This is a genomic window from Nostoc sp., from assembly GCF_036919675.1.
In the GTDB taxonomy this organism is placed as follows: domain Bacteria; phylum Cyanobacteriota; class Cyanobacteriia; order Cyanobacteriales; family Nostocaceae; genus Nostoc.
Map to the genome: position 1 here is coordinate 1 of NZ_JBALCP010000064.1, position 57,671 is coordinate 57,671.

Annotated in this window: 57 protein-coding genes, 1 tRNA gene and 1 pseudogene (1 of these 59 running past the window's edge); 28 read left to right on the top strand and 31 right to left on the bottom strand. The window is 41.9% G+C overall.

Annotation, left to right across the window (positions count from 1 at the left end):
- The first annotated feature begins 93 nt into the window (after positions 1-93).
- The 4 genes from V7K49_RS13365 (at position 94) to V7K49_RS13380 (ending at position 2,082) form a co-directional block, all read left to right on the top strand.
- The gene (locus V7K49_RS13365) at positions 94-963 is read left to right on the top strand and encodes a trypsin-like peptidase domain-containing protein (RefSeq protein ID WP_335205942.1); all 870 of its coding nucleotides are present in this window, start codon (positions 94-96) and stop codon (positions 961-963) included.
- A gap of 20 nt (positions 964-983) precedes the next feature.
- Positions 984-1,160 (top strand): hypothetical protein, encoded by a 177-nt coding sequence (locus V7K49_RS13370; RefSeq protein ID WP_335205943.1) that lies wholly within the window; start codon positions 984-986, stop codon positions 1,158-1,160.
- 147 nt (positions 1,161-1,307) lie between these two features.
- On the top strand, positions 1,308-1,868 hold the full coding sequence (locus V7K49_RS13375) for a hypothetical protein (protein WP_335205944.1): 561 nt from the start codon (positions 1,308-1,310) through the stop codon (positions 1,866-1,868).
- Positions 1,831-2,082 (top strand): hypothetical protein, encoded by a 252-nt coding sequence (locus V7K49_RS13380; RefSeq protein WP_335205945.1) that lies wholly within the window; start codon positions 1,831-1,833, stop codon positions 2,080-2,082. The genes V7K49_RS13375 and V7K49_RS13380 overlap by 38 nt, the downstream gene beginning before the upstream one ends.
- Positions 2,083-2,221: 139 nt before the next feature.
- Here the strand turns inward: V7K49_RS13380 and cysH are convergent, their stop codons facing one another.
- Positions 2,222-2,947, bottom strand: coding sequence for a phosphoadenosine phosphosulfate reductase (cysH, locus tag V7K49_RS13385; RefSeq protein ID WP_335205946.1), 726 nt, complete (start codon positions 2,945-2,947; stop codon positions 2,222-2,224).
- A gap of 965 nt (positions 2,948-3,912) precedes the next feature.
- On the opposite strand from cysH, the gene V7K49_RS34670 reads away from it, so the two are divergent.
- Both V7K49_RS34670 and V7K49_RS13390 read left to right on the top strand, forming a co-directional pair.
- Entirely contained in the window at positions 3,913-4,023 is a 111-nt protein-coding gene (locus V7K49_RS34670; RefSeq protein ID WP_442948667.1) for a helix-turn-helix domain-containing protein, read from the top strand.
- Entirely contained in the window at positions 4,004-4,372 is a 369-nt protein-coding gene (locus V7K49_RS13390) for a zinc ribbon domain-containing protein (RefSeq protein WP_442948668.1), read from the top strand. Before V7K49_RS34670 ends, V7K49_RS13390 begins: the two co-directional genes overlap by 20 nt.
- A 16-nt stretch (positions 4,373-4,388) precedes the next feature.
- Here the strand turns inward: V7K49_RS13390 and V7K49_RS13395 are convergent, their stop codons facing one another.
- A complete protein-coding gene (locus tag V7K49_RS13395) occupies positions 4,389-5,978 on the bottom strand; it encodes a DHA2 family efflux MFS transporter permease subunit (RefSeq protein WP_335205948.1) in 1,590 nt (529 codons plus the stop codon).
- A 299-nt stretch (positions 5,979-6,277) separates the two neighbouring features.
- Here V7K49_RS13395 and V7K49_RS13400 point away from each other — a divergent pair, with 299 nt between their 5' ends.
- Complete coding sequence (locus tag V7K49_RS13400; protein ID WP_335205949.1) at positions 6,278-6,874, top strand: TetR/AcrR family transcriptional regulator; 597 nt, start codon at positions 6,278-6,280, stop codon at positions 6,872-6,874.
- A 269-nt stretch (positions 6,875-7,143) separates the two neighbouring features.
- Here V7K49_RS13400 and patD read toward each other — a convergent pair whose 3' ends face one another.
- Positions 7,144-7,497, bottom strand: coding sequence for a heterocyst frequency control protein PatD (gene patD, locus V7K49_RS13405; RefSeq protein WP_335205950.1), 354 nt, complete (start codon positions 7,495-7,497; stop codon positions 7,144-7,146).
- Positions 7,498-7,789: 292 nt separating this feature from the next.
- On the opposite strand from patD, the gene V7K49_RS13410 reads away from it, so the two are divergent.
- Both V7K49_RS13410 and V7K49_RS13415 read left to right on the top strand, forming a co-directional pair.
- Positions 7,790-10,060 carry a RelA/SpoT family protein gene (locus V7K49_RS13410; protein WP_334874238.1) on the top strand — a complete coding sequence of 757 codons (2,271 nt, stop codon included), beginning with the start codon at positions 7,790-7,792 and terminating at the stop codon, positions 10,058-10,060.
- A gap of 578 nt (positions 10,061-10,638) precedes the next feature.
- Positions 10,639-11,634 carry a nodulation protein NodZ gene (locus V7K49_RS13415; RefSeq protein ID WP_335205951.1) on the top strand — a complete coding sequence of 332 codons (996 nt, stop codon included), beginning with the start codon at positions 10,639-10,641 and terminating at the stop codon, positions 11,632-11,634.
- 624 nt (positions 11,635-12,258) lie between these two features.
- Here the strand turns inward: V7K49_RS13415 and V7K49_RS13420 are convergent.
- The 3 genes from V7K49_RS13420 to V7K49_RS13430 form a co-directional block, all read right to left on the bottom strand.
- Positions 12,259-13,656, bottom strand: a complete 1,398-nt coding sequence (locus V7K49_RS13420) for an ATP-grasp domain-containing protein (RefSeq protein ID WP_335205952.1) — start codon at positions 13,654-13,656, stop codon at positions 12,259-12,261.
- Positions 13,657-13,965: 309 nt separating this feature from the next.
- On the bottom strand, positions 13,966-14,799 hold the full coding sequence (locus V7K49_RS13425) for an O-methyltransferase (RefSeq protein WP_335205954.1): 834 nt from the start codon (positions 14,797-14,799) through the stop codon (positions 13,966-13,968).
- Between the two features lie 4 nt (positions 14,800-14,803).
- A complete protein-coding gene (locus tag V7K49_RS13430; RefSeq protein WP_334874246.1) occupies positions 14,804-16,036 on the bottom strand; it encodes a sedoheptulose 7-phosphate cyclase in 1,233 nt (410 codons plus the stop codon).
- A 961-nt stretch (positions 16,037-16,997) separates the two neighbouring features.
- Here V7K49_RS13430 and V7K49_RS13435 point away from each other — a divergent pair.
- From V7K49_RS13435 to V7K49_RS13450, 4 genes are all read left to right on the top strand, one after another.
- Positions 16,998-17,714 carry a class I SAM-dependent methyltransferase gene (locus V7K49_RS13435; RefSeq protein WP_335205955.1) on the top strand — a complete coding sequence of 239 codons (717 nt, stop codon included), beginning with the start codon at positions 16,998-17,000 and terminating at the stop codon, positions 17,712-17,714.
- A gap of 415 nt (positions 17,715-18,129) precedes the next feature.
- Positions 18,130-19,215, top strand: coding sequence for a M4 family metallopeptidase (locus tag V7K49_RS13440; RefSeq protein ID WP_335205956.1), 1,086 nt, complete (start codon positions 18,130-18,132; stop codon positions 19,213-19,215).
- A 164-nt stretch (positions 19,216-19,379) separates the two neighbouring features.
- A complete protein-coding gene (locus V7K49_RS13445; RefSeq protein ID WP_335205957.1) occupies positions 19,380-19,679 on the top strand; it encodes a protealysin inhibitor emfourin in 300 nt (99 codons plus the stop codon).
- A gap of 55 nt (positions 19,680-19,734) precedes the next feature.
- Complete coding sequence (locus tag V7K49_RS13450) at positions 19,735-20,559, top strand: alpha/beta fold hydrolase (RefSeq protein ID WP_335205959.1); 825 nt, start codon at positions 19,735-19,737, stop codon at positions 20,557-20,559.
- Between the two features lie 4 nt (positions 20,560-20,563).
- Here V7K49_RS13450 and V7K49_RS13455 read toward each other — a convergent pair whose 3' ends face one another.
- Positions 20,564-22,054, bottom strand: coding sequence for an amidohydrolase family protein (locus V7K49_RS13455; protein WP_335205960.1), 1,491 nt, complete (start codon positions 22,052-22,054; stop codon positions 20,564-20,566).
- Positions 22,055-22,171: 117 nt separating this feature from the next.
- On the opposite strand from V7K49_RS13455, the gene V7K49_RS13460 reads away from it, so the two are divergent.
- The 3 genes from V7K49_RS13460 to V7K49_RS13470 all read left to right on the top strand — a co-directional run bounded on the left by V7K49_RS13460 (position 22,172) and on the right by V7K49_RS13470 (position 24,987).
- The gene (locus V7K49_RS13460; RefSeq protein WP_334874545.1) at positions 22,172-22,966 is read left to right on the top strand and encodes an aspartyl/asparaginyl beta-hydroxylase domain-containing protein; all 795 of its coding nucleotides are present in this window, start codon (positions 22,172-22,174) and stop codon (positions 22,964-22,966) included.
- Positions 22,967-23,545: 579 nt separating this feature from the next.
- Positions 23,546-24,553 (top strand): zinc-binding dehydrogenase, encoded by a 1,008-nt coding sequence (locus tag V7K49_RS13465; RefSeq protein ID WP_335205961.1) that lies wholly within the window; start codon positions 23,546-23,548, stop codon positions 24,551-24,553.
- A 38-nt stretch (positions 24,554-24,591) separates the two neighbouring features.
- Complete coding sequence (locus tag V7K49_RS13470) at positions 24,592-24,987, top strand: nuclear transport factor 2 family protein (RefSeq protein ID WP_335205962.1); 396 nt, start codon at positions 24,592-24,594, stop codon at positions 24,985-24,987.
- 124 nt (positions 24,988-25,111) lie between these two features.
- Here the strand turns inward: V7K49_RS13470 and V7K49_RS13475 are convergent, their stop codons facing one another.
- From V7K49_RS13475 to V7K49_RS13495, 5 genes are all read right to left on the bottom strand, one after another.
- The gene (locus tag V7K49_RS13475) at positions 25,112-25,588 is read right to left on the bottom strand and encodes a hypothetical protein (RefSeq protein WP_334874261.1); all 477 of its coding nucleotides are present in this window, start codon (positions 25,586-25,588) and stop codon (positions 25,112-25,114) included.
- 688 nt (positions 25,589-26,276) lie between these two features.
- Positions 26,277-26,864: a hormogonium polysaccharide biosynthesis acetyltransferase HpsU gene (hpsU, locus tag V7K49_RS13480; protein ID WP_335205963.1), complete on the bottom strand. Its 588-nt coding sequence runs from the start codon at positions 26,862-26,864 to the stop codon at positions 26,277-26,279.
- 10 nt (positions 26,865-26,874) lie between these two features.
- Positions 26,875-27,831 (bottom strand): glycosyltransferase family 2 protein, encoded by a 957-nt coding sequence (locus V7K49_RS13485; protein WP_334874265.1) that lies wholly within the window; start codon positions 27,829-27,831, stop codon positions 26,875-26,877.
- 23 nt (positions 27,832-27,854) lie between these two features.
- Positions 27,855-28,787 (bottom strand): glycosyltransferase family A protein, encoded by a 933-nt coding sequence (locus tag V7K49_RS13490; protein ID WP_334874267.1) that lies wholly within the window; start codon positions 28,785-28,787, stop codon positions 27,855-27,857.
- Between the two features lie 182 nt (positions 28,788-28,969).
- A complete protein-coding gene (locus tag V7K49_RS13495; protein WP_335205964.1) occupies positions 28,970-29,794 on the bottom strand; it encodes a hypothetical protein in 825 nt (274 codons plus the stop codon).
- Between the two features lie 313 nt (positions 29,795-30,107).
- Between V7K49_RS13495 and cobU the strand changes: the two genes are divergently transcribed.
- Together cobU and V7K49_RS13505 are read left to right on the top strand one after the other, a co-directional pair.
- Entirely contained in the window at positions 30,108-30,680 is a 573-nt protein-coding gene (cobU, locus tag V7K49_RS13500) for a bifunctional adenosylcobinamide kinase/adenosylcobinamide-phosphate guanylyltransferase (RefSeq protein WP_334874270.1), read from the top strand.
- A gap of 52 nt (positions 30,681-30,732) precedes the next feature.
- Positions 30,733-31,152 (top strand): hypothetical protein, encoded by a 420-nt coding sequence (locus tag V7K49_RS13505; protein WP_335205965.1) that lies wholly within the window; start codon positions 30,733-30,735, stop codon positions 31,150-31,152.
- A 151-nt stretch (positions 31,153-31,303) separates the two neighbouring features.
- On the opposite strand, the gene V7K49_RS13510 is transcribed toward V7K49_RS13505, so the two are convergent.
- The 17 genes and pseudogenes from V7K49_RS13510 to V7K49_RS13585 all read right to left on the bottom strand — a co-directional run bounded on the left by V7K49_RS13510 (position 31,304) and on the right by V7K49_RS13585 (position 46,379).
- Positions 31,304-31,498, bottom strand: coding sequence for a hypothetical protein (locus V7K49_RS13510; protein WP_335205966.1), 195 nt, complete (start codon positions 31,496-31,498; stop codon positions 31,304-31,306).
- A 34-nt stretch (positions 31,499-31,532) separates the two neighbouring features.
- The gene (locus V7K49_RS13515) at positions 31,533-32,252 is read right to left on the bottom strand and encodes a DUF4079 domain-containing protein (protein ID WP_335205967.1); all 720 of its coding nucleotides are present in this window, start codon (positions 32,250-32,252) and stop codon (positions 31,533-31,535) included.
- A 230-nt stretch (positions 32,253-32,482) separates the two neighbouring features.
- The gene (locus V7K49_RS13520) at positions 32,483-34,147 is read right to left on the bottom strand and encodes a glycosyltransferase family 39 protein (RefSeq protein ID WP_335205968.1); all 1,665 of its coding nucleotides are present in this window, start codon (positions 34,145-34,147) and stop codon (positions 32,483-32,485) included.
- 568 nt (positions 34,148-34,715) lie between these two features.
- Positions 34,716-35,510, bottom strand: coding sequence for a GNAT family N-acetyltransferase (locus V7K49_RS13525; protein WP_335205969.1), 795 nt, complete (start codon positions 35,508-35,510; stop codon positions 34,716-34,718).
- Positions 35,511-35,929: 419 nt separating this feature from the next.
- Positions 35,930-36,850 (bottom strand): NAD(+) kinase, encoded by a 921-nt coding sequence (locus tag V7K49_RS13530; RefSeq protein ID WP_334874282.1) that lies wholly within the window; start codon positions 36,848-36,850, stop codon positions 35,930-35,932.
- Between the two features lie 6 nt (positions 36,851-36,856).
- A complete protein-coding gene (gene nuoK / locus V7K49_RS13535; protein WP_006199065.1) occupies positions 36,857-37,162 on the bottom strand; it encodes an NADH-quinone oxidoreductase subunit NuoK in 306 nt (101 codons plus the stop codon).
- Between the two features lie 59 nt (positions 37,163-37,221).
- Positions 37,222-37,836, bottom strand: coding sequence for an NADH-quinone oxidoreductase subunit J (locus tag V7K49_RS13540; RefSeq protein ID WP_334874284.1), 615 nt, complete (start codon positions 37,834-37,836; stop codon positions 37,222-37,224).
- Between the two features lie 205 nt (positions 37,837-38,041).
- Complete coding sequence (gene ndhI / locus V7K49_RS13545; RefSeq protein WP_273763572.1) at positions 38,042-38,626, bottom strand: NAD(P)H-quinone oxidoreductase subunit I; 585 nt, start codon at positions 38,624-38,626, stop codon at positions 38,042-38,044.
- 94 nt (positions 38,627-38,720) lie between these two features.
- Positions 38,721-39,839 carry an NADH-quinone oxidoreductase subunit NuoH gene (gene nuoH / locus V7K49_RS13550; protein ID WP_334874286.1) on the bottom strand — a complete coding sequence of 373 codons (1,119 nt, stop codon included), beginning with the start codon at positions 39,837-39,839 and terminating at the stop codon, positions 38,721-38,723.
- Positions 39,840-40,204: 365 nt separating this feature from the next.
- Positions 40,205-41,341 carry a citrate synthase gene (locus V7K49_RS13555; RefSeq protein WP_334874288.1) on the bottom strand — a complete coding sequence of 379 codons (1,137 nt, stop codon included), beginning with the start codon at positions 41,339-41,341 and terminating at the stop codon, positions 40,205-40,207.
- A 108-nt stretch (positions 41,342-41,449) separates the two neighbouring features.
- The gene (gene sixA, locus V7K49_RS13560; RefSeq protein ID WP_335205970.1) at positions 41,450-41,944 is read right to left on the bottom strand and encodes a phosphohistidine phosphatase SixA; all 495 of its coding nucleotides are present in this window, start codon (positions 41,942-41,944) and stop codon (positions 41,450-41,452) included.
- 180 nt (positions 41,945-42,124) lie between these two features.
- A complete protein-coding gene (locus tag V7K49_RS13565; RefSeq protein WP_335206056.1) occupies positions 42,125-42,529 on the bottom strand; it encodes a PIN domain-containing protein in 405 nt (134 codons plus the stop codon).
- A 5-nt stretch (positions 42,530-42,534) separates the two neighbouring features.
- Entirely contained in the window at positions 42,535-42,804 is a 270-nt protein-coding gene (locus tag V7K49_RS13570; RefSeq protein WP_335205972.1) for a hypothetical protein, read from the bottom strand.
- Positions 42,805-42,960: 156 nt separating this feature from the next.
- Complete coding sequence (locus V7K49_RS13575) at positions 42,961-43,101, bottom strand: hypothetical protein (protein ID WP_334874293.1); 141 nt, start codon at positions 43,099-43,101, stop codon at positions 42,961-42,963.
- Positions 43,102-43,114: 13 nt separating this feature from the next.
- A pseudogene (locus V7K49_RS34675) lies at positions 43,115-43,213 on the bottom strand (hypothetical protein); the annotation flags it as partial.
- 101 nt (positions 43,214-43,314) lie between these two features.
- Positions 43,315-44,598: a DHH family phosphoesterase gene (locus V7K49_RS13580; protein ID WP_335205973.1), complete on the bottom strand. Its 1,284-nt coding sequence runs from the start codon at positions 44,596-44,598 to the stop codon at positions 43,315-43,317.
- A gap of 1,283 nt (positions 44,599-45,881) precedes the next feature.
- The gene (locus V7K49_RS13585) at positions 45,882-46,379 is read right to left on the bottom strand and encodes an HNH endonuclease (protein ID WP_273763553.1); all 498 of its coding nucleotides are present in this window, start codon (positions 46,377-46,379) and stop codon (positions 45,882-45,884) included.
- Between the two features lie 249 nt (positions 46,380-46,628).
- On the opposite strand from V7K49_RS13585, the gene alr reads away from it, so the two are divergent.
- On the top strand, positions 46,629-47,816 hold the full coding sequence (gene alr, locus V7K49_RS13590; RefSeq protein WP_335205975.1) for an alanine racemase: 1,188 nt from the start codon (positions 46,629-46,631) through the stop codon (positions 47,814-47,816).
- 160 nt (positions 47,817-47,976) lie between these two features.
- A tRNA-Leu gene (locus V7K49_RS13595) sits at positions 47,977-48,058 on the top strand.
- A gap of 349 nt (positions 48,059-48,407) precedes the next feature.
- Here V7K49_RS13595 and V7K49_RS13600 read toward each other — a convergent pair.
- A complete protein-coding gene (locus tag V7K49_RS13600; RefSeq protein ID WP_335205977.1) occupies positions 48,408-50,255 on the bottom strand; it encodes an SUMF1/EgtB/PvdO family nonheme iron enzyme in 1,848 nt (615 codons plus the stop codon).
- A 119-nt stretch (positions 50,256-50,374) separates the two neighbouring features.
- Here V7K49_RS13600 and V7K49_RS13605 point away from each other — a divergent pair, with 119 nt between their 5' ends.
- The 4 genes from V7K49_RS13605 to V7K49_RS13620 all read left to right on the top strand — a co-directional run bounded on the left by V7K49_RS13605 (position 50,375) and on the right by V7K49_RS13620 (position 54,240).
- On the top strand, positions 50,375-50,587 hold the full coding sequence (locus V7K49_RS13605; RefSeq protein ID WP_335205979.1) for a DNA-binding domain-containing protein: 213 nt from the start codon (positions 50,375-50,377) through the stop codon (positions 50,585-50,587).
- 195 nt (positions 50,588-50,782) lie between these two features.
- Positions 50,783-51,199 (top strand): Pepco domain-containing protein, encoded by a 417-nt coding sequence (locus V7K49_RS13610; RefSeq protein WP_335069878.1) that lies wholly within the window; start codon positions 50,783-50,785, stop codon positions 51,197-51,199.
- Between the two features lie 13 nt (positions 51,200-51,212).
- Entirely contained in the window at positions 51,213-53,558 is a 2,346-nt protein-coding gene (locus V7K49_RS13615; RefSeq protein WP_335205980.1) for an SUMF1/EgtB/PvdO family nonheme iron enzyme, read from the top strand.
- A 385-nt stretch (positions 53,559-53,943) separates the two neighbouring features.
- Complete coding sequence (locus tag V7K49_RS13620; protein ID WP_335205982.1) at positions 53,944-54,240, top strand: hypothetical protein; 297 nt, start codon at positions 53,944-53,946, stop codon at positions 54,238-54,240.
- Positions 54,241-54,321: 81 nt separating this feature from the next.
- On the opposite strand, the gene V7K49_RS13625 is transcribed toward V7K49_RS13620, so the two are convergent.
- Positions 54,322-55,026, bottom strand: coding sequence for an HAD family hydrolase (locus V7K49_RS13625; protein ID WP_335205984.1), 705 nt, complete (start codon positions 55,024-55,026; stop codon positions 54,322-54,324).
- Positions 55,027-55,074: 48 nt separating this feature from the next.
- Between V7K49_RS13625 and V7K49_RS13630 the strand changes: the two genes are divergently transcribed.
- The 4 genes from V7K49_RS13630 to V7K49_RS13645 all read left to right on the top strand — a co-directional run.
- Positions 55,075-55,251, top strand: coding sequence for a hypothetical protein (locus V7K49_RS13630; protein ID WP_334874312.1), 177 nt, complete (start codon positions 55,075-55,077; stop codon positions 55,249-55,251).
- A 514-nt stretch (positions 55,252-55,765) separates the two neighbouring features.
- Positions 55,766-56,833, top strand: coding sequence for a response regulator (locus V7K49_RS13635; RefSeq protein WP_334874314.1), 1,068 nt, complete (start codon positions 55,766-55,768; stop codon positions 56,831-56,833).
- Positions 56,834-56,969: 136 nt separating this feature from the next.
- Entirely contained in the window at positions 56,970-57,347 is a 378-nt protein-coding gene (locus V7K49_RS13640) for a response regulator (protein WP_334874316.1), read from the top strand.
- 4 nt (positions 57,348-57,351) lie between these two features.
- A protein-coding gene (locus V7K49_RS13645; protein WP_334874318.1) for a chemotaxis protein CheW crosses the window boundary here: on the top strand, positions 57,352-57,671 show its 5' portion. The gene runs 178 nt beyond the window's last position; the window shows 320 of its 498 coding nt (coding positions 1-320); it begins with the start codon at positions 57,352-57,354; the stop codon falls past the right edge of the window.

Consider the following 57,671-nt stretch of genomic DNA (forward strand, 5'->3'; position numbering starts at 1 on the left):
ATAACCCCCTAACTGTTAAGGGAGAAGTCGGATTTTCTTGGCTCTGTTCAATATAACGGAATGTAACAATACTATCTTTGGCAACTTGGTATTATGGCGCTAAATAACTTTGCTATCAAGGTGAATGTAGCAAGTAATCGCCAGAACTTTTTAGAAAGTGCTGGTATTGAGCCTGCATTTTTAAGTAATCTGAAATGTGATGTTCAACCTAATATATTTGCTCAGGCACTAGTGTCAGGATTTAAAAATCATCAAATTTATAATAATTTTAACTATCACCCGTTGGTAAACTTACTTGAGTCTTTACGGGATTTAGCACCCATCTATGGATTTAGAAACCAAGATGTAGAATTATTTAATCGTTTAGCCGAAAAAGGTCAGGAAAATTTAAGAGCATTAATTGCTCGTCAAACAGTTGGCAGAATCGAATCACCTATAGGAAACGCCATAGGTACAGGAGTGTTAATTACAAAAAATTTTTTACTAACCTGTCATCACATTTTTAGTAAGAGCCAAGTGCAAAAAGCATGGGTACGCTTTGGCTATAAAGATAGAAGTTACGAATCAGAAAAGGATGTTTTTAAATTAGATTTTATTAGTAATAATAGTCACCTTGATTATACGTTACTTAAAATCAACGCTCAAACACAACAAAAATCTATTTTTATTAATGAAACGTCTATATTAGATAGCGGTCAAGATGTTCGTATTATCCATCATCCGCAAGGAAACCCAGTGATAATTTCCGACTTTGGACAAATTACACAAGTAGGAGAAGATTACATTGACCATAATCTTAAAACTGATGACGGTTCCTCTGGCGCACCAATTTTTAATCGCCAATGGGAACTTATTGCAATTCATCAAGGAAATCCTGGTATAGGACGTACCGTGACTCCAGGTTCAACGGGAGGTATTCCCATTCGTGCTATTTGGAATCAGATTTCACCGCATTTAGGTTGATGTGACAGAGGAATAATTTTATGAGCTTTTTCCAGAGTTTATCTGAAACTTTCAGCCATGAGGCTCCAAAATATAAAACCCTTTCTCTACCGAAACATCGAGTTGATGTAGACTACGATGAAAAACCCATTGTTGCAGGTGAAGCCTATTGTCGTATCTGGCTAGTGGAGATGCGCTTGGCTAAAGATGTAGAATAGTTCAAGCAAAGATATCCAGTTGTTCATGCTGCTGTCCGCTTCAATCACGGTGGTAAACCCGTAATAATTCCCTATCTAGCTGCACCTGGACAATTAGAAAAATCAATAGCAGATAATCTGGATAAAGTCATTCAGTGCAACTATCCTTTGACACCCTTATTTCCTTTCAATGATGGATTAGTGGAGTTACAGGCAGGCTTATTTAGCATAGCTGCTAATGACTCTATTGGTAAGTTTATTAAGACGATGGGCAGATTTTCTGAATTGTTACCTGTGCCGGAACTTTCAAGCGTTATAAAGCTAGCAGAACCAGTATATCGGGGTATTGAAGATTTACTCTATATTGGTGAGCGTCGCTTAGAACTAGGTTACCAACAAACATTTTCTGAAGCTGATGGAGGTGGTAGTAATTCTCTGAAAGCAGGTTATTTTGCCGCAATTTTAGCGCAGGATAACAAGATAAACAGCGATAATCTTTGTATTGTCAATGATAGCCTCTGTTTTGGTTCACCTGGGACAACGAAAACTTTTAAACGTGATGGCAAACCCCTGGAAGGCTATAGCTATATGCTGTTTCGGATAGAAAAGCGCAAACAGCAAGATTGGGAGTCATTAAAAACGATAAAAGAGCTAGTTACTCAAGCTCAAAATGCTATTTCTTCAGGAGAATATGATGAAAGTAAAAAAATTTGTTTTACCTGCTATTGAAATAGCTATTTTCCAAAGTACTGATGTAACTAAAGCTGACCGACGCAATATGAAATTGAAAATTGAAGAGGAATTGAAGGAACTTGGTTTGCAATCTACAAAAGTGCAAAAGCGATCGCTTTACTCAATTATGCAGCGACCTTTGCCACAGATTGACGCAGTGACGGAAGCCGAATTAGCTTCTCTAGAGCAGCTTTTCCAGCAAAGTGGTTAATATAACTAGCCTCTAAATTTGTTGTGTAACAGTGTTATCTAACCGCAGAGGCGCAGAGATAAGCACAGAAGGGGAGAGTCGGGGAAAATTCTTCTTTTCTTCTATTCCCCACTCCCCACTCCCTACTCCCTACTTCCCCTTAAATATGAATCCCACATTCTGTTTTTTCACTTCCCCGCCAGCGTCCGGCGCGTTCGTCTTCGCCTTGGCCTACTTTGGTGGTGATGGGTTGGTCGCCGATGCTGGGATAACCTTTGTCGTGCAGGGGATTGTAGATGACTCCGTGTTCAGCCACGTAAACCCAGCTGTCTTGGCGTGTCCAGGCGGCTATGGGATTTACTTTCAGCCGACCTTTACCGTCTAATTCAAATATGGGCATATTAGCACGCGTTACTGCTTGGTCACGGCGACGTCCGGTGATCCAAGCGACGCTGTTGAGTTCGTCTAGACCCCGTAGCAGTGGTTCAATTTTTGTAACATGGTGGAATTGGGCAATATCCTTGTCCCAAAGTTTGTCGCCGTATTTGGCTTCAAAGGCTTCGCGGGTGTCTACATCTGGAGTTTTGTAAGTTTGCAAATCCAGGTTGTAGACTTGTTTGGCTTTGGCAACTAATTCTAGGCTTTCGTCAAAGTGGTGCAAGGTGTCGAGAAATATCACAGGAACGGGATGCTTCAGTTCACTGTAAAGAATATGGGTAATTATCATGTCATCCACGTTAAAGGCGCTCGTTTGCACCAGTCCCGTTGGGATATTGTCTATAGACCATGCCAGTATTTCTTTTGGAGTGGCAGTTTCAAATTGCTCATTTAATTTGTCTAAGTCAAAAGTGATCGTTTGGTTTCTAGATGCCGTGGAAGCTGTCATGATAATTTTCTGATCAAATATTTTTACCTTGATTAATATTTATTTTACCTCACAAAGGCGCGTATTCCGCTCGGAGATAAGGTAATTATTCTGTTCGGGAATTACTACATTATGGAACTGGAGAGACCAGGAGAATAACCTACTATAAGTAAAAATTAATACACAGGTAAGAAATCCAGTATTTACTAAGAAATTTTACGGTTTCTTAAGTTTTACAATACTTTTATGGATATTTATACTGAGGTTGATATGGTTAAGGAACTATTAATAAAAAGGATTTTACTTAAATGAACAATTCAAAATCCCGCAATCCCTTAGGTGAATCTATTATTATGGGCGCTTTAATGATGTTGACCAGTGTAAGCATTATTACAATAATGAACTTTTTCTAAAATCAAAGATTTCTAATTTTAGCAATAAAACTTCACATAGTCCGGCTCAAAACTGAGCAGGGCTTTTACTTTTCTGAACCACACATATCAGTATATATTAAGCCTCTTCAGTGACTTCCGGTAGAGAATAATCTTTAAACCGTGTTTTTACGTAGTTTTGCAATTCAGAGAATTTAAGATTACGTGAGTTTGACGGGTTATATCATGTCTGCCTAGTTACGTCGAATCAAAAAACCTCTAAGAGGTTTGACTACGCAAAACCTGTCCTTCTCCGACTCCCAGAGAGACTGCCTTGAACTAAAGTTCAAGGCAGGGAGAGGTTTGTCGAACTCATGTTAAAATGGGGGTGTGATCGCTATTTACCTTAAACAGCAATTCATCTCAACACTGTACCTTTCAGGTACAGTGTTGAGATGAATTGCGAGTGAGGTGAGGAGTGTAGTCTGACCAGATTTGAGCGCAGCGAAAACCGGGAGGAGTACAACGACGAAACGAACAAAATATTCTGTAATGGAAGAGCACAAATACTTTGATTCTGTTACGATGAATACGTATTCACGGTAAGCTCGAGCCATGTACAGAGCGCTGTTAGTTAGAATCTATCCTACAGATGAGCAAGAATCCTATCTGGCTCAGTGTTTCGGTAATACTCGTTGGTTGTGGAATGTTTCTAACCATGGTTAAGTACAAAGCTGAGAAATTTGGTCATACATACCAAGAGATAGGTAGATTTTTTGCCTCATCTCAGCTTTGTAATCAGACTCTACTACCAATTCCAATGCTGCAAAATGGCTATGATTCTTTGGGCGTGAGGTTTGTAGATTGTCCACACTGTCAGAAACAACATGACCCCGACATTAACGCCGCGACAAATATTAAAAATGAAGGATTGCGATTATGGGCGTTAGGAGCTAGCGCTTCTGCCCTTGGAGGGGACGTAAGACCAAAGTCTTCAGGACGGAAAAAATCTATGAAGACCCAGGCTTTCCCCAATGAATTGGGAAGCCTACACTGTACCGTCAGGTTAGTGTAGGTAGTTCACTTTACCCCTAATGACCGACTGGCGCTTTCGCTCTTGCACCGCCTTTACCCAGGAATAGTAACAGGGGTAATGAGCAAAGGAACGCCACGCCTACGACTCGAAAGCAATCTGCGTAAGATAAAACAGCAGCTTGGGTATCTACTATTTGACTTAATAAAGCTAGTGCTTGTTGTTGAGATGTAGTCGCATCGATGCCTTGACTTTGGAGTGCCCCGTTGAGTGCATCAAGGCGCTGATTGGTTTCTACATCATAAGGAGTAAGTTTTGCTAACAAGATGGCTCGATGAAAAGCCTCTCGTCGATCAAGCAGAGTGGTGAGTAGGGCAATGCCGATGCTACCACCTAGTTGTCGGGTGAGGTTGTAGAAACCAGAGCCGGCAGAAACATCTTGTTTGGGTAGCGGGCCTAAAACTGCCAAACTCAAAGGGAGAAACATCAACACAGTAAAAGCCCCACGCCATACCAATGGCCAAAATAAATCATCTATGCCGGTTTGTGGGGTTATTGTTGCTAGTTGAAACATGACTCCAGATGATCCGACAGCGCCCATTGCAATTAAAAATCGGGCATCAATTTTACTAGACAGTTTGCCTAATAAAACCATAACGATCGCAGACGCTAAAGCCCCAGGTGCTAACAATAGTCCTGTCTGCGTTGCTGTAAAGTGCAGCACACTCTGAGCAAATATCGGTACAGCAAAGAGTGTGCCATAAAGCCCCATACCCACCAATGCTGAGAGAACGCTTCCCGCAGCTAAAGAACGGTGACGCAAAACTCTCAAATCCACAGCCGGGTGATCTGTTTTCAGTTCTCGCCAAATAAACAGTCCCAATCCGATAATACTAGCGATCGCCAACGTGGTAATGAAACCGGAGGAAAACCAATCGTCTTCCTCTCCTTGCTCTAACAAAGTTTGCATACAGCCAACAGCGATGACCAAAAACCCAATCCCGAACCAATCGACGGCTTGGCTTTGTGTCTCGTTCTTGTCTTTGTCTTTGAGCAAAAATACAAAGGACATCGCCACTGCAACGATCCCGAAGGGAATATTAACAAAGAAAATCCACCGCCAGCCCAAACCATCTACCAAGAATCCTCCTAAAGTTGGGCCAATTGCTGGGCCAGAAATTACACCTACCCCAAAAACTGCCTGGGCCATACCTTGTTCAGCAGGTGGAAAAGTCTCGAACAAAATCGCTTGTGCTTTAGCTAGCAACCCCCCACCACATAAACCTTGAAGAATTCGAGAAAAAACCAGCATCGGTAAATTAAATGCCAACCCGCATAAAACGGAGGCAAGGGTAAAGCCAATCAACGAGAAGATGAAGTAGGTTTTGCGCCCAAAGTAATCTCCCAGCCATGCAGATAAGGGAATTAAAACGACGTTAGCGATCGCATATCCAGTCACCACCCAACCAACTTCACTAACAGTTGCACCCAAACTAGCTTGGATGTCAGTCAGAGCAACGTTAACAATACTGGTATCAATCACTTCCAAGATTGCACCAAGGGAAGCCGTGAAAGCGATCGCCCACTTCAATGGCCCCTGCACATAACCAAATTGATCAAAAGTTGAATGTTTAATGTTGGTAGCCATTGTTAGCACAAATAATATTTGGAGGATGTCAAAGTGATACCTGGCTTTGGCGTAGCCCAACCCAAAGCTAAAATTAAATATTGTATGTATACGCTACGGTAGCGTATCATATAAAAACGGTCAAGAGAGTTTTCAATGAAAAGTGGCAGAAATACTTATGCTAAAGATGGATAGTCACTCCTGCTGTTTTCATGTATAAGAATTGGGTCATAGGGCTTATTTGTTTTCCATCGGGTATGTTCTATGCCCAGAAGTAGAAGCAAATGGCCAAGAAGATATTGCTTGGGGATGATATTTTTATGAGTAACCAAATTAACAGCCCTTCTGGACGCCCACGCAGCATCCACGCTGACCAAGCTATTCTGCAAGCGACTTTGGATCTGCTTGCAGACGTAGGATATCAAAGTATGAGTATAGAAGCGATCGCTTCCCGGGCTGGAGTTGGTAAAACGACCATCTATCGGCGTTACACTTCCAAAGAAGAACTAGTTGCAGACGCGATAGAAAGTCTGAGGGATGATTTAGCGATCCCCGATACTGGCAGGTTTTGGGGAGACATGGATATCCTAATCAATAATGCCACCAAAAAAATACATAGTCCCCTTGGTCGTCAAACACTCGCCTTAATAATTAGTACAGCGTCTAGCAATCCTCAGTTTGCAGAGGTTTACTGGACAAAATATACAAAACTTCGACGTGAGGCCTTTTCTAAAGTACTTGAGCGTGCAAAGTCTAGAGGCGAAATTCACAAGGATGCAGACGTAGACTTAATTATCGATCTTGTGAGCGGGTCACTATATTATGCACTGATCTTCAAACCTACAACCGAGCCAGTAGAAGGGTACATGCGCCGCACAATGAATCTTCTCCTCAAAGGTATTGGGAATGGCGCATAGGGCATTGGACATGGCGCATGGGGACAAGGAAGACAAGTCTGATCTAAGGCTTTCTTAGATCAGAACTTTAGAGGGACAACGAGAATAACCAATTCCCAATGCCCAATACTTCGGCTTCTCTACGAGACGCTACGCGAATGCTCAGTACAAGTGTCCAATGCCCAATGCCCTATGCCCAATGTCCAATGTCCAACTTGTTACCAAAATAACTTTTCATCAACGGTCGTAAATGAGATGATGGATTAATTAGAGAAAAAGGTAAACAATTGTTATTTTTCTCCTTCCGCTTCTGGTTGCAAAATGGCATCACAGTATTGAATGAGAGTTGTCAAGCGATCGCTAATCGTCTGAAGTCTTGTTTGTGCAGTAGAAGCCTGCCGCGCTCCTTGCAAAAACATCACATCTATTTCCAACAGGCGCAGTTGCTTGCTCATCTCCGTTTGATAAGACTGCACTCGCCAGTTTTCATCAGCCAAAGGCACAATTTGCTGCCCGAAAAATTGCCGCAACGAGACTACACGCACTCGCAGTTCGGGCGCAACGACTTGGTTAGTTGTGGCATCGGAGCGTAATTGCTCTAACAAGGTTACGAGTGCCAGATATTTCTCACGATTTAAAGACATCTAGTACTAATTAAGATATATTAATGTCAAGTAATTTTTCTTCTACAATAAACTTTCTTAAAGACTTATCAGCACTAAAAGCCTCAAATCATGATTTGAGGCTTTGTTTCCCATCAATCGATTTTCTTTATGATCCTTGAAACTTACCCCGGATGACTACCAACGGCAATTGGAGAATCATCCTGACACTGTTTTTTCTACCCGTCTCTGGGCGACAGCATCTTCTTAAGGCGATGCTGCCAGTTTTATTTATCATTCACATTATCTACCGATCCACTCTAAACCCAATTGTATGAGCAGCCTAGCTATAAATTCATTAGTTGATCTAACCATTCCAGAATGGTTAAAAAAATGTTTGAAGGAGTCATCGACAATTAGCGGCGAAGCGGAAGATGACCGAAGGCACAATGATGCAGTTTTAATTGGTCGCGCATTTGAATTTGCCTACCAACTGCATCAAGGTCAATATCGCAAATCGGGAGAACCATACATTGCTCATCCCATCGCTGTAGCTGACTTGCTGCGTGACTTGGGAGGTAGTGCTGCTATGATAGCAGCTGGATTTCTCCATGATGTCGTTGAAGATACAGAAGTTACAAGTCAAGAAATAGAAGAACGCTTTGGACCAGAAGTGCGACAATTGGTCGAAGGTGTCACCAAGCTTTCTAAAATCAATTTCACCAGCAAAACCGAAAGTCAAGCGGAAAACTTCCGGCGGATGTTTTTGGCAATGGCACAAGATATTCGGGTAATTGTGGTGAAGTTGGCTGATCGTTTGCATAATATGCGAACTTTACAATACATGTCAGAAGCCAGCCGCCGCCGCAGTGCCCAGGAAACGCGAGATATCTTCGCGCCTTTAGCCAATCGCCTGGGGATCTGGCGAATTAAGTGGGAACTGGAAGACTTGGCTTTTAAGTATTTGGAACCGGAAGCTTACCGCGAAATGCAGGAGCATGTTTCCGAAAAACGGACGGCGCGACAAGAGAAGTTGGACAAAACTACGAACATTTTGCGAGAACGTTTGCAGCAAACCGGAATCCAGTTTCAAGAACTCAGCGGTCGCCCTAAGCACCTTTATGGCATTTACCAAAAAATGCACCGCCAGCAAAAGGAATTTCATGAAATTTACGATTTGGCTGCGCTGCGGATTATTGTCCAAACCAATGAGGAATGCTATCGGGCGTTGGCAGTGGTTCATGATGCTTTTCGCCCAATTCCTGGGAGATTTAAGGACTATATTGGATTGCCAAAGCCTAACCGTTACCAGTCGTTGCATACTGGAGTGATTGGACTAACTGGTCGTCCTTTGGAGGTGCAAATTCGGACTGTCGAAATGCATCATATCGCGGAGTATGGGATTGCTGCCCATTGGAAGTACAAAGAAACAGGAGGTTCTAGTATTAGCCATTTGACAGCGACAGATGACAAGTTTACTTGGCTGCGGCAGCTGCTGGAATGGCAAACTGATCTCAAGGATGCACAAGAATATCTTGATAGCGTCAAAGACAATTTATTTGAAGATGATGTCTATGTCTTCACCCCTAAGGGGGATGTTGTTCCTTTAAGTCCAGGTGCTACTACTGTAGATTTTGCTTATCGCATTCATACGGAAGTGGGGAACCATTGTTCCGGGGCGCGGGTGAATGGGCGAATGGTATCTCTGTCAACACGGCTACAAAATGGCGATATTGTAGAGGTTCTCACCCAAAAGAATAGCCATCCGAGTTTGGATTGGTTGAACTTTGTCAGAACTTCGGCGGCGAAATATCGGATAAAACAATGGTACAAGCGATCGCGCCGGGAAGAAAATGTCGCTCGTGGACGGGAATTGTTAGAAAAGGAACTTGGTAAAACTGGTTTTGATAGTCTGCTGAAGTCGGATGCAATGGAGATTGTCGCCGAAAAGTGTAACTACCACAGCGTGGAAGATTTACTTGCCGGTTTGGGTTACGGTGAAGTGACATTGAATCTAGTGCTAAATCGTTGGCGAGAAGTGGCGAAGGGACAACAACCAGTTTCCACTGTGCCGCCATTTCTCCCCAAAGAACCAACTACATCAAAAGCTTTGCGAGATGCACCTGCAACTACCTCGCGCTCCACAGATTCGCCAATTGTTGGGGTAGAAGGTTTGGTGTATTATTTAGCTGGGTGTTGTACGCCGATTCCTGGCGAACCGATTATTGGTGTAGTGACGCGAGGTAGAGGGATTTCAATTCATCGCCAAGGCTGTCATAATCTGGAGAGTGTGGAGTATGAGCGTTTAGTACCAGTTAGGTGGAACCCAGTCGCCGAAAATAGTGGTCGCCCGCACACTTACCCAGTAGATGTTCAAATTGAAGCCCTTGACCGCGTAGGGGTGCTAAAGGATATTTTGTCACGGTTGAGTGACCAAGGAATCAATGTCCGCCATGCCCAGGTGAAAACCGCTACTGGTCAACCTGCATTGATGGACTTAGGAATAGATATACGCGATCGCTCTCAACTAGAGCAAGTGTTCGTCCAAATTAAGAAAATGAGCGACATTCTGAATATCCGCCGCGTTGGTCAAATTGACGAGTAGTAGGGGTATCAGTATCCCCATAACAAAAAACCTTCTCTTGCCAACATCCTAGCAGCCTGTTGGGAAACTCAATATGGTGGCTAGAAATTACGTCTAAAGAGATAAAACCTTCCTGGTCAGGTTTGTCAATCATTGATTTGGGTTATCATTAATGACATGATTTTGGTAAACTATAAAACATTGAGCAAAATAGCTGTGTTTACTGAAAGGGAATTTATCCGACTTACGCACTGTACAAATCAATCATGATATGCATTTCCCAAAATAGGACGTTTTAGGCTTTTATTAATCATTCTTTAAGGGGAAATAGACTCGCGCCTTACAGGCACAGCATTGCTGTGCCCCGACGGTAGATGTAGTTTTTCAAATTACCCATATTTGGTCTTTCCTGTCAATGGGTAAGTCCTAGTTTCATCAGAAGATTGGAAAAAACTCCCTCAAGCGTCAGATCAGGATGATTTATTTAGTTATGCTTAGTTTTGTTGGTTCATTATTGATTCTATCAAAGGTGTTTTATGTTGATTACACCCGATGAACAATCACTTATTTGATTTTAAAGTTGTTAGGAGGAATTAGAAATGGTTGGAGATAAATTTTTAGTAGCGAAAGGGAAAGCAGGGATGGGAAATCGTTTTCTCGCTCTCTTGGACAGTATTTTATATACTCAGCTTACTAATAGAAAGATAGTTGTTGATTGGAGCGATGAGACTTACTCCAATAATCGCAGCAATGTTTTTCCTAATTATTTTAATCTTCATCATCTTACTCAAGCTTCAGAAATACCTTCTACTCAATCTGTCAATCCAAGTTTATGGAAGAATAACTTAGAGAAATCTGTGAATGAAGTATTGGGATTATATGAATCTGAAGCTGATTTGAGATACAATAACCCTAGAATATGGGCAAAATATACTACTAATATGTCCCGGATCGATTATAGTGAAGATGTTTTGATTAGATGGTCGTTTTTAACAGAGACTTATAAGCTAAGACAACATTTTTCAGGTGATTTTGCTTATCTCCAAAGACTGAGTAATGAAACTATCTTAAAAAAGATAATTAGAGAAAATCTGAGTTTACAACCTAATATTCAAGCAACTATAAAAAAAACTATAGATAATTCTTTTGAAGATAATGTAATGGGGGTTCATGTTAGATATACTGATAGAAAATCTTCAATTAATACATACTTAAATTTTATTGATAAGATTTATGAAAAAGATCCTAAAATTTTGATATTTTTAGCAACTGATAATAAGGAAGTAGAGGATTTTTTTAGAACTAAATATACTAATATTTTAGTAACAGATAAGTGGTATCCAATGTCAGGATCTTCTTTACATCAGAATCCTGAATGTCCAGATAGGTTTGAAAATGGTGTTCAAGCTTTAGTAGATATCTATCTTTTAAGCAAATGTAATTATCTAATATACGATAAAACTTCTACGTTTGGTGTAGTTGCAAAGTTAATTTCTGATATCCCAGAAACTAATACAATTGAGACTTCTCAATACACTTTAAGAGGAAAAGTCAAAAACTTAATTTCTTGGCTCAGAGAAAAGGAAATTCTTTAGTGACTATAGCAGTTCACAATTCAGGTGTAACGGATTCGTGATTTGGCGTTGTGGAATTTAAGTTTGAAACCCCAATTCCACAGAATTATACCTAGCCTGACGACTTCACCAACCTTTCAGCAATATTGTACTTTGTTTTTGAATTGAAAGAGATAAACTTAGGACTTACGCAAAAATCGCCAAAAAGCTTAGGGCTAACTTAAATTATACATTAGAAGGCAACTTAGTATAAGTTAGTTTTTTAGTGTGATTTGCATTGCACAGATTACCCCCCTGTAAAGGGTGGAAATGATAAATCATGTTCCCTCCCCAATACATCGGGGAGGGTTAGGGTAGAGTAAAGCTGACGCTCAAACCCAAATTTGTAAGTTATTTCAAACCTGTGTATACACCGTAGCCTTATATAGCGGTTCTCAATTGCATGGAATACAGACCTAACCCCCAGCCTCTTCCCTACTAGCGTTGGGGAGTAAGATTCAAAGCCTCTTTCCTTTTAGGAGAGAGGTCAGAGCGTATTGTATTCAAAGGAGAAGCGCTATAAAGGGGGGTTGGAGGGAATCGAGTCTTATCCGAACCGTATTAGAAGATGAGGGAGAAGAATTACTAACTCCTAACTCCCTACCCTCAGTCGCCCCCTAATTCCACCAGTTTGCCGATATTAAAATCAATCTTTACCCAGCCTTTGAGTTGTTGCAGATTTTTTAGCAGAAGTAAGGTAATCTGCCAATGGTGCAAAGTTAAAAATGGTATCGGATCATCCATGCGATAGACGGCATCTGTGCCTCGGACTAAGTTCTTTAACCAAGTTTGCAATTGTTTCCCAGAACGAATCCCAGTCAATCGCCAGATTTCGTGATATATCCAGTAAGTAGGCTTGCTATTAGTTAATGGTTCTAGAGGTGCAGGTAGAGGAGTTTTACCAAGATAGGCTTCTGCAACACCTGGGTGATTGTAGAACATTGTAATTGCCGAATGGGTGCGAGGATTACATTCAATGGCGTATGCCGTACCATCTTCAGCTTGGATAATGTCAAGAGACACTTGTCCAGTCAGCCCCAAACTTTTGACGAAGTGTTGCACCCATTCCCGAATTTGGGGATTTTCGACATTTTCGTAGTTAATCTGAAATGCAGAAGAATTTGAGCAGCAATGCAACCTTAATTCTCCATCCCGCACCGTGCTATGGGTGCATAATTCTTTCCCAGGAATAAATTCTTGCATAATCCAAGGTTTTTCTGGGTTGATGGGTAAACTCTTGACAAATGCTGCTGTTTCTTCAGGGGTATCACAGGGAAGTTTTGTTAAATTTAAGCGGCGAACTGAGTCGTAATAAATACTCTTAAGAATATATTTGCGCGTTTCTTTACTAAAATCGAAATTGATAACTTGCTCAGGATCAATGATTTTAAAAGACTTGGGAACAGATAAACCAAGCGATCGCGCCTGATCGGTAAAGGCAAATTTATCATCCAGCATCTTGGTTATATCAGCATCGAAGTGGAAAACCTCACAGTATTCTGACAGTGCAGATTTTGCCAAAGAGTCGTAATAACTAGCTACAGGGCTGGATACGGGTACATAAACGTCAATATTTTCTTGTTTGACAATTTCCAATAGCGCCTGGGTGTAGGCTTCTGGGTCGTCTTGTGGTGTAGGAACCGTATAAAAACGACTCACAGCATTTGAGAATCTATGCCCAGATAGCCAGTATTTGTGACCTTCAATCAGAATAACTCTGTGTCCTGCTGCATGGAAGGAACGGGCAAGTTGCAATGCTTTGGTCATTTTGCCCCCACTCACCAAGATATTCTGAGGATGAGCAGCAAAGCCAGGTTTTTTTGTAAACAGGCGACGCACAATGCCCCACAGCAGGGATAGTAAAACTACAAAACCGTTGATAGGCAAGGCTATCAGCAATAGTGCTAGAGTAGCAAGAGTCTTGAATAGAGCTACTATTTTTGTCCTCACACCCTTTAATGGCGTTATGGATTCAGGAACAGATAAAGAAACTGATTGGGCCATAATTTTATTCCTTTGCGTGGAATGCGGTCTTTTGTAGGGACGTACAGCTGTACATTGGTGTCAACTCAACGTTACGGCGGTTAGAAACCGCGTCTACACAAGCTTTACCCACCTCGTGGGTTTCAAACCCTCAATTTGTCCTTAGTCCACGGAGGCGGACGAGAGTTTGTGTAGCCGCGAATTCTATTCGCCCTAGCTTTAGGTTGACACTGTACGCCTCTATTGGATATTGCATCCAAATGAGAACCGCTATCAAATCGCCTTTTTGTGATGCCTTGAATTGAGAACTACCCGAATTTTCTGCACCTCTTACACTAAGCGTCTAATCAAAGTCAGACCATCTCGTATGGGTAACAGAACTTGCTCTACACGAGGATCTGCGGTGACAATACGGTTGAATTGAGCGATCGCCTCGCCATTGGCAGTCCGCTGTTCAGATGGTAGGTAAACTTGTCCCTGCAACAGAGTATTATCTACGCAGATTAACCCGTCGGTAGCCAGTAAGTGAGTATCCAAAATCACTTTAAAGTACTCTACGTACTCCTTTTTATCGGCATCAATGAAGATCAGATCAAATGATTCTTGTGCGGCCGCCAGCTTGTGGAGTGTTTGTAGAGCGGGTGCCACTTCTACAACAATCTTGTCACCGTGGGGAGACTCCTGAAAGCAAGTTTGAGCAAATTCGGCAACATAAGAATCTACCTCACAAGCAATCAGTCGTCCATCATCTGGTAATGCTTCCGCCATCGCCAAAGCTGAATATCCTGTGAACATTCCCACTTCTAGGATGGTTTTGGCCTTGGTCATATGCACAAACATCTTCAGTGTCTGTCCTTCAAGATGTCCTGAGAGCATTTCCTGCTCTAGTTGACGCACTGTTTCACCATCACTAAAGCGTTTACTCCAATCTTCTTTGCTGGTTTTCTGCGCTAGTGCTGTCAATGCTGTCGATTCGGGGGTAGTGCAATCATCCAGGTAAGGATCTAAACCCACCGCCAATTGGAACCCTTGGCGCAGAGATGTCAATATCTCTAAAGGGATATTACTTTCCTCTGCTATTCTGAGGGTTTTCTGTAGCTGCGCCACCAGAATGCTGTGTGGCGTTATCGGTCTAGCGGTATCTCGTCCTAAAATACTGGTCATGTTTTCACACTCCCAATAGTTTGGATTCTTCTTGAGTTTCTATGTAAGCGTCAATCCCATCTCCACCACGAGGGTATGTAGCACACAGATGTTTGTGTTCGGCTAAGGCTGCATTTAATTCTTCACGGGTAAAATCGTTGACAAAAAAGCACTCACCAATGGGTTTCGGCATCGCTGCGCGTTGTTTGCCATCTCGCGTCAAGCTAATACACTGGGTAGCATACCAGAGCAAATCTCCATCTAGTAGAGGATGATCGATTGATAAACCTATACGATTCATCAGGCTTAGAATGCGATCGCGTTCTTCAGGTGTAATGTAGCCACGTCTTGCTGCAATGGTTGCAGATAAAGCCATGTCTATATTGACTGCATGACCGTGATACAGGGGTATCATCGGAGCTAATTCTAAGGTCGGACTCCAAGTATGACCGTAGGCAATGACGCGATCAAGGTCTAATTCATGCAAGTTAGGAGTTTCTAACTCCAGCATAGTTTTAATTGCCTCGTAATTGAGTTTGTGAGCGATCGCTTTCAGTTCACTTGTGCCATTCACATATCCAAAGTGAGTGGAAAGCAGTTCTTCGCCATACTCATCCAGCAATTCAAAGACTTCAGAGTTAGCAACAACAGCAATTTTGACTAACTCTGCCATCCCATTACGAACTTGAGCCGTTGGTAATGTTTGTAAAAAGGAGAAATCAAGGATAACTTTCAAAGGAGCATGATATGCACCCAAGCGATTTTTAAACTTGTGATGGTTGACTGCAACCTTAATCGCCACACCTGCATCAATCAAACCAATCAGTGTGGTAGGAACGCGAATGTAGTTACTCTTGCGACGGTAAGCAGCACACGCAAACCCAGCTACATCAGTGATTAAACCACCACCCACTACTAACACTGGTTCCTTGCGGATTAAGCCAAAGTCAGAAAAAGCATCAACAATTTTTTCAAAGGTTGCAAGGTTTTTAGCTGGCTCAGTAATCACAATCGGAACTACAGTTAGATCAATGTCATAGTGTCTAAAATATGACTTGATTTGCTTGCCATATAGTCGATTGACATTCGCATCAATCACAGTCAGACAGCGACCAAATTTTTTATAGCTGTCTGCAATTTCTCTGTTATTGATATCAAATGCACCGTTGACATAGACAAGATTAAACTCAATTTTTTCGTAACCTTCCACGCGAAATTCAGCTTCCGTTGCTTGAAACGATGCTTGAACATTATTCATTACTGTTAACCTTGATCTAATTGAGAAATTTGTGAAAATTCCGGCAAAATTTTAGATTCACCCTGATGTGTGGCAATAACAAATGAGGCTCATGGACACCGAAAACTTCCGCCACCCTAAAGCAAGCTTTCTCAAGAAAAGCTTATTACTATTAGCAAACGATGTTACTAACTAACACCGTTATTTAGCTAAATTCTGTTAACCTCTTATTCGAGGTTGCCTCAAGACTAATCAACTAGTCCCATTCAAAAATATAGGCATGACACTTGCGCTCTTTTGGGATTGTTGACCTAAATTCAGCAAGTTAACCTTAATTTAGATTAACTCCTGTATTGACTTATAGTAAATTCACCTGAATGCAGATTAACTTCACGATGAACTATGCTATATCCATCTATAGATATAGAGGTTTTACAACTGTTTTAATTCGCAAAATTTCTAAGAGAGAAAACTGGATAAATAGTTTATCTCCGGGCTTCCATTTGAGATTACAGCCCTGATTAACCTTCAGTTCGCTGTTTTTTAGCATTCGTCTCGAACCTTTTATCGCTAAACTTGCTACACTCTGTTTTACCCAGAATGGCAGTGGACTTCTAGTTTGATTCAGTTAACTTTCTGTTCAGTATTTAATATACCAAAGTCAGTAACTTTTGAAAACCAAAAATTTTAATTTATCAGAGTTACTAATTACACATATCAGTTTAACTCAATACATGAGCAATTATTTTTTACAAATCTTAAAAAAGAGTTAAATTGGCTTTTTCGTTCAAAATCATGGGATTTCAGCTTAAATTGAGAGATAACTTGCTGGTACATAACATAAAATGCGACATATGTATTCTGCCAAAAGTATATTGAGAAGATATTTTTTAATACTAAAAGTTGCTCCTACGATGTAGCGCGGATCTCAGTAATGATGGATGATTAATATTGATTAGTGTGTCTATTTGTTCTGATCCCCATGCAACAGCTATTTCCCGGAGAGGTATTCGCCAACACTGCTGATTTTGACACTGGTATTCGCCAACTGTTACCCAGATACGATGAGATGTTGGAGGTAATTACCCGTTGTCTACTTTCCCCAAGTGGGCGTATTTTAGAATTAGGTTGTGGTACAGGGGAACTTAGTCTCAAGATACTCAACCGCTGTCCAAATGCCCAAGTAATCGCCCTAGATTACTCACCTCGAATGCTGCAATTTGCCCAAGATAAAATCACAGTAGCAGGATATCAACAACGGTGGGCTGGTACACAAGCAGACTTTGGCGATTGGGCAAATAATCCAGGGAAGTTAGATATTGGTAGCGAATTTGATGCCTGTGTCTCATCTTTGGCAATCCACCATCTCCAGGATGAGATGAAATTGAAGTTATTTGAGCGAATTGCTGCTAGCCTCAGTAAAGACGGCTGTTTTTGGAATGCAGATCCTACTCTACCAGAATCACCAGCCTTAGCAGAAGTTTACAGAGCGGCACGAGAGGAATGGGCTGTCCAACAGGGAATTAGTTTAACAGAGATTCGCGCTAAACGTGGCACTAGCACTACCCAAGGTTACTCCAGTCAAGACCAGGTAGCTACCTTGGATGCTCATTTAGAAATGTTGACCAAAGCTGGATTTAAGATAGTTACAGTGCCTTGGAAATATTATGGTCTGGCGGTGTTTGGTGGCTGGCTATGAAAATTTGAGGTTTTGGATGCCTAGATTTAGGATTTACCTGTCCCCAATCGGTATTTATAGAATTAGCAGCCTTATGGTAACAAAACAGCAATAAATAAGATTATTTCCCTTGATAAGAACTAACATATAAACGCGTTAGGTCTGTGAAGGAGGTCTTGCTAACTCACCCAAGGATTTTGGCTGAAACTTGCGATATCGAAGCTGTCCTTGTATTTTTATGCAATATTTACACATCAGAAGTACCCGTAAGGGTACTATCAATCCTCCACAGACCTATCTAAAAATACAAAGGAGAGAATTTTCTTCAGAAAAAAAACCAGGGAGACGCGATTTTGATTCGTTTTTCTGCTCTTTTCTCCAGTGCAGTGAAAGCCACTGTTTGCCATCACTTAGTTTCAAAAGGAGAATATCTTGGATGGCTCGAAATAAAAAGAAATCAGCTGGGTTTAAGTATGAGCGTCCACTTGCCTCTAGGTGCCCGATTTGTTGTATTGTTCCGCCCCACATGCTGGAAAATGTGGCGGTGAATGGCAACCCCCAGCAGCGGAGTTGGGCTTTTCATACATTAAATGTTTCGGCACAATTTCTGGGACGGAGAAATGTCATAGGTAATGTCTCATTTGCACCTTCTCCGGGTGAGAAGCGCCGCACTATTTATGATGTTAAAAATGGGCAGCAACTCCCCGGCACATTGGTGCGTGCTGAGGGCGATCCTCCTAGCAGTGATACAGCAGTGAATGAAGCCTATGATGCTGCTGGTGCTACTTATGACTTGTTTCATGAGATATTCGATCGCAATTCGATTGATGACAAGGGACTGCGTTTAGACTCCACTGTGCATTATGGCGTCAAATATGACAACGCCTTTTGGAACGGTGACCAAATGGTTTATGGTGATGGGGACGGAGAACTGTTTCAAGGCTTCACGAAGTCAATTGATGTGATTGGGCATGAGCTAACTCATGGTGTAACCCAGCATGAAGCGGGTTTACAGTATTATGGCGAACCAGGGGCACTGAATGAATCCTTTTCTGATATCTTCGGTTCCCTCGTGAAACAAAAGACCAAAAATCAAACTGCACAAGAGGCTGATTGGCTGATTGGCGAAGGTCTTTTGGCATCGACTGTCAAAGGTGTTGCCCTGCGCTCAATGAAAGCACCAGGAACAGCATACGATGATCCAGTACTGGGTAAAGATCCGCAACCAGCCCATGTGAAAGATAAATATACTGGTTCTGATGATAACGGCGGGGTGCATATCAACTCAGGAATTCCTAACTATGCTTTTTATCTAGCGGCTGTGGAAATTGGAGGCTATGCCTGGGAAACAGTTGGTAAAATATGGTACATAGCTTTACGCGATCGCCTGAGTGCCAAAGCAGATTTTAAAAAAGCTGCCACCGTCACCATTCAAGTTGCTGGTGAACTCTACGGTGATGGGAGTAATGAGCAGAAAGCTGTGCAGAGCGCTTGGCAAAAGGTAGGAGTTATAAAGAGTTAGGAGTGAGGAGTTAGGAGTTTTTTCTTAACTTCTAACTCCTAACTTTTAACTCCTAACTTTACTTTTAGATGTGTTGTTTGTTGTTGCTAAACTGAGAGGTGAAAACTATCATTTCCCAGTCTTTGTATTTCTCCCAACTAAGTAGCACAACGGAGAGCAAAAAAATGCGAATATCCTTTGAACGCACGGGCGGCTTTGCTGGGATTACCAAGAAAACAACCGTTGATACAGACACTCTCCCGCCAAATGAAGCCGCCACACTTTCTTGCCTAGTGGAAGCTGCTGATTTATTTAGATTACCTGAACAAATTACTTCGCCAAATCCCCAGAGCGATCGCTTTCAGTATAAGTTAACAGTAGAAGATAACGGTAAGCAGCATACAGTGACTGTCAGTGAAGCAGCATTGCCAGGAACCTTAAGACCCCTAATTGAATGGCTACAAAATTTAGCACAAAAAAGGTAATTTGCTGAAAAAATTAAATCAAGGCTGACATAAATCCTAAATTTATCAGGGTACTATGAATAAACCAATCAAGCGAGCTTTTTTAGACACCGAAGATGGACAAATTCTTTATCGAATCGGTGGTGAAGGAGAGCCTTTGTTACTGCTGCATATGAACCCCCGCAGTAGTGACGAATATCGGGAATTAATGTCAATTTTGGTAAAAAAGTACCGTGTGATAGCGATGGATTTCATGGGTTTTGGTGAGTCTGATAAACCGCCAAAATTGTATTCAGTGGCGGACTACGCTAAAACTGTTATTGCCCTGTTGGATGAGTTGGGTATTGAACAAACAAATATTCTGGGGAACCACACGGGCGCTTTTGTTTCTGGAGAAGTAGCCGCAGCTTATCCGGAACGGGTCAATAATTTAATTTTGTGTAACGTTGCTGGTTTTGGGGAAGCTGGAAAAGCAGATTTAATGAGGCGGTTTCAGGAAGGTTTCGTCATTAAAGAAGACGGTTCACACCTGATGGAAAGATGGTTAGCCCGTTCCAGATATGTGGGTTCTGCTGATTTGAATCATCGTTGGGTTTTAGATGATTTGAAATGCTTTGGCTATCCTTTGTACGCAGTTTGGGCAGTAGGAAATTACTGTATAGATGCCGCTCAAAGGTTTACTTCAATTAAATGTCCTACACTGATAGTTTGGGGAATTGATGATGTGGAAGAATTCCAAAAATTAGGTTTAGCACTGGCGAAAGACCGATATTTCTTATCACAAGCAATTCCCCAGGCTAAGGTTGTGGAGTTGCCTGATGGAAGCATCTGCATGATGAACCAAATCCCTAAAGAAATATCAAACGTAGTTATAGAGTTTCTAGAGAATACAAATGTTTAAAACTCTATGCTCTTTTTAAATAGCGTCCAGTAGGCGAACCCAAAACCTGCCCATTGTTGTAAATCAAATTTCCACGCAAAAAGGTACTTTTCACCCTCCCAGTTAACTCTACTCCTTCAAAGGGTGTATAACCTTGTTGTGACTCCGACTCAGCCGCACGTACCACAAAGCTTTCATTGGGGTCTACTAAGACCAAATCAGCATCATAGCCAATGGCAATGTCACCTTTTTCTAACAAACCAAAGCGCCGGGATGGGTTCCAAGACAGCAACTTAGCCATGTGGTTATAAGACATTCCCCGCTTGCTACCTTCACTAAATACACCAGAAAGTAAATATTCTGTACCGCCAAAACCAGACTTTGCTAACCAAATATTATTCGGGTCTTTAGCACTTCTTTTTTGTTCAGCAGAACAGCAAGCGTGGTCACTAACTATCCAATCTACCTGATGGTTGAGTACTGCTTGCCACAAGTATTCCACATCTGCACGGGGACGAATAGGAGGGTTGACTTTTGCCCAAATTGTATTGGGAGTATCGACATCTAATAGCAAATGTCCAACAGTAACTTCTCGCCGAAAATTGATATGGGGAAAAGCAGTTTGCATAGTCAAAGCTGCTTCCATTGCTTTACGCGAACTCAGGTGCAACAAATTGATATTTGCACAGTTAGTTTCATGTGCCAAATAAGAAGCAATGCAAATTGCTAAACCTTCAGAATGAGGAGGACGCGCTGCACTATAGGCGTGTAGTCCGCTAAGGCTGGAGTCGTTTTCAACTATTTTGGTATAAGCGTTGAGAATTTCTGCAACTTCGCAGTGCAAACTCAAGCTGATAGTATCTCGCGCTTCTGGATGTTTTTCTATCAAGCGAGTTAGACCGCGCATAATAAATTCAAAATGGGCGAAGTCGTACCGTTCCTCTTTGTTAATCATCAAAAAGAGGTTTTGCTGGTCTGACAAACCATGCAACCCATAACCGCCATAAAACATGAAAATTTTAAACGAAGATACACCGTGTTCCTCAAACAATAGAGGTATTTCGTCGATATGCTGGCTAGCTATAGGTGCAACGTGATAGCTGTAATCTACAAAAAAATTACCTGCGGATAACGCCAACACCTCTGGAAAAAAATCGCGGTAGGAGCCGCCTTTGTTAAGATAATACTGCCCTGTACGGATGTAATTTAAGCTGGTAGTCACGCCTCCCATAGCGGCTGCTTTGGTTTCAGTCACAGCATCTTTGTCAAGGGGTTGATAGATACCGATGTGCATATGGGCATCTACGACCCCAGGAAAGCCTAGCAGGTTTTTGCCATCAAATACCTCTTTACCTGTGTCTGGGCTAATATTAGGGGCAATCTGAGCAAATTTTCCATCCTTAATTCCTAAATCAAGTAGTGCGTAGGCGTAGCCCGTCGTAGACATCGCATCCTGATGGGGACGAACTACCCGCACATTTTTGATTATTTGATCTAATACAGGGGTTTCAGACACAGTAGACCTCACACTAAAATGAGTTTAGTCAGGAATTCCAACATCGAATCGTGACAAAGACCAAATCTCATCATTATATAACGGTTTTTTATGAAATCATCTTCAGGAGAAAAGACAATGGAAAGTTTTAATGAGTATCATATAGACCCAAAGGGATTTACTTTTCTCAAAAGTTTTCAAGATAGCTGGCAAGTGATTAGAGATGAGTTTACAAGCTTTATTAATAATGCATCTAATGAAGAGTTAAAACTCACTTACGAGATTCTAGGCCCTAAAAGTAAAACGATTAAAACAAAAAGTAATGCAAAATATACTGCTTTTGGAATTTTATTTCAAGGTATATTTATTGAAGAATATATTCAAGCACATCAAATACAATATCCTGATTATGGGTTAGATGATGCATCAGAAAAAGCACTTGCATTAAGAGAGAAATATTTTCCAAATTTGGCTAAGGTGATCGAAAAAGTAAACTTTAGCGATGATGGTGTACTCAGAAATGTGTATTTTGGTACATTCCATCCAGGCTTGGATATCAAGCTACATGTGAACTATAATCCTCATATGAATCGTGGCTATCTAGGATTGATTGTGCCAGAGGGCGATGTGGCTATGAAAATATGCCATGAGCAGCTTTATTGGCATGAAGGAAAATTTCTGGTTTTAGATCACAGCTATCCACACTGTCCGCATAATTACACCAATTATGACAGAACTGTCTTGGTTGTAGACTTTTTTAAACCGGATAAACCCAGAGAAGAAGTTATCCGATTTGAGAAAGAGCAAGTTACACAAAGGATGCAAGATAATCCTTACAGCTTAGGTGTTTTTGGTAAAAGCGATAAAGCTAAAGAAGAAGATTTTATCAAGTATGGTTTAGCTCATCAATTAGAGTGGGAGAAAGCCTTATAAGCTTAATATAACGCACCTTAGAGGTTGTTTCAAAGTATTTAGCTATGATTTTAGGCACTTATTGGTCTCCCCTAATCTACGCAAGTAGCTCATAGGAAAAACCCTCTACAGCCCTTCTCCTAAAGGAGACGCTCTTGCGTTCGGGCATCCTACGGCAGGCGCTAGCATCTCCCTTCGGGAGAATACCACGCTGGCTCCCCGTAGGGGGAACCGGAATCAAAGTCTTCCTTTTTAAGGGGGATTTAGGAGGATCTACAAGTCTTTGATATATCACAAATAACTTTTCAAAGATATTCTTAGATTGTTGATGATCCGTTAGCTGAAGACATAATGTACCCTACATTTGAATGGTACTTGCTTAAGCAAAAGTTACAGCCCAGAACCCCGACTTCTTCAAGAAGTCGGAATTCTAAATCAAGCTATATTAAATTTATTAATATAGCTTAAAATATTTGCGCCAATTTACTTGATAAAAGATTCTTTTACAACCCACCTTCCACAACTAGTAATATCATAGAGGCTCAAAAGCTATACGTTAAAAACAATAATTGACGAGTAAGGTAAAACTAAGATTTAGATATGAACGTAACAACATACAGAAAATTAATAGCAAAGCAACTGAATCAAGATTTTAAATCTGCCGTTGAAATTGTCGAAATTTCTATTTCCAAACCTGCTGCTAATGAACTTTTAATTAAAAACAAATTTGCTGGCGTTAACGGTGGCTTTGATACCTTACTTTGTCGTGGTGATGTTCCCTATGTCAACTTAATTCCTCCCTTTGATTTAGGTGTAGAAGCTATAGGAAAAGTTGTCGCTATGGGTGAAAATGTTAAAAATTTTCAAATAGGTGATGCTGTCATAACTACAGCGCGTGGCGGCGGTTATCGAGAATATCAGGTTGTAGATGCAAACTTAGCAGTTAAAGTGCGTGAAGCTACACCAGAAGTTCTAACCCTGATTCCTACAGGTGTATCAGCCTTGGTGGCATTGGAACAAGTGGGGGAGATGAAAAGTAATGAAGTGGTTTTAGTGACAGCAGCAGCAGGGGGAACCGGTCATATTGCAGTGCAATTGGCAAAGTTAGCTGGTAATCATGTGATTGGTACTTGTAGTTCTGAAGCGAAGGCGAAGTTACTAAGAGAATTAGGGTGCGATCGCATTATCAACTATCGCACCGAAAATCTCAATCAAATCCTCAAGCAAGAATACCCCAATGGGATTAATCTCATTTTTGAGTCTGTAGGTAAAGCCGTATTTGATACTTGCGTTGAAAACTTGGCAGTGCGGGGACGTTTAGTACTGGTTGGTTTCATCTCTGAATACGCAAATCATGTAGAAAAAATTACACAACCACGCATTTATCACCAGCTATTTTGGAAAGCTGCTTCTGCCAGAGGCTTTCTCATGCCTCATTATAAAGAATATATACCAGAGGCACGCGATCGCCTCTTAAACCTGTTTTACACAGACAAACTTAAAATTGCCGTTGACCCAACACAGTTTCAAGGCATAGAATCAATACCCGACGCTGTAGAATATCTTCTCAGTGGTCATAATTGTGGGAAAGTGGTAATGAGGTTTTAAGTAACACGGTATTAGTTTATATCCAGTCGGGGGTGAGAATGACACAAGATTCAGAAAATACTTTAAAAGTTGCTCAACAAGCATTTGAGCATTTTACACATGGTCTAGCAACAGGAAATTGGGAAGCATTTCTAGATATGCTCACAGAAGATTTTACCCTTTGGTTTCCTGTGGGGAAATTCCACGGGTTAAATGTGGGAAAAGAACGAGCTAGAGAGTTTTTCGAGTACGTTTCTGAATCATTCAAAGGGGGAATCACCCTGACCCTAGACCGTTATACCAGTAATGATACAACGGTTGTTTTTGAGTTTCGGGATGAGGGACGTTTGTTGGAACAACCTTACAAAAATCGTTTAGCGGTTTCCTGGGATATTCGGGGAGACAAAATTTGTGCCTATCGGGAATACTTTGGCAGCGATGGGAAATCGTATTAAATAATTCCTAATAGACGCTCTCTACGAGACGCGCAAGGGAGGCGGACTCGTTGGCGCAGCCTCTCGTAGAGAAGAGAGCTGCGCTAACGTAATTCGTAATTAAGAATTATTTCATTCACTCTCCTTAGTTCCTTTCAGGGTTGAGTTCGTTGATTTCTCTGCATTTAGCCTCTGCGGCTTGATATGCTGCTAAATAGTCTTGACCACCCAACATCACATCACCGTAATATTCATAAGGTGGATGACCATAGATTGGCAATGGATCATCTTCTGGATAATCTTCTTTCGATTCTTCAATGATGGCTTTCAGTTTTTTAACAGTCAGGCTTTGTGCAGCAAAATACCAGAGTTCTTGGGGATTTTTGTTCAGGTGCGGTAATGTGGGATCGACAATGCGGACATCGGAGACGTCGCCTAGCTCAATCCAACTGTGTTCAATTGGTCTGTATGGCTTCCCGACAAAAGCTAAAAATCCCTGAATATATCTTGCTCCCTCAGTCGATAATACTGCTTTATAAGCATTATCAAACGGAGTGCTAGCTCTGCTGTTTATGAGTTCAGCAATTTTGATTGACAGCGTTTCATCCAATAGTTTGTTCATCAATAGCAGGGATTAGAGCAGCCATGAAAACATATTACCACTGCTACTTCCTGTCTTGCTTGGGGATTCAGAAGGCTGAGGGATATAGGGGAGGCTAGGAAGCTCGTTCATCAAGCTCAAAGACTCATTCATCCACCTCAGAGATTCGCTTATCCACTTCAAAACTCCGTTCATCCACTTCAAAGACTCATTTATCCACCTCAGAGACTCGTTTATCCACTTCAGAGACTTAAAATCCCCACTCTGAACTCCAAACTCCAAACTCCAAACTCCAAACTCCAGACTCCTAACTCCTAACTCCTAACTCCTAACTCCTAACTCTACTTTTAACTTCTCGAATTTGTTTGCCTTTAAAATCTTTGGCAAGTTCACGAAGATGGGTGGCAACTGGCACTTTATCACCTACTTTTTGGAATGGCAAAAAAAAAATTTTCTTTGTCTCGTTCCCAGTCTCTGACTGGGAATGCCTAATCAGAGGCTCTGCCTCAAAACTAGCGGCACCGCAATGAATTGCATTTCCAGCCTCTGGCTGGAAACGAGATTTTAAAGGAGTTTTTGCTTAAGTTGACACATATGAGCAATGATGTGCCCCTACAAGTGGTCTGTATTCCATGCAATTGAGAACCGCTATATAATATGTAGAAAATTTAAGGGCGCACAGCTAGCTATGCGCCCTAACTATGTTTATTTATAAAATCACGGGTTTTGTGGGGGCATCAAGTTTTATCCGAACCGTCTTGGGACAACAAGGGCTTCCCCAACAAACTTGCCCAGAAGGCATATTAGTAAAAACACTGCTACGAGCGCCAATCACAGCATTAGCCCCGATTTGCACTCCCGGCCCAACAAAACAATCTGCTGCCACCCATGCACCATTGTTAATAGTAATACTCGCTGTTTTCAACCCAAAGGCAGGGTCTTGGATATCATGACTACCAGTACACAGGTAACTTTTTTGGGAAATTACGCAGTGTTCACCGATGTGGATCTGATCGAGGCTGTATAAAACTACGTTATCTCCAATCCAACTGTAGTTGCCAATGGTAACTTTCCAGGGGTAGGTAAAGCGGGCGGTAGGTCGAATTAATACGCCTTTACCTATTTGAGCACCAAATAGTCGTAGCAAAGCACAACGCAGAATATTTAACGGTTGAGGAGTCAGGGGAAAGGCGATCGCTTGTACAAACCACCATAAGAAAATATACCAGCTTGGACGTCCCCGATCAAACCAAAACTGGTCATATTTGCGTAAATCTACGAAAGCGTCATTAGTCATTAGTTATTTATCAGGAATCAATGGTCAATAGCTTTCCTTCTGCTCCCCTGCTCCCCTGCTCCCCATCTCCTTCCTTTGGGCTAGTTGCAGTATTTAAGTGACCACCACAGTTGCGTAATTCGTAAAGCTTAACGCCAATTTGATATTCATATTGACTCAGCAAGCGTGCATAGATATATCCTGCTTTGCCATCCAAAAAACCACGTTGAATAATATAAAATAAAACAAACCGTAAAATGGGTTTAAATGGTAGGCGTACCCACACTTTTTTCAAAAAGCGCTTGCGTTGGACTGCATCACCAAATAGATTGGCATCGATAGTACCGCTATTATCTTTACCTGTGAGAATATTAAGATAAACACTGGCTTCCCAGTTGGAATAGCGGTTGTGTCGTTCTAACCAGTGGTAAAGGTCGCGGAAGTCCTCGTGGAGCATATCATTTTTGAGATACTCAACTTTGCCCTGCAAAATCACATGTTCGTGAACTTCATTGTCACCAGTGTTGGCAATATCTTCTGTATGTAGATTTTCGTAGCGACCCTTTTTATGCTGAAATAAACGTAGATTCCAATCGGGATATTTCCCACCGTAACGAATCCATTTTCCTAAGAAAAATACGCGGCGGTTGAGATAATAACCTGCATATTCCTTGTTTTGAATTGCTTGGTCAATTTCTTCCCAAAGTTGAGGAGTGATGCGCTCATCACAATCTACAATTAGTACCCATTCGTTGCGGAACGGTAGATTATCTAAAGACCAATTTTTCTTTTTGGGCCAGCGTCCATTGAAGCTGAATTGCACGACATTTACACCGTGACTTTTAGCAATTTCAACACTGTTGTCGGTACTTTGAGAATCTACTACAAATATTTCATCGGCTCTGGTGAGACTTGCGAGACAGGCAGGCAAGTTTACTTGTTCATTTTTTGCCGGAATTAGTACTGAAACTGGTATTTTAGATGGCATACTAGTAGAAATTATGTTATTAGTTATTTCTTATTTGATGTGGATAAAAGACCCTGAATAGCAGCATTTAAGTAACCAATCTGACCGTAAGCATATACAAGTTTGTCAAACCGTTCTGCTGGATCAGAAAAATATTGCAATGCCTTATACAAGCCGCGCACAAACCGTTCGCTACCTCGCTGCAATTGAGCGATTCCAGCTTTACCAGCGAGTTGTTCTCGATAGCATTCACTAATACCCTGCCACCAGCCTCGGTTTAAAAACCAGGAGCGTTGGAGGCGCTCTGGGGCAACATTGTGAGCGACTAGTGCTTCGGGAAGATAAGCGACTTGCCAAGCACGCTGTAGGGCAAATTCGGTCATTTGCAGTTCTTCATTTGATAATAGATTTTTCCCTACTCGACCGAGATGAGGATCAAAACCGCCAATTTCATCCAGGAAACTGCGGCGGATGGAGTAATTTAAGCCTCTAGGTGTTAAGCCAGGTTGCTCGATGTAGATGCTACTGTCACCCAAATCGTATGCACCCAGATTTGCAGCTAGCCCTGGAGACAGCCACCGTGGTTGTTGGATTCCTGGGGGCCATAGGAGAGTGACTTTGCCACCTGCGATCGCTAGTTTAGAATTATTGTAATAGGCAAAATATAAAACTTGTAGCCAGCCAGGGCTGGCAACCGCATCGTCATCCAGATAAGCAAGAATATCACCAGTGGCTACTTTTGCACCCGTGTTGCGGGCGACAGATAAACCGATGGTGGGTTCAAATACATACTTCAGACGCGGATTGTGGGCCCTTTGTTCTACAACCTCACGGGTGCGATCGCTAGACCCATTATCAACTACCACAATTTCAAAGTCAGCAGCAAAATCCTGCGCTAAAAGACTATCAATTGCAGCCCCTAAATAGGTATCTCGATTGTAGGTACAGATAATGGCAGAGATTTGCGTGTCTGGCATAGATTTAATTTTGGATTTGAGATTTGAGACTTCGGTTACGCCCTTCGACGCAGCTCAGGCTAAACTCAGTCGAACGATTTTAGATAAAAATCTTAAATCCACCGCATAGCTACTGAAAGTCAATCTAAACCAAAAATTACCAATCTACCAACCGAGTTTCTTCGGAAATAATCTTTAAAACTTTACGTTTGTTGAATATGACTGTGTAAAACTACAAGTGTTTGGGCTAGTTGACTTAGACGAGTTTCCAAAGATTGCTTGCGCCCCAACAGTTGACGTAACTTTTGGTAACGCGCGATCGCCATGCTAACATTGGCAACCTGATCCGCTGGACATGGGCGCGACCAGACTTTACCAGCATCGTCCACACCACAGAGGCGATAGCCAGTAATAGATGATTGATAAGATACTTTCCCTCCAGTGGCGCAAATTTCTTCTACGTAGTTCATCAGGCGGTCAACTTCTGCGTGGCGCAGTGTTGCAGTTCCTCCCGGTTCTGGTTCGGTGGGATTGGATTCTAACCAGCCATTGACAATTGGACCTTCTAAGTAAATATCCTGAATTTGCTCCAAGATATTTTGCAGTCCTGTTTGCCAACTGGCGACACTTTCCTGAATTTCTTGCAATAGATTCATCGCCAATGCTGGATTAGCTCCGTGGCGATGGCTACTAAAGCTCGGAGTTTTCAACTTGGGTAGGCTGGGTGTTTTGCTACCATTCTCTTGTGCTTGAAAGGTCTGCACGGAGTCATGGTGAGGAAAGAAATTTTCTTCAGGGGGATAATCACTCTCAGTATCTACACTGAGGTCAACTGTTTGTCCTTGTGGATTGAGTTCCCCATCCTGGGAGGATGGAGTCTGTGTACTTTCTGTGGGTTCGTTGGCTCCGACGCTGATTCTAAAGGAGAAAGGTCGTTTTGTCGAATCACCTGCTTCGGCGGCAGAGGCAGTGCCGCGATTCCCTAAATCGTGTAGAGTTGCTTCAATACGTTTTAAGCCTGCGTTCATAAAGACATCCTAAAGTTTGCTGTCCCCAATGGTGTTGAATAATTAAGAATGGGGTTGTTGGGATTTTCGGCTTTTGCCAGTTGTAACATCAATGATGCTGGTGCTAATTTTATCCCTTAAAAGTTATTTGAAACCAAAAATCTCACCCACAAAGTAAAAACTGCGGTGATAAATTGCAATTAGTACAATGTGGTGAAAGTTTGCCTACTTTCAACTTGGGGATTTTGCCCCAAGTCTTGCTAATTGAAATGGTAGCCGAATTTACGCGCCCGTTGTACTAGCTACTTATTGTTAAGATACTCAGGAAACAACTTTGGGTAAAATCATTTTAGTAACAGGGCCAGCACGATCTGGTAAAAGTGAATGGGCGGAAACTCTGGCTATGCAGTCAGGAAAAGCAGTTGTTTACGTAGCAACAGCCACCGATAACCCAGATGACCAAGAGTGGCATCAACGCATTTTAGAACACCAACAACGTCGTCCCCAAGACTGGGTAACTTTATCTGTACCTGTGGAACTGTCTGCTACCCTTGCTGATGCAAAACCTTATACCTGCCTTTTAGTTGATTCTTTAGGAACTTGGGTTGCTAATCTTTTAGAACAAGACGAACCTACCTGGGAAAGTATCCTTACAGAGTTATTAGAAACGGTGGATCTTGTTGCTGCTGATATGGTGTTTGTAGCAGAAGAGGTTGGCTGGGGTGTGGTGCCAGCTTATCCGATTGGAAGGACGTTCCGCGATCGCCTGGGTTCTTTGGTGCGCCAGCTAAGTGCGTTCAGCGAAACTGTTTATTTAGTGACTGGTGGTCATGTTCTCAATCTGGGCGTCCTTGGTTCGCCATTGCCAAATAAAGGGGAAGGAGGAGTGAGGAGTCAAGATTCTTAACTCTTGATTCAAATTAATCCAAAATCTAAAATCTAAAATCTAAAATTGTAATATGGCAACTAAACAAGAAGTTAGAGGATACCTCGCCTACTGGTTTCAGTTGGGTAAGAAATTGATTACGGCCAACGGTAAGGCAAGCTTTTTGCCCCAATCGGTGCTAGATGGCGATCGCTATAGTGAAGAATTTGAAGAGTGCTGGCAAAAAATTCTCTCACCCGATTCGGGTGATTGTTACCTAGAGGGTACGCAAGAAACCATTGCTGAACTTTTGACATCAGCATGGGATATGGTGGCTTGTGGCCGTTGCAGTATGCCAGTAGCCGCGCGAAACGTCGGGATGCCGACATTGTTATGCCCCTGCAATAATTTACCTAACTGGCCTAATACCGAATTACCAGCACCGCGAGAGCCAATTAAGACTCAAGACCAACTCAAAACAATTCGCGAGCGGCTTGTAGATAATATTGCGTAAACAAACAACCAATTTGTAAATCTGACAAGTTTTTTCTAATTATTTGATTATTTTTATTTCTTCTGTAGTGGCTTTTAGTCCCACCACAGAACTTTTGTATGTTTGTGCTAGGGATGCACAGTTAAAAAGGCGGTTATATTAGAAACCGCGTCTACACAAACAAAACCCGCCTATCGTACTTGCGCTGCACTCCGCGCACCATAGGGGTTTCAAAATATTGATTTTCTATTAGTCCGCAGAGGCGCAGAGAAGCCAGTGCGTTGCGGGAGTTCCCCCGTTGTAGCAACTGGCCAGGCACAGAGAGAAGGAAAAAATGCTTAACTGAACTGTATTGGGTTTTGTACATGGTTTTTTCTCATTTGTGAGAAATCCAGGTTAGTTCACTTTGGTGGTTGAGAATTTGGCGTTGGACAAGTTTTATTAGCAAAATCACACTGATAAATATATGGTTCTTGCCAACTCAGAGGAATTTCTAATAAGTCTCGCGTTCCTGTCATCCCTTGTCCAATAAATAGCAACAAAGCAATACAGTTTAAAATCGTATGGACGATGCGCCAGCGATTGGACTTATCTTGATAAATATCTTGAACAATTGCTAATGAAAAAATCATCAGCAATGCTGCGGTAATGCCAATATAATAATGTGACCAATACCACTCATTCGTCAGGCGATATACTCCATCCTGACAGCCTATAATTACTAAACCTGCACCAGTTAAAGTGGCAAAAACTGCCCGCCACAACCGCTGCTTTGCCCGATAAAGAAATACTAAAGAGGCGATAGTAGCAGCAAACATTAACACGATAAAAACAACTTGAAAAGGTGTTTTATTCCACAATTGATTTTTGATAATATTTTTGCCAATAGGATAGCTTAATCCGATTAGAGTTAGTCCGACAACTGCACTTGTTAGTCTTTCACCTAACTGCTTATGTTCTCCACCCACCACTGGAGGAATTTTGCTCTTACTCCCGGCTAAAATTTGCAATCTGCGTTGGCGTGTTTGCCAAGCAAAATTAACCACTGTACCGATGAGTGGAAATACGAATATAATTGCGATCGCTGGATGTAAAAGACCAAGAAAATCTGTTAATTGCATACAACACCTTTCAAGGAATCATTAAATTAATATCAAATGACAATATAAAACATCAGATTATCACTTAAATTAATTTCAGATGAGAATCTGTTTAAGATTTATTTTTGTTATTCTTAGATTATTTTAAGAAAGTAAGTATTTGAATATTTTATAAAAGATTATAACTTTTATGAACAGTTTTTCTGCCCATCCGCATGAAGCATCTAATGTGTAGCTTCCCACGCTATCTATCAACTGGCAAATAACTTATTCTTAGGTGGGATATTACGTCGGCGCAACTTAGGAAATTTAGTCAATTTCCAAACCGAATAATAGTTGTCGCTGTAAACAATATCTGTCTTTAATTTATACTTTTTTTCAATTGTTTCGCGCCAAGTATCTGAAGGATTGAATAAAAATACATCAGCAAAACCATCAGGAATTTTGGGAATTTTTTGGTTATTCACCAACAGAAATCGCACTTTTGGTTCCAAAAGATAGCTCAGAGAAAAGACATTCCCATAATTGTCGCCCAAAGCATCACTAATCAAAAGTGGACGAGTGGTTTGGTTAATGATTTGGGCAACTTGTGGATTGCCATAGCTCATACCCTTATTCCACCAAGTTTCTGCCTGGGAACTCACCTTATAAGAAATTAGACCACAAATAATTACTAATACCATGATTATGTGCCAAATGCTTCGGCGTGACGCGTTCCCATTATATAGTTGCGTAGCTAGTAGGTAAGCAACAGCCACTTGGATTCCTAAATAAGATGGTATTAAATATGGCTCGCTAGATGATTGTATACCCCCAACAATTAAATCTGGCAGTATTAAGGGTAGTGCTGGTACCACAATTAATATGATGATAAACAACCAGACTTTATAATTAGTTGTTTGACAAAGAAAATAAATTGAATATCCTACCAAAGTTAAAACTAATGGTGTAATTAAATAGCCTGCAAAATTGTCTAAACTAAGGTCTACATCAAAAAAAATCCGGCTTAACTGCATCAGCAAAAATGGAAATATAGGTATCAAAGATGATTGGGTTGTTATCTTCTCTGCTGAAATCAAAAATTGAAAAAAGTCACCCATCACAATTGTTATCCAAGGCATGAAAGCTAAAAAACCTACCAGTGATGCTAACAGATAAGTTCTGACAGTTCCCGTCAACTGAAATTTGGCGATGCTCATGACATAAATTCCGTGAGCAACTGCTACAAATCCACTCCAAAGAAATGTATAAAGACTGATGGTTAAAGTTACTGCATAAATACTCCAGATAGCGAATAAATCTGGTCGTTGTCGTTTTTTTACTAACTCATCTTTATCTTGTGATTCCAGCCGCATTGCTCGCAGCAGAGACGCACTGGATAGCAATATGGTGACTAACCAGAGAATATATTCTTGTGCTTCTTGAGCGTATACTAGGTGAATTGGAGAAATTGCCATGAGTGCGATCGCTACACCAGGAACTGATAACGGCACATTAAATAATTCTCGGCATAGCCAATAAACACAAGGGAAAACCAGCAAACTGATGAACACAGATAAACTTCTAATCGCCGTCACCGAATTACCAAAGATTTCCATCCACAATCTGGCTATTATGTAATAAAGTGGTGGATGGTGAGAATCTTCTTTTGCCAAAGTCATGATTGTGTCATTTAAGTTTTTTTGTTGATTTGCACCTTGAAACTGGGCAAAACTTTCTCCAGCAATGACACGATTATTAAAAATTTGCTGTTTTACTTCAGTTATTGTGTAACCAGAAATTCGTAATGAAGTATAAGTTTCATCATGCCAGTAAACTTTGCCATCAAGGTTAAAAAAGCGAAACAATATACCCATCGTTAATAAGAAAATAATTAAAAATCGCAACCAACTCGGAGCAAATTTGAGATGGCGCATAAGTAGTTTTCCTAATAACTTGTTTAAAATAATCCAGTCAGCAAAGAGGACTATTGGGACTCTTGAGACAACCCCATATCTAATATTGGGGCTTGTAATATGGACACCTTGTATCTAGCACTACGTGTCTTTCCCCAAATCTTTTTTTGTATTCCATAATCTTTAGACAGGGGCTTGTACCGATATAGAACAAGGGTTTTTTCAACAGTCCCCAAGTCGTCCCAATCCGGTTCGGATAAGACTCAATCCCCCCAATCCCCCTTAAAATGTGGGGCTAAGAATGGCTCTATTTCTCCCTTACAAAGGGGAATCTTTAAGAATTGAGCAGCTTAACCGAAGCGGATTGAGAGTCATCTGATTTTAAATATTGACAATAAATACCTCTCTTCTATTAACTATGAAAACAATTGCATAAGGTTGTATCAAATACGGCAAAACTGACCTTTTTTTTACAGCCAAGATGCAGATGTAGAGTAAAATATCATAAATATTCCTATTCTTACAGTCCGTGTATGCAGACTTTGTTCCTGTAGCAGCGACTGAGCGCCATTAGGTAAAAAGATAATTTTTACAATATTTGGTAACGCCATCTAGCAAAGTCTTTGGTATTAGATATAGCTAAAAAATCAATAGTCTTAAAGTGTCGGTCAATAGCTGGAATACTGCATATTTTAGCTCCAATATTCAAGTATGCCTGCAAAATTTTGGGAATTTCAACATTATATGAATCTGGAAAATATTGAGGCATTTCTAGACAAGATTGTGAATTTGGATAAACCAAAATACTTGGATGCATCAAGCCATTTTGCTGAAAATAATCATAAGCGTAAGTAGCTTGCCAAGGACATTGTGTTAGTAATGATGCACAGCCAAAGAAATATTGGTTTCTACTCCAGATCAGATAATTTGCTAGCCCTTTCCATAGTAGTAAAAGTGCCTGACTGTTGCGGTATTCTTTAGCTATACATGCACGCCCAACTTCAACTGATGCCTGAAGCACAGAATGGGGAATCGCATTAAGATTAAATATATCGGCAGCATCAAAGCCTAGTCTTTGAGAAGCCATTGTATAGGTTTGCATCCGATAAGTTCCAATGGTTTTACCCGTTTGTTTGGAGATCAGGATTAAATGATGGCAAACTGCATCAAACTTATCTATATCCATCTGGGTAAAGTTAGAAGTAGAGAATCCCAACCCTAGTTCAAGATTAAAAACTTCAAACCGCAACCGAAAAATTGATTCTAGTTCTTCTTCAGTTGATGCTAGCCGTAGGGTATATTTTTCAGTTTGAAGGACAGGAAAATCTTCAAGAGGGAGAGGAGGATTCAGTGAGTAATTGATGTTGCGTCCAGAAACTTCCATCGATCTTCCTACTTAGATTTACGAAAATATCCTACTAGGATTTAGGCACTATACGAATAGCTCACATTATGCATTAATGTGTCGAAGCGTGATTGAGACGGTTTTCGATAAAAGAACCTCTAGAGAGGTTTTTTACTCTCTTGGATTAGGGGTAGAGTGCTTTTATTATGGACATTAATTCACCAAAAATCTGGCAATAAGATACAAAATTTTCCTTTGATATCCGCTATAAATGCAAATCAGCAAAGAAAGTCAAAATCAGGGCAGAAAGCCCCTGGATTTATCCGGGGGCTTGGATAATTTTGGTTGCGATGTGCTTTTGCCTTGGGCATTGCGTAGACGTAGCCCGTCGTAGACATCGCCTATGGTGGGCGGGTACGCGATCGCAATCTGCGGTAAATGCACTCTAAAATACTTAATCAATTACGGTGATTATTGCTGTAGTGAACCCTTGTACCTGCCCAAAGCAACTTCTCTCGCAGCGTCTGATAGTAGGAATTGTTCTCGCGCAAAATAATAAATTTAGCCCGACAATCTGCCATCCGCACATCAACGCGGTGTCCTGGCCAAATTGAAGTCCCCAAAACCCCATCTGTCCACAGCTTGGTACTCAAATCGTAATCCCCCAAAGGCCAAATACTCACCACAGAACCAGGGGGTAAAACCAGGGGGCGACTAGAAAGGCTCATTGCACAAATAGGAGTGATGGTAATCGCCTCCATACCATCATGCATAATTGGCCCATTGGCAGAAACCGTGTAACCAGTAGAACCTGTGGGAGTAGCAATTATTATCCCATCCCCGACGTATTGATCGACTACCTCACCGTCGATTTCCATTTCCAGAATTGAAGTAATCATCCGGTCAGCGGAGGCTGGTTTGACACAAAATTCATTCAAAGCCAGGTAATGCTCACTCACTGGCTCCAAATTAGACCCATGACCCTCGTACACAGCAGCTTGTAACATCATCCGTCGTTGGATAGCATAGCGATCCTCAAACAGTCGATCCCAAACTTTCTCCGTATCCTGAAACTCCTCCACTGACTCAGTTAAAAACCCCAGATGACCTCCCACATTCACTCCCAGAATTGGGATGCCAGCTGGAGCTAAATGTCTGGCACTGGTTAAAACAGTACCATCGCCACCGAGTACCAAAGCGAGATCGATTGGTTGAACCGCCGAAGCCAAAAAGACTGGATAGGGGTTGTCTTTCGGCCCGCTAGGCCCCATCAACACATTGCACTGGCGACTTTCTAGTTGTTTAGCACAGACTTCTGCCCATTCTTTACTCTGGGCATCCCGCGCTTTATAAGCAATGATTACCTGCTTGAGTTGCACGCAAAATTACCACTTCAGGAGATTAAACTGCTCCATATCGACGGTATCACGGTTACGATAAATGGCAAGCACGATCGCTAAACCCACCGCAGCCTCGGCCGCCGCCACGGTGATCACAAATACTGTGAAAACCTGACCTTTAATTAATGTTGAGTCGAGGAAGTTGGAAAATGCCATTAAATTCAGATTAACAGCATTGAGCAGTAACTCAATTGACATCAGCACCCGCACAGCGTTGCGGCTGGTAATTAAGCCGTAGATACCGATACAGAATAAAGCTGCTGCTAGTAATAAAAAGTACTGGAGTTGCATGAATCTGAGTATCCCTCCTGTAAAAACTGGCTTTTTCTCTGCGACTGAGGTCGCAAATCTTACTCTTTTGTTTCGCTGGTTGTTGATACTAGTTCTCTAGGGCGTTCTTGCAAAGTCAAAACAGTTTGCCCCAGTTCGGATAGCGTCACTTGATCTGGCAAATACTCGCGACGTGCCAAAATAATTGCTCCTACCATCGCTATCAGCAGCAAAATGGAAGCCAGTTCAAAAGGCAATAAAAAGTCAGTGAAGAAATGCTCTCCAATTAAAACTATAGAACTTTCACCACCCACCACAGGAGCAGTTGAGTAGGCCCAAGGAGTAGCCAGTACCATCGTACTTAAAAGAGCAAACAATCCTACACTGACTATACCTGTTAGCACTTTCCGCACCCAAGAGTTGGGAAATGCTACAAAATTCTCCCGCTTGTTCACCAACATAATGGCAAACAAAATCAACACGTTAACCGCCCCAACGTAAATCAGTATTTGTGCAGCTGCAACAAAATCAGCATTTAGCAACAGGTAGATTCCCGCTATGCTGATGAACACGCCCCCCAGCATAAAAGCAGAATAGACGATATTGGAGAACAGTACCACGCCAATCGCTGCCCCAATCATCATCACGCCCAGTATGCCAAGCGATACAAACTGTACTCCTTCCGCTAGATTCACTGTTTTTTGTCCTTAGTCAATCAATTTTGGATTTTAGATTTTAGACTTCGACTTACTTCGACTTACTTCGACTTCGCTCAGTACAAGTCGCTCAGTACAAGTCGCTCAGTCGAACGATTTTAGATTTTTGTTTTAATCCAAAATCACTAATCACAAATTTGCATGGTCATTGGTCATTGGTCGCTAGGAAAAGGACAAATGACATTTATTTTTCTGTTTGTTCCACAAGGTCTTCTGGACGCGCACCCGCACGTGGCGCATCCGCAGGCAGTCCGTGGGGTTCAAGGACGCCCTTGGGTAGGTAAACTAGTTCGCGTAGTGGTGTAACCATTGGGTCATCTGTTACCTTATAGGGCAAACGGCCCAGCGCCACGCTATCATAGTTCAATTCATGGCGATCGTAAGTGGAAAGCTCATACTCTTCTGTCATGGATAGACAGTTAGTGGGGCAAAATTCCACACAATTACCGCAAAAGATACAAACTCCAAAGTCAATGCTGTAGTGGTTGAGTTTTTTCTTTTTGCTGGCTTTGTCGAATTCCCAATCGACTACAGGCAGGTTAATCGGACAAACGCGAACACAAACTTCGCAGGCGATGCACTTATCAAATTCAAAGTGAATTCTACCGCGAAACCGTTCGCCAAGAATCAGTTTCTCGTAAGGGTACTGTACGGTAATCGGACGCCGCCGCATGTGGTCGAAGGTGACAGAAAGTCCCTGACCAATGTAACGCGCAGCTTGTACCGTTTCTTTGGCGTAATCACCAACTTGTTTCAGGAACTTTAGCATTTTGTGTCTCTCTCTTTTGGATTTTGGATTTTGGATTTTGAATTTTAGATTTCAGACTTAATCCAAAATCTAAAATCTAAAATCTAAAATTGGTTTACCCGCCAAAGGCGAAGGGAAAGGCTAGTTTCAGGGCGGCGGTTAATAGGAGATTAGCCAAGCCAACTGGCAACAAAAACTTCCATCCTAAATCTAACAGTTGGTCAATCCGTACCCGTGGCACTGTCCAGCGCAACAGGATAGCGACAAATACTAGTAAATAAGCTTTGAACACGGTCATCGTGATCCCCAAAGCCGCAGTTACTATCTGGAACACAGGATTTAGTTCACTGACTCCCAGCCAACCAGCGATGAGGTTAAGGGGAACGGGAAAGTCCCAACCACCCAGGTAGAGAATTGCTACTAGTAGGGAAGAAAGGATCAAGTTAACGTAGGAACCCAGGTAGAACAGACCGAATTTCATGCCTGAATATTCAGTCTGATAGCCTGCTACGATTTCTTCTTCCGCTTCCGGTAAGTCAAAGGGTAATCGTTCGCATTCAGCTAGGGCGGCTATCCAAAAGATCAGGAAACCGACGGGTTGTCGCCAAATGTTCCAGCCCAGGATGCCATAGCCAGACTGTTGATTGACAATATCAACAGTGTTGAGGCTGTTAGACATCATAGCGATCGCTAACACCGCTAGTGCCAAAGGAATTTCATAACTAATAGATTGCGCTGCTGCCCGCAACCCTCCTAAGAGGGAGTATTTGTTATTAGATGCGTAGCCAGCCATCAGCAAGCCAATGGGTTGAATGCTAGACAAGGCAATCCACAAGAATACGCCCATGCCCACATTGCTAATTACGATATTCTGCCCAAAGGGAACAATCAGGAACGACAGAAACACCGGAATTACAACAATAATTGGGCCGAGGGTAAACAGCCAGGGGTCAGACTTGGCTGGCACTATATCTTCTTTAAATACCAACTTCAGACCATCTGCTACAGGCACCAGCAACCCAAAAGGCCCCTGGTATTCTGGCCCAATTCGCTGCTGTGCTGCGGCGGAAATTTTCCGTTCTAGCCAAGTAGCAACTAATACCCCCACTGTTGCCCCAATCAGCATCAGTATCATTGGCAGGGGCATCCAAATCGCTTTGGCTGTTCCTGCTGGTATACCTAAATCCCGGAGGGATTCAATAAAAGTTCCTTGGAGGTCAATTCCTGAGTTCATGTTTCCGCTCTTTAAGACATCGAGTCATGGTGAGTTACAACTATTAGTTGAATTAATACCTGTAAATTCACCCATTTATAATTTTTGCTGTGATGACGCCCGATTGAAGATTTGTTGCCAATTCCCATGCCTAGTATATCGTTGGATGGTTTGAGCACCCTGAAGCGAGATGAGAACTCCTACTTATGGTAGGCATTGATGATTGGCTATTAAGCAGATAAGGAAACAAGGGGAGAGTATATATTTCAGGACTTACGCAGTGATGCGATCTATGAAGACCGCCCAAACAGCGCATAGTGTATGGAGCATTGGTTCGATTTTCCATGCCCAATGCCCAATGCCCAATGCCCAATGCCTAATGTGAGTTAACGTTGGTCAATGGGGGTATAAGTAACTTCGTGCAGACCGTTGTAAACCTGGGTAGGACGGAAAATCCGGTTTTCTGCTAGTTGTTCTTTCCAGTGGGCTAACCAACCGGCAACGCGAGCGATCGCAAATATTGGTGTAAACAAGTCTGTGGGAATACCCATTTTTCTATACACCAAACCAGAGTAAAAGTCAATATTGGGATAAATCCCTTTGCTACCGAGTTTTTCCTCTACCACTATTTCCATCTCTTGGGCAATGTCATAGAACTTGTCATGCCCAAACTTTTCAAACAGCTGTTCGGCTAGACCTTGTAAGATTGTGGCTCGTGGGTCTTTCACTTTATAGACACGATGTCCAAAGCCCATAATCTTAGATTTACGTTGCAGACAATCCTCTATGTAGGGACGGACATTTTCCACAGAGCCAATTTGTTCCAACATCTGAATTACTTCTTCATTGGCTCCACCATGCAGGGGCCCTCCCAAGGTTCCCACGGCACTAGCAACCACAGCGTAAGGATCAGTCAATGTGGAAGCTGTCACCCTGGCACTGAAGGTGGAAGCATTCATTGTATGCTCGACCTGAAGTATCAAGCAAATATCAAAAATCCGCGCCATCAGAGGATCGGGTTCTTGCTCATTGAGCATGTATAGAAAGTTGGCGGAATAGTCTAAGTCATCACGGGGACGCACGGGGTCATTGCCTTTTCGCATCAGTTGGAACGCCGCCACCATTGTGGGAATGGTTGCTATCAAGCGCACTACCGAATCTCGAATGTAGGCAGGATTATGTAAATCGCGGAGCGAATAAAACAACCCTAAAGCAGCAGCAGAAGCTTGCAAGGCATCCATCGGGTGACCGCTTTCTGGAAAGCATTTCATCATGTCCCGAATGCGGTACTTTATCCGCCTGTGGAAACGAACTTCATGCTCAAATCCTTCCAGTTGTTCCTTGCTTGGCAGTTCACCCCAGATTAAGAGATAAGCAGTTTCTATGAATGTACTTTTTTCTGCTAGTTCTTCAATCCGGATGCCACGATATTCTAGTATTCCTTTTTGCCCATCAACATAGCTGATACTTGATTGAGCGGCGGGAATGCCTTCTAAACCAGGCTTGTATTCGCACACCATCATGGCAACACCATTTGCTTTTTGAAATATCTGATCAAGCTAACTTACCAGAAATTTATTGTCGCCATAACAGTAGCCGTTCTAACAACAATCAAAAATGTTGAAAAACTGTTATAGCAGGTACTTGGGTGGTGTCAACCAAAACATCTGACTACGACCCAGAGGAGAACCTGTTTCTGGTAGTTTTATCCCAATCATACCTGCTTTTTTCAAGACCAAGCTTGCTTTGACTTCTCCCCATAAGAGAATTTCTGCCCAATTGGTCAAATCAGGTTCGTGTCCAACCAGCGCCAGTTGGGTATTTTGGGAATAATTCCTTGGCTCTAACCAGTCTTTTAGCCAACTAGAAATTTGACCATCGTGGGTGAGGTGGCTAGATTCCTCTAACTGGGAGCTTAGTTTTTCTGCTATAAGGATTTCAGCTGTTTGGCGGGCCCGCACTAAGGGACTGGTGAGAATCAAATCAAAGCTTAAACCCAATTTAACAAGTTTCTGGGCAACTTTCTCAGTTTTTTGCCTTCCTTCTTTGGTAAGGCTGCGCTCCTCATCCTTGATGCCTAATCCCTTGTCTTCGGCGATGCCATGACGAATTAAATATAGTTCCATATTTTGAATTTTGTTAGCGTAGGGGGGCGTAGCCCATACTTAGTTAGGAGTTACGTCTGATGTTAATTAACCTATCCTAAAAGTCGATTACTTGACGCTGTGCTTCCGCAGGAAGGGATAAAAACTCATTAAACAATTCTTGCCGTGTCATTTTTATACCTCTCAGAAAAATAAACTCACTCAAATTAGCGTTGTTAAAAACTCATCTGGCAGCATTGCCGGAACTAAAGAAGCCACAAAATCGGGTGTGTTTCGCGTCACAATTATTTCTAAACCTGCCGTAAGCGCCGCAGCACTCGTTACCGCATCCTCAAAATCCTTAATTGGGCTATTCAAAGCTTGCCGAATAACTTCATCTGTCACGTTGGCAACTTGAAGGTGCTGCAATAACTTTGCTAATAGTTCACGCGCTACTTCATTACCAACTTGACGACGCAGAATATAGAAAATATTGGTTACTGCATGACCTGAAACATAACCTTGTACTTGATTCTGCATTACTGTATTTAACGCTCGTGCAGAAGCTACAACAAATGGTTGACGCTGTGCCAAAATATCGAGCAACATATCGCTGTCGAACAACACCCGTTTCAACAGTATTTCTCCTCTAAATAATCCACATAATTTTCTGTCGGATTTTCTTCTCCTAGCTGGATTACACCTATTAAACTCTCAGTCCAGGGGTCAAGGTCGGTTAAAGGTTCTAAGGTTGGACTGTCAGTAATAGACGAGAGGGTTTCTTGTTGAATTGATGCTAGAACAGACTGAACTAAATGCCAACGTTCTTTAATGGATAATTGCAGTACTTGTTTTTGTAGTTCTGGCAATGTCAAAAGTTTCGAGAACTCTTGCTGTGTCATTGTTATACCTCTCAAAGAGCATAAATGATCAACATTTTAACGCTAGATCAAAAATGTTAGGTTAGCGGTCTAACGGCACAATTCAGCAGAGGTAGACAACTTGGCAACTACACCAAAAATTTTCCTCAGTATCGCATTCTTCCTTCACAAATAACATTAGGCACGAACTAAATCTTCAATCAGTTCAGCCTCCGTGAGTTTGAAGGTGCTGATGTCATATTTTGCTAGTTGGGAAAGGAATAAAACTTTGGGAATACCCGCTTGCGTTAGCTGCTGCTTTTGAAGAGAGTTTCCCAAGTTCGTATAACTTCATAGCAGCAGCGAGAAGAACTTCACCTTGTAGCTGTTCTGGTTTTACATTCAGAGGCAATACAGTTTCTTCTAGAATAGTCAAAGTGAGTTGGTGCATGATAATATCTACGCTGCTTTGTTTAGGATAAGAAGAACGCGTTCATAGAACCAAACACTTTGACTCCAGCATTAGTTAGGAGTTCACCTTATCCTCTTCCTCTATTCCGACTGAATCGGGTTGTCTCTAGGATTAACCAACCTCAGCAATTTTTGCTTAATTTGAGCGTCGAATACTTCCCATTTCATTTTCGCATAGGCGGAATTTTCGTTGCTACCAGATAAGAAGCCCATCGGAATTTCAAAGCCGCCTGCGCTTGTCCTTCCACCGCCGAAAAAGCGCCCGGCGCTATCTTGCCCAAAGGCTTCTTTGATGAATTCATCGGGGTCAAGGGTGAGTTTGGTGGTTCTCAGGGAGCCAATGACTATTTCTAGTTCTTCGTCTTCATCGTGAACAATGCCGAAAACTACGGCGGTGTGGACGTTTTCTTCAGTGACGAGAAAATCAGCCGCTTGGGGGATGGCATCGCGGTCATCGTAGCGTAAGTAACCAACACCAGCAATGGAAAAGTTATTTTGGACGATGCGGTTTTTGAGCGATCGCTCGATCACATCCATTACCCGCTTGGAACAGTTCGCCTGTAAAATGGCGTTTAGCAATTGGGCGTCATAAAATCGGCTTAAATACGCAGCTGCCATAAAGTCTTCTTCTTGCGCTTGCATTAGCCGATTTGTATCTGATCGCAAGCCGTGCATCAAGGCAGTAGCGCATTTGACGTGTTGATTTATGCTGGTATCTAATGCCAGTAATCCCGTTTGCAGGTATTGAGTAAAAATTGTTGCCGTTGCTCTTACATAGGGACGGATATCCTCAAACTCTGCTTGGAGATCACCTTGGATACTGTGATGGTCAATCAGGGCTACTAAGGGAATTCCAGCCTGCTGCACCGCTGACAGTAGCTGTGAAGTGGTTCCCTGGTTATCAATTAATACAAAACCTTGATAAGATGACAAATCTTTGGTTTTCAAGGTTTGCGGCGTCCAGCGGTGGATAGGTAAATTAGTCAACCTCACCAAGGCAATATTTTCTTGATGGCTCAATGCGCCAGCATAAATGATTTCACATTTGATATCATATTGCTGGGCAATTAACTGGTAAGCCCAGGCACAGGAAAGGGCATCAGGGTCAGGAAAATCTTGCAAAATTATCAGTTGGCGATCGTGTCGGTGTGCCAGAAAGGTTTTTTGCAGTTCTTCTGACTTTTGTTGTACCAGAGAATTACCACGGTGATTGAGATATATAGCTCCTTCACCTACCGATGGCGGTAATGACGGACTCTTAAATGCAACTTCCACTGGCGCTTTCTCGATTTCAGGTTCCTCTGGGTTTGGCTCTGTGGTCAATGACAAACTCTCTAACTGAGTAACGGGAGAATTCAAGTACATAGGGAACTTTTTTAAGGTGTGAGGCTCCTTTAATTCAGAAATACTACGAGCAGCAATTCACTGAATTTAGCCACTTTCTTATGATCTTCGCAAAAATATCAAGACATTGCACTATACATCTAAGTATATTTTTTATCCGTAACAGCGCTCAACAATCAACTAAATTCCACTAGAGGGTGTATAAGCGCTGGAACAAGGAAGTTTAGGATATCGGGCTGTATCTGGCACCATAAATCTGTTTTAGGAGCTTTTTTTCTCTTCCGTAAATTGAATAAGGGAAATTTTTATCTGGCTTAGGGTATACTTCCTATTTTATACTTTTAGGTTAGTCTTTGATATTTGAAATATTTTTATGCTCAATCCTCTCATTATTGTGACTATTGAGCGATTAGGGACTGACAAAAAATAAATTATCCAAAATTATTTGTACATTTGTAGGGGATCTTGTCCTTGCGCCCCTACGATGGGATGTTTTTTTAACTGGAAGTCCCTTAACAATTATTTTTAATGAACAACGCGTGTTTCATATCCCCTTTGAAAATTCTGATAATTTAGAGTGAAGCCCAGTGCAAGATGGTAGGAGGTGAGCCACCCCGTTGCAAAGAGAAGTCACAGCGGCGACTTCTGGCGATCTGAACTTCTGCTTCAAAGACGCTCTTGTTAGCTTGCTTCCACGAAGTGGTACGGGACGTTCTCCCAGTTGTAGGGAGTGGCGGTAGCGACGTACCCCTACAATACAAGTAAGCTACGCGTAGCGGACGCACCAGAAGGAGCGTCACCCGTAAGAATGGACGGGTTAAGAGGCATAAAGGAGCCAGTACCGTGGTGTTAGCGTAAGCAAGTCATTTAGCGTCAGCGGTAGCAACCTAGTACAGCATGGCCTAAATAAGCAGACCATTGAAAAGCCCTAAAGAGCTTATTCCATAATACTTTTGACTTTTACTTCGGCTCCTTTCGGCAACTCTTAGAGACGCTGCGCGTAGCTTGCTTCTCCGTAGGGGTACGCTCAAGGCAAGCCGCTCAGTACAAGTGACTTTTGACTTTTGACTTCCGCCTTGCGGTACTAGTCGCGTCGGCTGCTGTCTTTATTGCCTAGATTTATGCAGACTACTGCGTTGATTTCTGCCAAAAAATGTCCATTACAATACCTGGACAAACCTGAGCCAACAGACAATTTGTTAAAGCAAAAATAGTCCAACAAAATTTTAGCCAGACTCTAAAAATAATCACAAACGCCAACCTGTGACTATTTCTTTATGCTTTTAGGATTAGGTTACGTAATGTCAAAGACCTATAACATACTTTTGCCACTCTGTGTGTAATCCACTCTTAAGATGTTTGCTGACCTCGAAATAGAGGCTGCTATAAGGTTGGCGCGGGGGATGACGCAAAGGCATATGAGCTTCGTGGGGAGTGCGACTACCTTTTTTGACATTGCAACGGACACAAGCGGTCACAATGTTTTCCCAGGTATCGCCCCCGCCGCGCGATCGCGGTATTACATGGTCTAGGGTCAACTCATCCCCTGTGTAACCACAGTATTGACAGCCATGACCGTCACGGTGCAATATATTTCGGCGAGTCAGAGGAATTTCTTTATAAGGAACGCGTACATAATGACGCAACCGGATTACGGTTGGCAACGGGAAATCCGAGTAAAGGAATTTACCGTTATGTTCCACGCGTTCTGCTTTGCCCTTGATTAACAGAACCGCAGCACGACGCCAACTCGTTATATTGAGAGGTTCGTAAGATGCGTTTAAGACTAAAACCTTCCCCATTTGTCTGCGCTCAGGGTATTAGCTTTACATAAATATTAACACAAATACACCCTGCTAGGGAGATGAGAATAAATTATACTTTCGGGAGAATTCGGAAATTAAGTTATGAGTTGAGAGTTAATAATGCAACATCTTGTATCTATTCCAATATGAAGGGTAAACTTCCTATTTAATCTGATATCGCTTTTAGGAGCGTGTATAGATAGATAACTTGGAAGTTTAGCCGTGGTGGAATAGGAGTCAGTACAAATGTTAAGTCGTAAACAAATCCCTGGTGTAGTTTCTAATCAGCAGTGCGACACCTACGCGTGGTTTTCGCAACGAGCCTGGGTAGAAATTGATTTAGGGGCGTTGTCGTACAATATACAGCAATTGGTGCAGTTTTTATCACCGCGTACCCAGTTGATGGCAGTAGTAAAAGCTGATGCTTATGGACATGGAGCGGTAACAGTCGCCCAAACTGCAATCCAATCGGGAGCTAGTTGGCTGGGAGTCGCTACAGTTCCAGAAGCTATTCAATTGCGAGAAGGCGGAATTCAAGCGCCCATTTTGATTTTAGGGGCAACTCATACACCAGAGCAGATTTATGCGATCGCCCACTGGAAACTTCAGCCGACACTCTGTAGCCCTAAACAAGCTTTGGTATTTTCCGATATTCTAGAATCCATGAATTATGGTTCCCCTATTCCAGTACACATCAAATTAGACACGGGAATGTCCAGGTTGGGAACTAATTGGCAGCAAGCTGGTGAATTTGTGCAATTAGTGCAGCGCTTACCACATCTTTCCATTGCCAGTATTTATTCCCATTTGGCAACAGCAGATGATCCTGACACCACGGCAATGGAAGAACAGCATAAACGATTTGAGGAAGCGATCGCTCAAATCAAAGCAATGGGAATCCAAGCGCCTTGCTTGCACTTGGCAAACTCAGCAGCAGCACTCACAAATCCGGCATTGCACTACGACATTGTGCGAGTAGGTTTAGCCGTTTACGGACTCTACCCAGCAACCCATTTACAAAATGCGATCGACCTCAAGCCCGTTTTGGAACTTAAAGCACGAGTTACCCAAGTTAAAACAATTGCCGCAGGAACTGCTGTCAGCTACGGGCATCAATTTATTGCCCCGCGTGAACTCCGCCTCGCTGTCGTGGGAATTGGCTATGCTGACGGTGTTCCTCGCGGTCTTTCCAACAAAATGCAGGCGTTAATTCGCGGTCAGCGAGTGTCGCAAATCGGGACAATTACAATGGATCAGTTGATGCTGGATGTGAGTGCCATACCCAATATCCAAGAAGGAGAAGTAGTCACCTTACTAGGGCAACAGGGAAAAGAACAAATTTTAGCGGACGATTGGGCAGAAGAATTAAACACTATTTCTTGGGAAATTCTCTGTGGGTTTAAGCATCGTCTGCCTCGTGTTGCAGTCATGTAATTGGGCACTTGTACTCGATACTTCGGCTACGCTCAGTAACCAGCGGCGTCGTTGGGGTAGCCTCTGGTAGAGAAGTATGGGGCATTGGAAATTAATTTCTCCCTTGTCCCACATTTTCCCTTTCCATAAATAATTTATTATGGTATTATAGTAAACTGATGCGGATATGGCGGAATTGGCAGACGCGCTAGATTTAGGTTCTAGTTCCGAAAGGAGTGAAGGTTCAAGTCCTTTTATCCGCACTTTTAAATTTGCGATCGCTCACTGATTGGGTAAACGCTGGTCTACTTTCATAATCTGCTGCGTTACACCACGCTAAGACACCCTAAATATTTGAGATAAATTTAAGATTAATAGGATTTACGCAATCGTGACGAAAAACCAAGTCTTTGCGATTACTTCGCTTCTCTACGAGAGGCTGCGCCAACGCTCATAATGACGTAAAATCGTAGTCCGTGCGTAAGTCATGATTAATTTTATCTATAAATTCAGCCTTTGATTTTCAAAAAAAATTAGATCGTTCCGCTTCGCTACACTCAAAAAGGGTAAAGAAAATAAGAGCAAAGGGCAAAAGAACTAAAGTGTAAAGGGCTAAAGAGTCCTCCCAACCGCGCAGACAACACGAAAACCAATATCGTAGCCGATGCTGCCGCGCTCCGCCCTAACGCTGTCGTAGCGGGACGCGGAACGGCAGCCCTTAGGATTGCTGACCCAGGAACCGCCCCGCAGTAAGTGATATTGATTATCATTATTTATCCATGCACTTCCATCTCTAGGCGCTCCTTTATAGCTGTCATGCGAAGTGTCTTGACACCGCTCCCACACCTGACCGTGCATGTCGTATAATCCAAAGGCGTTGGGTGGAAAACTGCCTACTTCTATTGTTTCTCTACGATTTTTTCCTTTTGGCTCAGAAGCGTAAGTAGAATTTTCATTGTAGTTAGCTAACTCAGTCGTTATCGTCTCGCCAAAATGAAAGGGTGTATTTGTTCCTGCACGACAGGCATATTCCCATTCAGCTTCACTAGGTAGACGATATTGCTTGTTTGTATATTGAGAGAGGCGATCGCAAAACTCAACTGCATCGTTCCAAGATACTTGCTCTACTGGTCGTTTATCTCCCTTGAAATAAGATGGGTCTGCTTCCAGGTCAAGATTAACTTTGGGTAGTGCTGCTACTCTTTTCCATTGCGCTTGGGTAACTGAGTATTTACCCATAAAGAATGATTGAACCGTCACTTCATGCTGAGGTTTTTCTTTATTACTTCCTTCCCCTGATGGTGAACCCATCAGGAATTTGCCACTGGGAATCGCAATCATTTCCAAGCTGACACCATTTCCTAAGTCTTCCGTGAAATATTGGGCTTTACTTCTGTCTCGTTTCACCTCTTGACCACTTGCATTTACCTTCACCACCTCAAACTGAAAAACCTGTAGTTCAGCTTTATGTGCTGTAGGTGCTGGCTCAGAAACGACTGATCTATCTCCCCTTGGTAAAGTAATAACTTCAGTAATTTTTGGAGGTGCAGAAGACTCTCCAAGTCGCTGGGCAATTCTAGAAAATGCCTCAATTGCTTGCATATCGGAACCCCTAGCAGCCACATTCACCCGAATCCATAACTGTTTGGCTAATTCCCACTCTCCTTTGACTTCCGCTTGATAAGCGTCAAGTTTCATCGTGGCAATATCATGGAGAGTGGCATAATCGGGCAACAAAATTAAGTGTAATTTGGTGGCTGGTTCAGCGATCGCATAGGGATATTGTGGAGTTTTCCGGTGCGTTTGATTTATTGTGGGTACTCTTGATTGTAAATATGTGTCCAATCTTTCTACTGTGGCGCAGTTTCCTGCACCTGCTATCCTCAACCCTTCTAACAACGCCTGGGTAAATGAGCCGTGTTGCAACTGCTCAATTTCATAAGACTTTTGACTGGGACTGCAAGAGTAAAAGGTGACTACTCCCTGATGTTCTTCACCAATACCCTCTCCTCGCCTGCTTCCTTCATCGCGGCAGGCATCTAAAAATAACACTACATTATCAGCACCACTACGGCGCAATCTTTGGGTAACATAATCAACAGGGATTGCCGTATGTTCCACATCACCTGGATCGCTATCCATCAGCATGAGATAGTCACGATCAGCTGACCGACAACCGTGACCAGCAAAGAAAAACCAGAGATTATCCCCTGGTGCCAATAGTGGCTTTTCAAAGTTTGCCCGTAAAAACCGCCGCAAGTTACCGTAAGTAGGCTGAGTGGGAATGGGTGGAGAAGTGGGAATTGCAATTGAATCCTCTGTAAACAGAAACACTCTGTCAAACCGCACTTCCTTTTCAAACCAATCGCGCATAGCTTCGGCATCTAGTTTGGCGTAGTTTAGGTGCTGAAGATTGTTGTACTGGTTAATGCCGATCGCGATCGCCCAATTTTTAGCCATTTCTGCGTTGGTGTTGACTAATCTGTTCTTCCCTATTGCAAGTTTACGTGTTACTACTGAATAATAGTAATGCACTGTCATGCAGTTTATAGTCTAAAACTAAAAAATAATTGCCTGCCATGACCAAACCTCAAATTGTCGTCAGAATTCCGCCGTATCTTCTCGAAAAGCTCAATAATTACGCTCAACAGACTGGCACATCTAAAACGGAGGTAGTAGTTAGCGCTTTGGCGCACTATTTAGGATGTGTTGAAAATTTACCATTAAACCAAAGAGTTGCCGAACTGGAAGCCAGAACGGCGGTGCTAGAAGCTTTGGTAAAAGCTACTTAAATCAGGAGCATCCCAAATGTGCAAAAACCTTGATAACCCTCATCCCCTAACCCCTTCTCCCAAACATGGGAGAAGGTGAACTAGAGTCATTTTCCCCTTCTCCCATGTTTGGGAGAAGGGCTGGGGGTGAGGGAAAAGAGTTAAGCAAAATTGAGATGCTCCGTTAAATCAAGAATAATTTCAATAATAAAATTTATGTCAGCAGAAAATTCCACCCCAAAAGCCATCTGGATTATTACCGAAGAAACGGCTGAAACATCAAGTACCACCAACGAAACATTCAGAAATATTGGAGCAAGAAGCAGTGGAGATAGAGGAGGACTACTCGGAGTTGAAACCACTGAAGAAATAGTTGTGAGCCGAAAAAAAGACGAAATAGTAATTACTAGACACAAAGTAGAGGTAACTAAACTCAAGCAAGAAATGAAGGGGTTTCTGGAAGCAATGCGGGAAATGCTTGATGAAGCTGATCAACCTGATTCTAAGATGCAGCTTGATGAGGTGGAACTCTCAGTAGAAATTAATGGCGAAGGGAAAATCAGTTTATTCGGGATTGGTGGTGCTAAAGCCGGGGGAAAAGGAGCAATGACTTTTAAATTCAAGCGGAAATAATTGGGACTTGAGTATGGGTAGGAATTGGGCGATTGTTGTTGGGATTAATCACTATGAGAATCTGCGATCGCTAAATTTTGCCAAGCGAGATGCTTCTGTAATGGCAACTTGGTTTCAACAAGAAGCGAGGTTTGATCAAGTTTTCCTTTTTACTGACGATTCTCCCCCAATAGCAACCAATCCGCCAATTCCCACTCAACCGACTTTAGGACACCTGCTGCGATTTTTAGGGGCACAATTTGAGAATGTTCAACTAAAGCCAGAAGATAATTTATGGTTTTTCTTTGCAGGTCATGGCAATCGATATAAAGATAAAGATTATTTAATGTTATCAGACAGTGACCCAGGTAATGTAGAACGTACAGCAATTGATGTTGATTATGTCACCCAAAGATTGCGCCGCAGTGGGGCTGATAATGTGGTGTTGTTTTTGGATGCTTGCCGAGATGAAAGTAGTCGTGGAGGATTGGGAATTGGTGAACAAAGGCATCAGGGAGTCATTACCTTTTATTCCTGCACAGCTAACCAAAAGTCTTGGGAAATTGAGGAATTAGAACATGGATCATTTACCCATTCACTATTAGAAGGATTGCGACTACAGGGAGAGGCTAATTGTGCCACGGTAGAGCGTTTAGCACAACATTTATGTTACCAAGTTCCCCATCTGAATACTCGCTATGAAAAGCCTGTACAAAATCCTTATCTTCAGGCAGAACCGCCCTACAAAATGTATTTTATTCTATTAGAGCAAACCGCCACACTTAGAGATGTAGAGCCATTAAAATATCAAGCATCTCAAGCTGAAAACAGAGGTGATTTCTCATTAGCAAAACAATTATGGGTGAGAGTTTTAGCTGTATCCCGTGGTGATTGGGATGCAATTGACGCTATTGAAAGGATTGCTGTGCGTCAGCGAGTCAGCTTTGAACAGATAAGCCCGACTTCTGAGAGCATCGATTCGTCAAGCGGAGGTAGATCGGCAAGTTCTGAACCAGTGCAAAAATCATTTGTTCAAAAGCAAAAAGAACACCAGCAGAATTTAGTTCGCTATGAGCAAGCATTCTTAAAAGAAATTAAGCGACAATATCTCCTCAGTGAAGCAACTCGTAGTGAGTTGAACCAATTGCAGCAATCTTTGCAAATTAGTAACGATGAAAGGGAGCAAATTGAACAGCCAATTATTGCTAAAAAGGATGCAGAAAATCGGAAACGTCAGCAAGAAGAAGCACAGAGATTACAGCGGCAGCAAGAGGCGGAACGGCAGAAGCAGCAAGAGGTAGAAAGACGCCGACAGCAACAAGAAGCGGCAAGAACAAATAGTACAACTCCAGCGATAATAACCAGACAAAAGTTTTTACAATGGGTTAGCTTTGCAGGAGCAGGTTTAGTGACAGCAGTTGTAGGTCGTGAAATTTTTAAGGGTCAATCATCGACACCTAAATCTACTAATCAACCTGCTAATAAATCGACAACTATCTCTGTAGCTGAACCTAAATATATTCCCCCTGCTGAAGCAGGGTCTAAAGCATTCGGATTACCCTTGTGGACGGTTGAGTTTGAAACGGTAACGGTAGATGAAAAGGGACAGGTAATTAAAAGAGATCCTAACAAGCAAGCTAAGTTCTTTAAGGAGGACTTAGGCAATGATATAACTTTAGATATGGTTCAGATTCTTGCAGGCTCTTTTAATATGGGTTCGCCACCTGGTGAAAAGGATCGAGAAACAATTGAAGAACCACAACATGTTGTAAATGTGCCTGCTTTTTTTATAGGCAAGTTTGAAGTTACTCAGGAACAATACCAGCAAATAATGGGTAACAATCCGTCCAACTTCAAGGGATTAAAACGTCCTGTAGAGCAAGTTTCTTGGAACGATGCGGTTGATTTTTGTAACAAACTCAGTCAAAAGACTGGGCGCAAATATCGTCTACCTTCGGAAGCTGAATGGGAATACGCCTGTCGTGCAGGAACAAAGACACCATTTTACTTCGGCGAGACAATTACAACTGAGTTAGCTAACTATAAGGGAGATTCCACTTATGCTTCTGAACCACAAGGAATAGATCGTCAAGAAACAACAGAAGTAGGAAGTTTTCCACCCAACGCCTTTGGATTATACGACATGCACGGGAATGTTTGGGAGTGGTGTCAAGATACTTGGCATGACAGCTATAAAGGAGCGCCACAAAATGGAAGTGCATGGATAAATAATGATATTGATTATCATTATTTGCGGGGCGGTTCCTGGCTCAACAATCCTGTAAACTGCCGTTCCGCGTGTCGCAACTGCAACTTGCGCGTCAACCTCTACTACAATTTTGGTTTTCGTATTGTGTGCGCTGCCGGGAGGACTCTTTAGCCCTTGATACTTTAGCTCTTTTACCCTCTGTACTTCTTTCCTTTACCCTTTTTGAGTGTAGCGGAGCGGAACGATCTAATTTTTTTGAAAAACTTGATTCAAGCATTTTTAGCATCTGCTGCTGTAAAGTGCGATGTCACTCGATTTAGCGCAAGCATCTACGCACTCCATTGCTCCTCGATGAAATAGGAGAGTGCGATCGCGTACCCACTCACTATAAGCGATCGCAAACAACGATTATCGATTTCAAAAATCAAATATAAATCCTAGTATTAGGGAAAAAAGTAACTATTTAAACATGACTTTGTATACAGGCGTGTGCGTAATTACTCCGACTATATTGAGAATATACAAATCAAGTAATGCAAGGCACATTAAAGGATATATGAACCGTTTTAAATCTATTCTTCTTGGCGGCTTATTAGCAGTTGCTTCAATTGCTGCTATTTCTCAAAATGCTAGTGCTGCTGAATTTAAATCTGATCGCGATCATTTTAATGGTAATACTGTAGCTTTTAATAACAGTAAATTCAAACACGAACGTCAAGTCCGTGAACAACGCGCTCGTGAATTGCATGAATATCAAGCTCGTGAACAACGCGCTCGTGAATTGCATGAATATCAAGCTCGTGAACAACACGCTCGTGAATTGCATGAATATCAAGCGAGGCTTCATCACTAAGAAAATAAATTTTCACTCACTCATATTACGTTAGGAGAGTAGCAATACTCTCCTTTTTTTCTTTGCATAAATCTGCTCGAATTAATGCCCAAATTCAGCTAAATCTGATGCGATGAGTTTTTCAATTAGTTCGATAACACCATCCCCACGACTACCATTAGTCACAAAATCCACATGCTCTTTGAGCATCGGCAAAGCATTCGCAACTGCTACTGAATAACCACAAAAATTGAGGAAATCATGGTCATTTTCTGCATCGCCAATCCCGACTACATTTTCAGGTGATAACTGCATCTCATTTAAGGCAGCGGCTAACCCTGTGGCTTTATTAATTCCTGACGGTAGCACCATCACCGCACCTTTATTCAATATGACTTGTAATTCTAATCCCATCTGGCGGATAGTTTCTAAAACTATGGTTTCTTGGGGATGCCAAGTAGCAACAATTACACGGCCAACTGACAGGGAATTGACTTGGCGATCGCACAATGCGTTAATAAATTCTGCTGGTGGTTGCGAACCTAATAGTTTCTCCTGACGGGTAGCTGGTGAGTACAGCAAAGCGCCGTTTTCTGCTACTACATAATCAAATAAATCTACTTGTACAAAAACTTGCAGCAATTCATCTAGTTGTCTACCTGTCACCAAGATAAGTTTGTAACCAGAATTCCGCAGACGTGAAAGTGCTGCCAAAGTATTTTCATTTACATGATTGTCAGTTGCTAGTGTACCGTCGTAGTCAGTGGCCAATACAGAATAACGCATAAAGCCAGTAAATAAAGACACGAAGCATTCAGCAATTATACATCTAATGTCTAATCTAGAGATATGGCGATGTCTACGACGGCCTATGACGCTCTCTTACCAGACGCTCTTGCTAGCTTGCTTCCCCGTAGGGGTACGAAGACTCGCTATCGGCGTCGCACTCACACAACATCTACAGTAGGAATAAACTGGCGATCGCGCAAGTTTTTTGGACAACTAGAACAATCCACCTGGAGACTTGGTTAATTTCACGCCTTTTTCTGGTATTGTAATTAGCCCTTCTGAATTATGTTTTATTTTTGTTAAAAAAATTAGTATTATTGCTGTGGTCAAACTGAAGTTACTCGATCCAAAGTGGCTTCATCTAGTCCTTAGCTAGTTAAAGACTAAATTTTACTTAAGTGTAAATACAGAAGTTCAAATGTATTACCGTCAATAAAATCGGTATTATTCCTGTGGTCAGATAGGGGTTACTCAATGGAAAGTGGCTTCATCTACTCTTGACATTTTTATGTCTTATTCTCCAAAGATGTCTGTAAATCTCGGTAACAGGAAGTAAATTAATAATAATTTACGAATTTACTGAGATTTGCTCATTTGAAAATAACGTTGTTGTCGTTGAGTTTCACCACAATCCCAAAATATAAACTGATGTATTTTAAAATACAAATCCTTGATCCTTTTTACTTGATTGCAATTGTGGAATAACTCTGCACAAATTTAGCTTACACCTATCGAATTTAGCTGAAGTAAAAGTAAAATGAGCACAACTCCTATAGGTAGCTACAGGTTATTCCAGAAACTACATCCGCTATCTCTGTTGGCACAATTAACCAGTCGGCGTGCTACAGGCTGCTTAAATATATTTACTGAAATAGTTTCTTGGTCAATCTATCTAGAGGAGGGGAAACTTACTTATGCCTCCTATTCAGATAAACTATTTGAGCGCCTTGACAGTCACTTGCGACGCTTGAGCCAGCAAATTCCTGCTCTCAACAGCGCCACTCGCGTGCAGATGCGGCTGATGTTTGAGACGAAGAATGAACATCAATCAATACCAAATGCGGATTACCAAGCTATTTGTTGGTTAGTAAATCAGGACTATATCACCTCTGTGCAAGCAGCAAGGCTGATAGACGAATTGGCAAAAGAAGTACTGGAATCATTTCTATGCTTAAAAGAAGGTAGCTATGAATTCAGTCCTGAAAGTTCTTTGGATGAACTACCAAAGTTCTGTTGCCTGGATTTGCGATTACTTGTTGAACACTGTCAAAAGCAGTTACGAAATCGGCAAAATATCCAGTCATCAATTCCGGCTGGTAGAGGTTCCCAAGTTTTATCTAAAATACAACCGTCTCAATTTCAGCCACAACTGCAAATAAAACTTGGGCAAAAATTGCCGATCCAAATCAATTTTGATATTCCTGAGAATAATAAAACTACTCAGCCACCTGTTGGCAAAAAACTATATACAATTGCCTGTATCGATGATAGCCAAACAGTTTTGAATTCCATCAAACACTTTTTGGATGAAAACACCTTTTCAGTTGTGATGATCAACGATCCGGTAAAAGCTTTAATGCAAATTCTCCGGAGTAAGCCCGATCTGATTTTGCTAGATGTTGAGATGCCAAGTTTAGATGGCTACGAGCTATGTTCTTTATTGCGGAAACATTCGGCTTTTAAAAATACACCGATCATTATGGTGACTGGTAGAACAGGATTTATCGACAGGGCAAAGGCTAAGTTAGTCAGATCATCAGGATATTTGACTAAGCCTTTTACACAATCAGAATTGCTAAAAATGGTTTTTAAGCATCTTGGTTAATTTAGTAGTCAGAATTCCGGAGTTAGAATTCTGGAGTCAGAATAAGTAAGAAAACCAGCAAAGATATTTCAAGACTGACTTCTGAATTCTTATACCAAATTTAATCGCCTTAAGTTACTTTTTAGGAGATTTCATAGTGAGCCTGACTTTACTTGGCACAATTCTGATTGTAGAAGATTCTCCCAGCGAATTGGAATTAATGAGCCATTATCTTAAAGAGAGTGGTTACAACGTAATTAAAGCTTCTGGTGCAAAAGAAGCTTTAGAAAAAGCTGTGTTAGAAAAACCAGATGCGATCGTTACTGATGTAGTAATGCCCGAAATGAGTGGATTTGAATTGTGTCGTTCTCTAAGAAGAAATCCGATTACCGCAAAAGTGCCGATTGTAATTTGTAGTTCCAAAAATCAAGAAATTGACCGTTTGTGGGCAATGAAACAAGGTGCAGATGCCTATATAACTAAACCTTACACCCGCGAACATCTCCTCCATACTATTAAATCAGTGGGAATTTGAATCAATGACTAGTACAAACATTACACTTCCTTCAAAACCAATCCAAAATAATTTAGCGGATGGTTATCTAAAATTTCAGCTAAATCAACAGACTACTGCTGTTTTATCAATGAAAAATACGCAAGAAGCAATCATTGTGCCTATTGAATCTATCACCTCGATGCCGAATATGCCCCCCTGCATATTAGGATTAATGAATTGGCGGAGTCGGATAATTTGGGTAGTTGATTTGCCAAGAATGCTCAATTTAGAATCTCTAGATTATCGACTGCGACAGTACAATGCAATCGTTATTCGGGTGGAATCATTGGTGTTGGGCTTAGT

Bases quoted from the DNA above. Each gene is read 5' to 3' on its own strand.
- V7K49_RS13365 (WP_335205942.1), top strand. From the start codon at position 94: ATGGCGCTAAATAACTTTGCTATCAAGGTGAATGTAGCAAGTAATCGC.
- V7K49_RS13370 (WP_335205943.1), top strand. From the start codon at position 984: ATGAGCTTTTTCCAGAGTTTATCTGAAACTTTCAGCCATGAGGCTCCA.
- V7K49_RS13380 (WP_335205945.1), top strand. From the start codon at position 1,831: ATGATGAAAGTAAAAAAATTTGTTTTACCTGCTATTGAAATAGCTATT.
- cysH (WP_335205946.1), bottom strand. From the start codon at position 2,947: ATGACAGCTTCCACGGCATCTAGAAACCAAACGATCACTTTTGACTTA.
- V7K49_RS34670 (WP_442948667.1), top strand. From the start codon at position 3,913: ATGTACAGAGCGCTGTTAGTTAGAATCTATCCTACAGATGAGCAAGAA.
- V7K49_RS13390 (WP_442948668.1), top strand. From the start codon at position 4,004: ATGTTTCTAACCATGGTTAAGTACAAAGCTGAGAAATTTGGTCATACA.
- V7K49_RS13395 (WP_335205948.1), bottom strand. From the start codon at position 5,978: ATGGCTACCAACATTAAACATTCAACTTTTGATCAATTTGGTTATGTG.
- V7K49_RS13400 (WP_335205949.1), top strand. From the start codon at position 6,278: ATGAGTAACCAAATTAACAGCCCTTCTGGACGCCCACGCAGCATCCAC.
- patD (WP_335205950.1), bottom strand. From the start codon at position 7,497: ATGTCTTTAAATCGTGAGAAATATCTGGCACTCGTAACCTTGTTAGAG.
- V7K49_RS13410 (WP_334874238.1), top strand. From the start codon at position 7,790: ATGAGCAGCCTAGCTATAAATTCATTAGTTGATCTAACCATTCCAGAA.
- V7K49_RS13415 (WP_335205951.1), top strand. From the start codon at position 10,639: ATGGTTGGAGATAAATTTTTAGTAGCGAAAGGGAAAGCAGGGATGGGA.
- V7K49_RS13420 (WP_335205952.1), bottom strand. From the start codon at position 13,656: ATGGCCCAATCAGTTTCTTTATCTGTTCCTGAATCCATAACGCCATTA.
- V7K49_RS13425 (WP_335205954.1), bottom strand. From the start codon at position 14,799: ATGACCAGTATTTTAGGACGAGATACCGCTAGACCGATAACGCCACAC.
- V7K49_RS13430 (WP_334874246.1), bottom strand. From the start codon at position 16,036: ATGAATAATGTTCAAGCATCGTTTCAAGCAACGGAAGCTGAATTTCGC.
- V7K49_RS13435 (WP_335205955.1), top strand. From the start codon at position 16,998: ATGCAACAGCTATTTCCCGGAGAGGTATTCGCCAACACTGCTGATTTT.
- V7K49_RS13440 (WP_335205956.1), top strand. From the start codon at position 18,130: ATGGCTCGAAATAAAAAGAAATCAGCTGGGTTTAAGTATGAGCGTCCA.
- V7K49_RS13445 (WP_335205957.1), top strand. From the start codon at position 19,380: ATGCGAATATCCTTTGAACGCACGGGCGGCTTTGCTGGGATTACCAAG.
- V7K49_RS13450 (WP_335205959.1), top strand. From the start codon at position 19,735: ATGAATAAACCAATCAAGCGAGCTTTTTTAGACACCGAAGATGGACAA.
- V7K49_RS13460 (WP_334874545.1), top strand. From the start codon at position 22,172: ATGGAAAGTTTTAATGAGTATCATATAGACCCAAAGGGATTTACTTTT.
- V7K49_RS13465 (WP_335205961.1), top strand. From the start codon at position 23,546: ATGAACGTAACAACATACAGAAAATTAATAGCAAAGCAACTGAATCAA.
- V7K49_RS13470 (WP_335205962.1), top strand. From the start codon at position 24,592: ATGACACAAGATTCAGAAAATACTTTAAAAGTTGCTCAACAAGCATTT.
- V7K49_RS13475 (WP_334874261.1), bottom strand. From the start codon at position 25,588: ATGAACAAACTATTGGATGAAACGCTGTCAATCAAAATTGCTGAACTC.
- hpsU (WP_335205963.1), bottom strand. From the start codon at position 26,864: ATGACTAATGACGCTTTCGTAGATTTACGCAAATATGACCAGTTTTGG.
- V7K49_RS13485 (WP_334874265.1), bottom strand. From the start codon at position 27,831: ATGCCATCTAAAATACCAGTTTCAGTACTAATTCCGGCAAAAAATGAA.
- V7K49_RS13490 (WP_334874267.1), bottom strand. From the start codon at position 28,787: ATGCCAGACACGCAAATCTCTGCCATTATCTGTACCTACAATCGAGAT.
- V7K49_RS13495 (WP_335205964.1), bottom strand. From the start codon at position 29,794: ATGAACGCAGGCTTAAAACGTATTGAAGCAACTCTACACGATTTAGGG.
- V7K49_RS13505 (WP_335205965.1), top strand. From the start codon at position 30,733: ATGGCAACTAAACAAGAAGTTAGAGGATACCTCGCCTACTGGTTTCAG.
- V7K49_RS13510 (WP_335205966.1), bottom strand. From the start codon at position 31,498: ATGTACAAAACCCAATACAGTTCAGTTAAGCATTTTTTCCTTCTCTCT.
- V7K49_RS13515 (WP_335205967.1), bottom strand. From the start codon at position 32,252: ATGCAATTAACAGATTTTCTTGGTCTTTTACATCCAGCGATCGCAATT.
- V7K49_RS13520 (WP_335205968.1), bottom strand. From the start codon at position 34,147: ATGCGCCATCTCAAATTTGCTCCGAGTTGGTTGCGATTTTTAATTATT.
- V7K49_RS13525 (WP_335205969.1), bottom strand. From the start codon at position 35,510: ATGGAAGTTTCTGGACGCAACATCAATTACTCACTGAATCCTCCTCTC.
- nuoK (WP_006199065.1), bottom strand. From the start codon at position 37,162: ATGCAACTCCAGTACTTTTTATTACTAGCAGCAGCTTTATTCTGTATC.
- ndhI (WP_273763572.1), bottom strand. From the start codon at position 38,626: ATGCTAAAGTTCCTGAAACAAGTTGGTGATTACGCCAAAGAAACGGTA.
- nuoH (WP_334874286.1), bottom strand. From the start codon at position 39,839: ATGAACTCAGGAATTGACCTCCAAGGAACTTTTATTGAATCCCTCCGG.
- V7K49_RS13555 (WP_334874288.1), bottom strand. From the start codon at position 41,341: ATGATGGTGTGCGAATACAAGCCTGGTTTAGAAGGCATTCCCGCCGCT.
- sixA (WP_335205970.1), bottom strand. From the start codon at position 41,944: ATGGAACTATATTTAATTCGTCATGGCATCGCCGAAGACAAGGGATTA.
- V7K49_RS13570 (WP_335205972.1), bottom strand. From the start codon at position 42,804: ATGACACAGCAAGAGTTCTCGAAACTTTTGACATTGCCAGAACTACAA.
- V7K49_RS13580 (WP_335205973.1), bottom strand. From the start codon at position 44,598: ATGTACTTGAATTCTCCCGTTACTCAGTTAGAGAGTTTGTCATTGACC.
- V7K49_RS13585 (WP_273763553.1), bottom strand. From the start codon at position 46,379: ATGGGGAAGGTTTTAGTCTTAAACGCATCTTACGAACCTCTCAATATA.
- alr (WP_335205975.1), top strand. From the start codon at position 46,629: ATGTTAAGTCGTAAACAAATCCCTGGTGTAGTTTCTAATCAGCAGTGC.
- V7K49_RS13600 (WP_335205977.1), bottom strand. From the start codon at position 50,255: ATGGCTAAAAATTGGGCGATCGCGATCGGCATTAACCAGTACAACAAT.
- V7K49_RS13605 (WP_335205979.1), top strand. From the start codon at position 50,375: ATGACCAAACCTCAAATTGTCGTCAGAATTCCGCCGTATCTTCTCGAA.
- V7K49_RS13610 (WP_335069878.1), top strand. From the start codon at position 50,783: ATGTCAGCAGAAAATTCCACCCCAAAAGCCATCTGGATTATTACCGAA.
- V7K49_RS13615 (WP_335205980.1), top strand. From the start codon at position 51,213: ATGGGTAGGAATTGGGCGATTGTTGTTGGGATTAATCACTATGAGAAT.
- V7K49_RS13620 (WP_335205982.1), top strand. From the start codon at position 53,944: ATGAACCGTTTTAAATCTATTCTTCTTGGCGGCTTATTAGCAGTTGCT.
- V7K49_RS13630 (WP_334874312.1), top strand. From the start codon at position 55,075: ATGTCTACGACGGCCTATGACGCTCTCTTACCAGACGCTCTTGCTAGC.
- V7K49_RS13635 (WP_334874314.1), top strand. From the start codon at position 55,766: ATGAGCACAACTCCTATAGGTAGCTACAGGTTATTCCAGAAACTACAT.